The organism is Hymenobacter ruricola (genome assembly GCF_015694525.1).
Classification (GTDB): Bacteria; Bacteroidota; Bacteroidia; order Cytophagales; family Hymenobacteraceae; genus Hymenobacter; species Hymenobacter ruricola.
In genome coordinates, this window is record NZ_JADQDM010000025.1 from 1 (window position 1) to 52506 (window position 52506).

35 protein-coding genes and 2 tRNA genes are annotated in these 52506 nt (G+C 62.5%); 18 read left to right on the forward strand and 19 right to left on the reverse strand.

The window, feature by feature from the left end; all coding sequences use genetic code 11:
- Window positions 1–21: 21 nt before the first annotated feature.
- Together I2H31_RS24080 and rpoN are read right to left on the reverse strand one after the other, a co-directional pair.
- Window positions 22–2553: a response regulator gene (locus tag I2H31_RS24080; protein WP_196295622.1), complete on the reverse strand. Its 2532-nt coding sequence runs from the start codon at window positions 2551–2553 to the stop codon at window positions 22–24.
- A 174-nt stretch (window positions 2554–2727) separates the two neighbouring features.
- Window positions 2728–4311, reverse strand: a complete 1584-nt coding sequence (gene rpoN / locus I2H31_RS24085; RefSeq protein WP_196295623.1) for an RNA polymerase factor sigma-54 — start codon at window positions 4309–4311, stop codon at window positions 2728–2730.
- Between the two features lie 182 nt (window positions 4312–4493).
- Here rpoN and asnS point away from each other — a divergent pair, with 182 nt between their 5' ends.
- Window positions 4494–5888: an asparagine--tRNA ligase gene (gene asnS, locus I2H31_RS24090; RefSeq protein ID WP_196295624.1), complete on the forward strand. Its 1395-nt coding sequence runs from the start codon at window positions 4494–4496 to the stop codon at window positions 5886–5888.
- A 150-nt stretch (window positions 5889–6038) separates the two neighbouring features.
- Complete coding sequence (locus I2H31_RS24095) at window positions 6039–6980, forward strand: T9SS type A sorting domain-containing protein (RefSeq protein ID WP_196295625.1); 942 nt, start codon at window positions 6039–6041, stop codon at window positions 6978–6980.
- A 99-nt stretch (window positions 6981–7079) separates the two neighbouring features.
- Here I2H31_RS24095 and I2H31_RS24100 read toward each other — a convergent pair whose 3' ends face one another.
- From I2H31_RS24100 to I2H31_RS24120, 5 genes are all read right to left on the reverse strand, one after another.
- Window positions 7080–8390: an alginate O-acetyltransferase AlgX-related protein gene (locus I2H31_RS24100; RefSeq protein WP_196295626.1), complete on the reverse strand. Its 1311-nt coding sequence runs from the start codon at window positions 8388–8390 to the stop codon at window positions 7080–7082.
- A 36-nt stretch (window positions 8391–8426) separates the two neighbouring features.
- Window positions 8427–9722, reverse strand: coding sequence for an alginate O-acetyltransferase AlgX-related protein (locus I2H31_RS24105; protein ID WP_196295627.1), 1296 nt, complete (start codon window positions 9720–9722; stop codon window positions 8427–8429).
- Between the two features lie 27 nt (window positions 9723–9749).
- On the reverse strand, window positions 9750–11174 hold the full coding sequence (locus I2H31_RS24110; RefSeq protein ID WP_196295628.1) for an MBOAT family O-acyltransferase: 1425 nt from the start codon (window positions 11172–11174) through the stop codon (window positions 9750–9752).
- 81 nt (window positions 11175–11255) lie between these two features.
- A complete protein-coding gene (locus tag I2H31_RS24115; protein WP_196295629.1) occupies window positions 11256–11747 on the reverse strand; it encodes a hypothetical protein in 492 nt (163 codons plus the stop codon).
- Window positions 11748–11870: 123 nt separating this feature from the next.
- On the reverse strand, window positions 11871–12353 hold the full coding sequence (locus I2H31_RS24120; RefSeq protein ID WP_196295630.1) for a hypothetical protein: 483 nt from the start codon (window positions 12351–12353) through the stop codon (window positions 11871–11873).
- A 258-nt stretch (window positions 12354–12611) separates the two neighbouring features.
- On the opposite strand from I2H31_RS24120, the gene uvrA reads away from it, so the two are divergent.
- On the forward strand, window positions 12612–15650 hold the full coding sequence (gene uvrA, locus I2H31_RS24125) for an excinuclease ABC subunit UvrA (protein WP_230688032.1): 3039 nt from the start codon (window positions 12612–12614) through the stop codon (window positions 15648–15650).
- A 70-nt stretch (window positions 15651–15720) separates the two neighbouring features.
- Here uvrA and I2H31_RS24130 read toward each other — a convergent pair whose 3' ends face one another.
- The 3 genes from I2H31_RS24130 to I2H31_RS24140 form a co-directional block, all read right to left on the reverse strand.
- Window positions 15721–16425 (reverse strand): TMEM175 family protein, encoded by a 705-nt coding sequence (locus I2H31_RS24130; protein WP_196295631.1) that lies wholly within the window; start codon window positions 16423–16425, stop codon window positions 15721–15723.
- A 94-nt stretch (window positions 16426–16519) separates the two neighbouring features.
- The gene (locus tag I2H31_RS24135; RefSeq protein WP_196295632.1) at window positions 16520–17230 is read right to left on the reverse strand and encodes a DUF4142 domain-containing protein; all 711 of its coding nucleotides are present in this window, start codon (window positions 17228–17230) and stop codon (window positions 16520–16522) included.
- 308 nt (window positions 17231–17538) lie between these two features.
- A complete protein-coding gene (locus tag I2H31_RS24140) occupies window positions 17539–18138 on the reverse strand; it encodes a DUF4142 domain-containing protein (RefSeq protein WP_196295633.1) in 600 nt (199 codons plus the stop codon).
- 204 nt (window positions 18139–18342) lie between these two features.
- Between I2H31_RS24140 and I2H31_RS24145 the strand changes: the two genes are divergently transcribed.
- On the forward strand, window positions 18343–19185 hold the full coding sequence (locus I2H31_RS24145) for a hypothetical protein (protein WP_196295634.1): 843 nt from the start codon (window positions 18343–18345) through the stop codon (window positions 19183–19185).
- 194 nt (window positions 19186–19379) lie between these two features.
- Here I2H31_RS24145 and I2H31_RS24150 read toward each other — a convergent pair whose 3' ends face one another.
- Both I2H31_RS24150 and I2H31_RS24155 read right to left on the reverse strand, forming a co-directional pair.
- A complete protein-coding gene (locus tag I2H31_RS24150; RefSeq protein WP_196295635.1) occupies window positions 19380–20177 on the reverse strand; it encodes an enoyl-CoA hydratase-related protein in 798 nt (265 codons plus the stop codon).
- A gap of 53 nt (window positions 20178–20230) precedes the next feature.
- On the reverse strand, window positions 20231–22648 hold the full coding sequence (locus I2H31_RS24155; protein ID WP_196295636.1) for a TonB-dependent receptor domain-containing protein: 2418 nt from the start codon (window positions 22646–22648) through the stop codon (window positions 20231–20233).
- Between the two features lie 270 nt (window positions 22649–22918).
- On the opposite strand from I2H31_RS24155, the gene I2H31_RS24160 reads away from it, so the two are divergent.
- Together I2H31_RS24160 and I2H31_RS24165 are read left to right on the forward strand one after the other, a co-directional pair.
- Window positions 22919–23956 carry a sensor histidine kinase gene (locus I2H31_RS24160; RefSeq protein ID WP_196295637.1) on the forward strand — a complete coding sequence of 346 codons (1038 nt, stop codon included), beginning with the start codon at window positions 22919–22921 and terminating at the stop codon, window positions 23954–23956.
- A gap of 211 nt (window positions 23957–24167) precedes the next feature.
- The gene (locus tag I2H31_RS24165; RefSeq protein ID WP_196295638.1) at window positions 24168–24914 is read left to right on the forward strand and encodes a LytR/AlgR family response regulator transcription factor; all 747 of its coding nucleotides are present in this window, start codon (window positions 24168–24170) and stop codon (window positions 24912–24914) included.
- 14 nt (window positions 24915–24928) lie between these two features.
- On the opposite strand, the gene I2H31_RS24170 is transcribed toward I2H31_RS24165, so the two are convergent.
- Window positions 24929–25645 carry a 2-C-methyl-D-erythritol 4-phosphate cytidylyltransferase gene (locus I2H31_RS24170; protein WP_196295639.1) on the reverse strand — a complete coding sequence of 239 codons (717 nt, stop codon included), beginning with the start codon at window positions 25643–25645 and terminating at the stop codon, window positions 24929–24931.
- Window positions 25646–25736: 91 nt separating this feature from the next.
- A complete protein-coding gene (gene queA, locus I2H31_RS24175; protein WP_196295655.1) occupies window positions 25737–26786 on the reverse strand; it encodes a tRNA preQ1(34) S-adenosylmethionine ribosyltransferase-isomerase QueA in 1050 nt (349 codons plus the stop codon).
- 258 nt (window positions 26787–27044) lie between these two features.
- On the opposite strand from queA, the gene I2H31_RS24180 reads away from it, so the two are divergent.
- From I2H31_RS24180 to I2H31_RS24195, 4 genes are all read left to right on the forward strand, one after another.
- Complete coding sequence (locus I2H31_RS24180) at window positions 27045–28304, forward strand: ABC transporter permease (RefSeq protein WP_196295640.1); 1260 nt, start codon at window positions 27045–27047, stop codon at window positions 28302–28304.
- Between the two features lie 102 nt (window positions 28305–28406).
- Window positions 28407–29522: a mechanosensitive ion channel family protein gene (locus tag I2H31_RS24185; RefSeq protein ID WP_196295641.1), complete on the forward strand. Its 1116-nt coding sequence runs from the start codon at window positions 28407–28409 to the stop codon at window positions 29520–29522.
- Window positions 29523–29596: 74 nt separating this feature from the next.
- A complete protein-coding gene (locus tag I2H31_RS24190) occupies window positions 29597–31945 on the forward strand; it encodes a TonB-dependent receptor (RefSeq protein ID WP_230688033.1) in 2349 nt (782 codons plus the stop codon).
- A 76-nt stretch (window positions 31946–32021) separates the two neighbouring features.
- Entirely contained in the window at window positions 32022–32831 is an 810-nt protein-coding gene (locus I2H31_RS24195) for a DUF4249 domain-containing protein (RefSeq protein WP_196295642.1), read from the forward strand.
- A gap of 253 nt (window positions 32832–33084) precedes the next feature.
- Here I2H31_RS24195 and I2H31_RS25555 read toward each other — a convergent pair whose 3' ends face one another.
- Window positions 33085–33984: a TerB family tellurite resistance protein gene (locus tag I2H31_RS25555; protein ID WP_196295643.1), complete on the reverse strand. Its 900-nt coding sequence runs from the start codon at window positions 33982–33984 to the stop codon at window positions 33085–33087.
- A gap of 250 nt (window positions 33985–34234) precedes the next feature.
- On the opposite strand from I2H31_RS25555, the gene I2H31_RS24205 reads away from it, so the two are divergent.
- Both I2H31_RS24205 and I2H31_RS24210 read left to right on the forward strand, forming a co-directional pair.
- Window positions 34235–34309: transfer RNA gene (locus I2H31_RS24205), tRNA-Val, on the forward strand.
- 86 nt (window positions 34310–34395) lie between these two features.
- Window positions 34396–34470, forward strand: a tRNA-Val gene (locus tag I2H31_RS24210).
- 362 nt (window positions 34471–34832) lie between these two features.
- Here I2H31_RS24210 and I2H31_RS24215 read toward each other — a convergent pair.
- Both I2H31_RS24215 and I2H31_RS24220 read right to left on the reverse strand, forming a co-directional pair.
- Window positions 34833–36338 carry an IS1182 family transposase gene (locus I2H31_RS24215; protein ID WP_196295644.1) on the reverse strand — a complete coding sequence of 502 codons (1506 nt, stop codon included), beginning with the start codon at window positions 36336–36338 and terminating at the stop codon, window positions 34833–34835.
- A gap of 860 nt (window positions 36339–37198) precedes the next feature.
- Window positions 37199–38293 (reverse strand): LacI family DNA-binding transcriptional regulator, encoded by a 1095-nt coding sequence (locus tag I2H31_RS24220; protein WP_196295645.1) that lies wholly within the window; start codon window positions 38291–38293, stop codon window positions 37199–37201.
- A 609-nt stretch (window positions 38294–38902) separates the two neighbouring features.
- Here I2H31_RS24220 and nagB point away from each other — a divergent pair.
- The 6 genes from nagB to I2H31_RS24250 all read left to right on the forward strand — a co-directional run bounded on the left by nagB (window position 38903) and on the right by I2H31_RS24250 (window position 50954).
- Window positions 38903–40819: a glucosamine-6-phosphate deaminase gene (nagB, locus tag I2H31_RS24225; protein ID WP_196295646.1), complete on the forward strand. Its 1917-nt coding sequence runs from the start codon at window positions 38903–38905 to the stop codon at window positions 40817–40819.
- 78 nt (window positions 40820–40897) lie between these two features.
- Window positions 40898–42184, forward strand: coding sequence for a sugar MFS transporter (locus tag I2H31_RS24230; RefSeq protein WP_196295647.1), 1287 nt, complete (start codon window positions 40898–40900; stop codon window positions 42182–42184).
- A 624-nt stretch (window positions 42185–42808) separates the two neighbouring features.
- On the forward strand, window positions 42809–45853 hold the full coding sequence (locus I2H31_RS24235) for a SusC/RagA family TonB-linked outer membrane protein (protein WP_196295648.1): 3045 nt from the start codon (window positions 42809–42811) through the stop codon (window positions 45851–45853).
- Window positions 45854–45886: 33 nt separating this feature from the next.
- Entirely contained in the window at window positions 45887–47476 is a 1590-nt protein-coding gene (locus tag I2H31_RS24240; protein ID WP_196295649.1) for a SusD/RagB family nutrient-binding outer membrane lipoprotein, read from the forward strand.
- Between the two features lie 382 nt (window positions 47477–47858).
- Window positions 47859–49727 (forward strand): beta-N-acetylhexosaminidase, encoded by a 1869-nt coding sequence (locus tag I2H31_RS24245; protein WP_196295650.1) that lies wholly within the window; start codon window positions 47859–47861, stop codon window positions 49725–49727.
- Between the two features lie 18 nt (window positions 49728–49745).
- Complete coding sequence (locus tag I2H31_RS24250) at window positions 49746–50954, forward strand: chitinase (RefSeq protein ID WP_196295651.1); 1209 nt, start codon at window positions 49746–49748, stop codon at window positions 50952–50954.
- A 910-nt stretch (window positions 50955–51864) separates the two neighbouring features.
- Here the strand turns inward: I2H31_RS24250 and I2H31_RS24260 are convergent.
- Together I2H31_RS24260 and I2H31_RS25560 are read right to left on the reverse strand one after the other, a co-directional pair.
- Complete coding sequence (locus I2H31_RS24260) at window positions 51865–52020, reverse strand: hypothetical protein (protein WP_196295653.1); 156 nt, start codon at window positions 52018–52020, stop codon at window positions 51865–51867.
- Window positions 52021–52055: 35 nt separating this feature from the next.
- Window positions 52056–52190, reverse strand: a complete 135-nt coding sequence (locus tag I2H31_RS25560; RefSeq protein WP_262895815.1) for a hypothetical protein — start codon at window positions 52188–52190, stop codon at window positions 52056–52058.
- Window positions 52191–52506: the final 316 nt, after the last annotated feature.

Here is a 52506-nt window from a genome sequence, read left to right on the forward strand (position 1 = left end):
CCTTAAGAAGGGGCCAAGATTTTAAACCAAGGGCCGGGGGAAAGAAGGAGGAGCAGGGGGGGGGGAAGCGGCGGGGCTTCGGGGGCAAGATCGGGGGGGGGGGGGGGCCGGCAGGGGCTTGCGGGCGGGCGGGGCCACCGGCGTAACGGGCGGCGCGGGCGGGGCCGTGGGGGCGGCGGCCACGTCCGGCAGCAGCTCGGCGCTGCCGGCCATCAGCGAGGCCAGCTTGCCCAGCAGCTCGGCCTCGTCGAAAGGCTTGGGCAGGGTGTCGTTCATGCCGGCGGCGGCGTACTTCTCGGCGTCGGCCCGGAAGGCGTTGGCCGTGAGGGCCAGGATGGGGGTGGCCGCCTTCACGGGGTTGGCGTGGGCCCGGATGCGGGCGGTGGCCTCCAGGCCGTTCATGCCCGGCATCTGAATGTCCATCAGCACCACGTCGTAGCGGTGCTGCTCAAACAGCTCCAGGGCCTCGAAGCCGCTGGCGGCCCCGTCCACCACCACGCCGTGGCCTTCCAGCAGCAGCTGGGCCACTTCGCGGTTCACGGCATTGTCTTCCACCAGCAGCACGCGGGCGCCGCGCACGGCCGCTTCCTGCACCGGGGGCAGGGGGGCCTGGGCCGCCTGGCGGGCCTCGGCGCTGGCCTTGGGCAGGGTGGTCACGAAGGCAAAGGAGCTGCCCTTGCCCAGCTCGCTCTGCACCGTGAGGCGGCCGCCCATCTGCCGCACCAAGGCCCGGCTGATGCTCAGGCCCAGCCCCGTGCCGCCAAACTGCCGGGTGGTGTCGGCGTAGGCCTGGGTGAATTCGAGGAAGATGGTTTCGAGCTTGTCGGGCGCAATGCCGATGCCCGTGTCCGTCACCCGGAACTCGGTGGTGAGCGTGGTGGCGGTTTCGCTCACAAAATAGCCCCCCACCGTGATGGTGCCGCCCGCAGGCGTGAACTTGAGGGCGTTGGAGAGCAGGTTGATGAGCACCTGGTTGAGGCGGTAGGAGTCGCCCACCACCCAGGGGTGGGGGCAGGAGTCGCGCAGCAGCGTGCCCACCACCCGGATGCCCTTTTCCTGGGCCTGCATCACCAGCGGCTCGGCGGCCTTGCCCATCGAGTCGCACAGGTTGAAGGCGGCCTGCTCCATGTCGAGCTTGCCGGAGGTGATTTTGGCCATGTCGAGCACGTCGTTCACCACGTTCAGCAGGTGGCGGCCCGAGTGCTGGATGATGGCCGTGTAGTTGCGCTGCTGCTCGTTCAGGCCGGTTTTGGCCAGCAGGCTGGTCATGCCCAGCACCCCGTTCAGGGGCGTGCGGATTTCGTGGCTCATGTTGGCCAGGAAGTTTTCGCGGGCGGTGGCGGCGGCCTCGGCCGCGTGCTGGGCCTGCTTGAGGGCGGTGATGTCGGTGCTCACGCCCAGCACCTGCACGGTGCCGTCGGCCAGCACCAGGGGGCAGCGCACCGTCTGGAACCAGCGCACTTCGCCGTTGGCCAGCTTCACCGAGGTCTGAATGGTGAGGGGCTCGCCGGTTTCGAGCACGGCGTGGTCGGCCAGGGCCGAGGTTTTGAGCTCCTCCTTGTCCATGGCTTCTTCCATGGTGGGGGTGTGGGCCAGCTCGCTCATGAGGCGGCGCAGGCCCTGCATGCCGGCATTCTCAAACACGGTGCGTCCCTGGGCGTCGCGCACCCAAATCAGGTTGGGGTTGAGGTCGAGCACGAGGGTGGTGAAGTCCTGGTGGGCCTTCATTTCGGCTTCGCCCTGGCGGATGCGCGCCTCGGCCTGCCGCCGCACCGTGATGTCGAGGCCGTAGCACAGCACCTCGCGCAGGCTGCCGTCGGGCCCAAACACGGGCTGGTAGTAGCACAGCCAGTAGAGGTTCACGGCGCCGTCGGGGCCGGGCCAGCGCTCTTCCCAGCTCACCATTTCGCGGCTGTTCACGGCCCGCTCAAACAGGCGACGGCGGCGCGTCACCAGGGCTTTGGGCAGGCCTATCCCGGCCGCGTGCTCGGCAAACGAGAGGCCGATGCGGGCCCGGCGCGTGGCCGGGTCGGGCTCGGCGTAGGGGTTGATGTAGCGGTAGTGCTGGTCGGGGTCGAGCACGGTCACCACGGCCGGCAGGTGGGCCAGGATGGTTTCGTAGAAGGCGCGCTGCTCGCGGTTTTCCTGCTCGGCCACCCGCTGGGCCGTCACGTCGGTGAGGTAGAGCAGGGCCGAGCCCGCCTCCACCACCGGCACCGTGTAGAGCAGGAAGTACTGGCCGTTGGCCACCACTTCGCCGTGGGTGACTGCGCCGGAGCGCAAGGCGTCGGTGGCGGCGCGCACCAGCTGGGGCCGCACCCGCGAGGGGCCGGAGCCTTCCAGCTCCCGGGCCAACGCGCTAGCCGCGTCGTTGGCAAACAGCAGCCGGCCGGCCGCGTCCAGGCGCAGAATGGGGTTGGGGTTAAGCAGCGGAACCTGGCCCAGCGTCTGCAGGCGCCGGATTTCGGCCTCGGCCTGCTCGCGGCGGGCGCGCTCGGTTAGCAGCAGTTCCTGGAGCTCGGCAGGAGAGGAGGGCAGGGCGTCGGTTTTCACCCTGTAAAGATGCTGACGCTTTGCTTAATGAGGAATGAAGACGCCTGTCATCCTGAGCGCAGCGAAGGACCTTCTCACCGACGAACAGATTGCAGTAAGTTAATCGGCGCTGACGTGAGAAGGTCCTTCGCTGCGCTCAGGATGACAGGCGTCTTCCGCTCTTCCGTTCTTCCCCTACAGCTCCTTGCGCAGCCGCGCCACCGGAATGTTGAGCTGCTCGCGGTACTTGGCCACGGTGCGGCGGGCAATGTTGTAGCCGCGGGCGTTGAGCATCTTTTCCAGCTTGTCGTCGCTGAGGGGCCGCTCCTTGCTTTCCTTGCCGATGAGGTCCTTGAGGATGCTTTTCACTTCGCGGCTGCTGGCGTCCTCGCCCGAGTCGGTGGCAATGCCTTCGGAGAAGAAGAACTTGAGCGGGTAGATGCCGAACTCGGTTTGCACCGATTTCGAGTTCGCCACCCGGCTCACCGTCGAAATGTCCATGCCGATGCGCGTGGCGATGTCTTTCAGAATCATGGGCCGGAGCTTGCCCTCGTCGCCTTCCATGAAGAAGTCGCGCTGCAGCTCCACGATGGCATTCATGGTGCGCAGCAGGGTGTTCTGGCGCTGCCGGATGGCGTCGATGAACCACTTGGCCGAGTCCAGCTTCTGCTTCACGAAGGTCACGGCTTCCTTCATCTTGGTGTCCTTCTTGGCCGCCTTGTCGTAGGTCCGGAACATTTCGGTGTAGGCCGGGCTCACGCGCAGCTCGGGGGCGTTGCGGGCGTTCAGGGTCAGGTTGAGCACGCCGTTGTCGTTCGTCAGAATGAAGTCCGGCATCAGGTACTGCGTCTTGCCCAGGCCGCTGGGGCCGCTGCCGCCGGGCTTGGGGTTCAGCTTCAGAATCACGTTGATGGCCTCCTTCAGCTCGTCGTCTTCCAGGTCCAGCTTCTGCTGAATGCGCGGGTAGTGCTTCTTGCTGAACTCCTCAAACGTCTCGCCGATGATGCGCTCGGCGTTGGCGGTGGCTTCGTCCTGGGGCCGGCGCTCCAGCTGCAGCAGCAGGCACTCGGGCAGGTCGCGCGCCGCAATGCCGGGCGGGTCGAAGCCCTGCACTACGCGCAGCACGTCTTCAATCTCCTTCACCGTCACCTCCAGGTTCTGGCTAAAGGCCAGGTCGTTGGCAATGGCCGAGAGGTCGCGCCGGATGTAGCCGTCGCCGTCAATCGAGCCGATGAGCTGCTGGCCAATGGCCTCCTGCCGCTCGTCGAGGTCGGCAAAGTGCAGCTGGTCGAGCAGCGAATCCAGCAGCGAGCCGCTGGTGTCGGCCAGGGGCGTGTCGCGCTCCTCTTCCTCGCCGGGTCCGTCGCCCTGCATCTTGTAGCCGGCTATCTCGTCGTCGTTGAGGTAGTCGCTCAGGTCGAGGTCGGTGTTGTCGGGGGCGTCGTCCGAAGAAGCAAGGTCTTCTTTGGCCGCCAGGTCGGGCTCAGGCATCTCGTCGGCCGTTTCGCGGTCGGCGCTACGGTCGTCAAAGTCCTCGTCCAGCGTGTTCTCGTCGTTGTCGAGGCTGGCATCGGGGTCGTCGGAATCGTCCGAGCTGTCGTCGTGGTCCAGGTCTTCGGGTTCGTCGGGCTCGTCTTCTTCCAGGGCCGGGTTCACCTCCATTTCCTCTTTGATGCGCGTCTCCAGCTCCGCCGTCGGGATTTGCAGCAGCTTGATAAACTGAATCTGCTGCGGGCTAAGCTTTTGCGAGAGGAGCTGTTTAAGGTCGAGGCGTTGCATAATGACGAAAGTACGGAAAGGACCAGCCGACGGTCAATTTTACTAAAGTTGGGCCCGAAAAGTTGATGTAGCGCGGACGCTGCGAGTCCGCGCGTGGGCGAACGTTCTGCACGGCGCGGACTCGCAGAGTCCACGCTACGGTTCTACCTTTGCCCTCTTACAATCCGCTTTCTCCGCAAGTTATGTCCCTCAAACGGTCCACCGTCAAAGAACTCCTGGCCAGCCAGGACCTCGACCGCGAAGTCCTCGTCAAAGGCTGGGTGCGCTCCCGCCGCGGCAACAAGTACGTGCAGTTCATCATCGTGAATGACGGCTCCACCATCCACACCATCCAGGCCGTGGCCGCCGCCGAAACCTTCCCCGAGGAAACCCTCAAAGACGTGAGCAACGGCGCCTGCGTGGCCATTCGGGGCCAGCTGGTGGCCTCGCAGGGCAAGGGCCAGGCCGTGGAAATCCAGGCCACGGAAATCACCGTGCTGGGCGCCGCTGATGCCGAAGCCTACCCGCTGCAAAAGAAAGCCACCTCGCTGGAGCACCTGCGCGAAATTGCCCACCTGCGCCCCCGCACCAACACCTTCGGGGCCGTGCTGCGCGTGCGCCATGCGCTGGCCTTCGCCATCCACGACTACTTCAACCGGCACGGCTTTTTCTACGTCCACACGCCCATCATCACCGGCTCCGACGCCGAGGGCGCGGGCCAGATGTTCCGCGTCACCACCCTGCCGCCCGAGCACCCGCCCCGCACCGCCGACGGCTTGGTGGACTTTTCGGAGGACTTCTTTGGCAAACCAACCAACCTCACCGTGTCGGGCCAGCTCGAAGGCGAGTTGGCGGCCATGGCCCTGGGCAGCATCTACACGTTCGGACCCACCTTCCGGGCCGAAAACTCCAACACCGCCCGCCACCTGGCCGAGTTCTGGATGATTGAGCCCGAAGTGGCCTTCAACGAGCTCGAAGAAAACATGGACCTGGCCGAGGACTTCCTGCAGAGCCTGGTGCGCTACGCCCTGGAGCACTGCGCCGACGACCTGCAGTTCCTCAACGACCAGTACGACAAGGAACTGCTGGGCCGCCTCAACTTCGTCATCGACAACGCCTTCCAGCGCCTCACCTACACCGAGGCCGTGGAAATCCTGAAATCGGCGAAGCAGAAGTTTGAATTCCCGGTGGACTGGGGCACCGATTTGCAGTCGGAGCACGAGCGGTACCTGGTGGAGAAGCACTTCAAAAAGCCCGTCATCCTCACCAACTACCCGAAGGAAATCAAGGCCTTCTACATGAAGCTGGACGACGACGGCCGCACCGTGCGCGCCATGGACGTGCTGTTTCCCGGCATCGGCGAAATCATTGGCGGCTCGCAGCGCGAGGAGGACTACACCAAGCTCACCACCCGCATGGCCGAAATGCACGTGCCCGCCGACGAGCTGGACTGGTACCTCGACACCCGCCGCTTTGGCACGGCGCCGCACGCCGGCTTCGGCCTGGGCTTTGAGCGGCTGGTGCTGTTCGTGACGGGCATGAGCAACATCCGCGACGTGATTCCCTTCCCGCGCTACCCCAAGAACGCGGCGTTCTAACCAGCACTTCCCCTCAACAAAAAAGCGGCCCGCAAAGCCGCTTTTTTGTTGCCTCATAATTTGGTTTAATGAGATATGTATGAATTATAGCATTAAAACGGTAATTTAAAGGCGTTTTCTTCTCCTCACCTTATTCTCCTCTTCTCAGTTATGAAAATTTTCTTACTCTGCTCCCGGGTTTTCAAAAGAGCGTGGGCCCCGCTGCTGGCTTTCGCGGACCTCGGCCAGGCCGCGCAGGCGCAGGCGCCCGTCACCGTGACGGTGGGCACGGGTACCTCCGTAGCTTCCACCAATGCGCTGCTGAGCACCAGCACCACTACCAATAAGTACTCCCGCACCTTGTCCATCTATTCGGCCGCGGAGCTCACGGCGGCGGGGGCCGTGGCCGGCAGTATCGTGAGCATTGCCTGGTTTAAGGGCGGCACCGGCGAACTGCTCAACCCCGATTCCCAGCTCTCGGTGTACATGAAAAGCACTGCCGCCACCACCCTCGGCGGCGACCCCGTGAACTGGGCCAACGAAGTGGCTACCGCTACGCCCGTTTATAGCAACCTCGCCCTGGCCATGCCCACGGGCACCGGCTTCAAAACGTTCACGCTCGGCACGCCCTTCCCCTGGAACGGCACCAGCAACCTGGAAGTGCTGGTGGACTGGTTTCGCAACGGCACCCCCACCGCCGATATTAGCTGGCAGTACACGGCCGTGACGTCTTCGACGGGCGTGCATGCCACACAGGTCGGCAGCTCGCTCCTGCCCACCGTGCGCTACGCCGCCAACCGGCCCAATGTGCAGCTCGTCATCAACCGCATCGGGCTGGCCAGCCGCGAAAGCCGCGAAGCTTCCCTGGTGAGTCTGTACCCCAACCCAGCCCGTCAGCTGCTCAGCGTGGCCGTGCCGGCCGAGCTCACGGCCCAGCCCGTGCCCATCACGCTCCTGAACGGCCTGGGCCAAACGGTGCATTGCGGCGTGCTGCCCCTGGCCGGCAGCGGGGCCGCGGGCCAGTTGGACGTTGGTCACCTGGCCGCGGGCCTCTACACCCTGCGCCTCGCCCTGCAAAACTCGGTTGTGACGAAGCGCGTCACGGTAGAATAGCGCCGGCCCAGCGTTGCACCTGATTTCCCTTAAAAAGGCCCTGGCTTCATTGCCAGGGCTTTTTGCGTTTTAGCAGGAAAGCGGGCTGCTGCCAGTTCGTTACCTCAATTGCTGGCGGTCGAAAAGGTCGTGGGCTTGCTGGCGGGCGCGCTGCGCGGCGCCATCGGGGTTCTTGGTTTGCGCTTCCCAGGTGGCCCGGCCGCGCAGCTGCAGCGCCAGGCGGTCGATAGCAGCCCGGTCGGGGGCAGTATGCGGGTGGTAAAGGTGGTACACCTGGTCGGTAAAACCGAACTCGTTTTCGGTCAGGTTGTGCTCGGTAAACAGCAGCAGCACAAACCGGCGCGATTCCAGTTGCTGCCGCAGTTCGAGGCGGCCGGCCGTTTCGCCGGTGTCGTGGTACACGCTGTCGGGCACGTGCACGGCATGGTTATAGTACCAAAAGCGGGTGTCGTCGGCAAATTCGCGCTGCACGTAGGGGCTGAACTGCATCAGGCCCCAGGTAAAACTGTCGCCCACCAGTAGGGCCGAGGGCCGCGTCTGGCCTGGCCGGGGCGGGGCGAAGGCCAGTTGGCGGTAGGCCAGGGGCGTGGCTTCGGGCTGCTCCACCAGGTTCAGCAGCCAGCTGAGGTCGTTGTCGGTGCCGCGCAGCGAGTCCAGGGCCCGCACCAGGCGCGGCGGCCCCACGGTACGCACCTCCGGGAAGCGCAGGTGGCCGAGGGCTTCCAGGCGGCGCAGCAGCGTATCGGCGGCCAGGGTGGCGCCGTAGCCGCTCCAGTGGGCGCCGCCGCGCGGGAACAGCGGGTAGGGCCGGGTGGTTTTCCAGTGGGCAAACACGGGCACGAAGTCCAGCAGGGCCACGCTGTCGGCGCGCAGGGCCCGCGTAAACTGGTCGTAGTTGGTAAGGGTGCCGGCGGGCGGGCGCAGGTGCGCGGGCAGATTTTCGGGCTCGAAGCGGGCCTTGGCGGGGGCTAGCACAAAGAGCAATTCCACCCCGCGCCGGTGCAGGGCGCGCTGCACGGCCCGCAGCCGCCGCACCCGAAAGCGCACTTCGGCGGCGGGCAGCAGGTCGCGGCCCTGGTAGCTGGCCACGGGGCCGGGCTGAAACAGCACGCCCGCGCGGCCCACCACCACGTCGGGGGTGCGCGCCACCCGAAACAGCCAAAACGACAGCTGGTTGCGCAGCCGCACGAGGTAGGGCCGAAAGCCCAGGTGGTCGGTCAGGTACTGCTCCAGGGCGGGCTGGTAGGTGCCGGCCTGCAGGCTGTCCCAGCCCAGGCGGGGGCGCGGCGCCAGGGTGAAAGCGCCGTTCAGGCCCGCCTCTTTCGAAAAGTGCAGCTGCGCCTGAATGGCAGGCACCAGCAGCATCGCCAGCAGCAACAGTAGCAAGAAACGTTTAACAAACAGCGTCACGGTAGAAAAAAGAAAGGGCCGGTGGCCAACCGGCCGCTACCGCTCCTGCTCGAAGGCAGCCAGAGCTTGCTCGTGCATGCGTTGGGGAAAGTCGGGTTTGCTGCCTTCCTCCCAGGACTGTTTGCTCGCAAGCTCCTTTTCGAGCTGGGCAACGCGGGCCTGGTCGGCCGCCGTGAGGGGATGGTAGAGGTTATACAGCTGGCTTGTAAAGCCAAATTCGCCGGTGTGCAGGTTGCGGTCAGTCATGAGCACCACAACCAGCTGCCGGCTTTCTACTTCCTGCTGCAAATTCAGTTGGCCCACCGCCGGGGTGTTGGGGTCCTTGCGCTCCGTCGAGTCCGGAACGTACACCGTGAGGTTGTAATACCAAAAGCGAGTGGCCGGGTCAAAAGCGTGCTGCATGAACGGCATGGGAAACATCAGGCCCCAAGTAAAGCTGTCGCCCACGAACAGCACGTTGGGTCGTTTTTCGCCCGGGCGGGCGGGCGCGGGGCCCAGCCGCGGGTACACGGCCGGGTAGCCGGCCCGGGGCCACAGCAGGTTCATGGGCGCGGCCAGGTCGTCGTCCATGACGGTGGCCGAAGCGGTAACCGTCGGCCGGCCCACCTGCCGCAGGCGCGGCACGGGCGCGTGCAGCAGCTGCTCAAGGCGGGGCAGCAGGGTGTCGGCGGCCAGCGTGGCCCCGTAGGCATTCCAGTGGGTGCCGCCCCACGGAAAAAGCGGGTAGCGGGCCGTGTCGCCCCAGGTTTTGAACAGCGGCGTGAAGTCGAGAAAATCGACGCCCTGCTGCTGCATTTCGCTGGTATATACCTCGTAGTCCGACTGGCCCGGCTCGGGCGTGGGCAGGTGCGCCGGCAGCAACTGGTGCAGGTGCCGCGCCTTGTTGGGCGCCAGCACCACCAGCAGCGGAATGCCGCGGCTGGCCAGGTCCTGCTGCACCCGGCGCAGGCGCTTCACTTGCGTCCGGGCCCGGGCGCGGCCCATCGCACCCACGCCCAGGTAAGCCTGCACCGGCGCGTCTTCAAACACCACGCCGTTGCGGCCCACCACCACGTGCTCGGCCGAGGAGGCATGGAAAAGCGAAAACCGCAGCTGGTTGCGCCCCTGGATAAATAGCGTCCGAAAGCCCACCCGTTCTTCCAGGTACCGCTCCAGCTCCGGTTGGTAGGCGTTGTTCAGCAGGCTCTCCCAGGCCAGGAGCGGCCACTTGGCCAGCGTGTACGAACCGCCCAGCTGTCGCTCCGCAAAAATGCGGAACCGGGCCTGCAGCACCGGCAGCAGCACCACCAGCAGGAGCAGGCCCAGGAGCATTCGTTTGATGAATAGGGTCATACGTAGAGCAGAAGAGCTGAAGCCCGCCTAAAACCGGAAGTAGATGAAGGGGTTGAACGAGCTGCCCACCACGTAGCTCAGGCTGAGCACCAGCAGCACCGCGCCGCCCAGCCCCAGGCCCACGGCCCGGCCCAGCGACAGCTGGCCCGGCGCCAGCAGGCTCATTTCCCAGCGTTCTACCCGGGGCAGCGCCGCGGCAAAGGCCGCCACCGCCGCCAGCGCCAGCATGCTCCAAAATTCGAAGTTGAAGTAGGGCACCGGCACGGCCGCCCCACGGCCCAGCATGGTGCCGATGTAGGCCAGCCCGCCGCTCAGCGTCTCGGCCCGAAACAGCACCCAGCCCACCACCGTGATGAGGAAGGTGGGCACGATGCTGAGCGCGCCCAGGCGCTGGTACACACGCAGCAGAAACAGCCGGTCCAGAATGAGGAAAAGGCCGTGGTAGGCGCCCCAGGCAATGAAATTCCAGGCGGCGCCGTGCCAGAAGCCCGACAGGATGAACACCGTCCAGAGGTTGACGTAGAGGCGGCTCGGCGCCACGCGGTTGCCGCCCAGCGGGATGTAGAGGTAGTCGCGCATCCAGCGGCCCAGCGTGATGTGCCAGCGCTGCCAGAACTCGGTGATGGAGCGCGACACGTAGGGGTTGTTGAAGTTTTCGGGGAACTGAAAGCCAATCATGCGCCCAATGCCGATGGCCATGTCGGAATACCCCGAAAAGTCGAAATAAATCTGGAACGTGTACGCCAACGCGCCCAGCCAGGCCAGTCCGGTCGAGAGTTGCTCCGGGGGCGTAGCGAAGACGAGGTCGGCCTGTTCGCCCAGCACGTTGGCAATGAGCACCTTTTTGGCCAGGCCGATGATGAACCGAAACGCGCCGGCCAGCTTCTGGTCCACGGTGTCGAAGGCACGGCGGTCGGTGAGCTGGCCGGCAATTTCGTGGAAGCGCACGATGGGCCCGGCTATCATCTTCGGAAACAGCATGATGTAGAGCAGGAAATCCCAGAACGATTTCAGCGGCTTGTTCACGCCGCGGTACACGTCGATGGTGTAGGTGAGCTTCTCGAAGGTGAAAAACGAGATGCCGATGGGCAGCACCACCTTTTCCCAGGTCAGGGCCGGGCCGCCGAAATAGCTGCGCACGGCGCTGGCATTCTCCAGGAAAAAGTTGGCGTACTTGAAGTAGAACAGCATGCCCACGTTCAGGACGATGCTCAAAATCAGGAAAATGCGCTGCTTCCAGCGCTCCGGCGTGGCGTCCATGAAGCGAATGAGCACGAAGTTCAGCACCACCGACGTCAGGAACAGGGCCAGGAAATTGAGCCCGCCCCAGGCATAGAAGCCCAGGCTGGCCAGCAGCGCCACGGCGTTTTGGAACCGCGTCGGCACCGCGTAGTACAGCAGCAGAAAACCCGGCAGGAAGTAGAATAAGAAGAGCGTGCTGCTAAAAACCATCGCGCAAAAAAGAGGCCGCCCAAATAGGCAGCCTCAAAGTTATTCTACGACAGCAGATAATGTGACACTGAGCCAGACGCGTTAGTCGCGGCGGGGGCGGCTGTGGCCGTTGTGGTTGCCGTTGCCGCGGTTGTCGTCGTGGCGGCCCTGCTGGTAGCCCTCGCGGTAGGCGCGGCGCACCTGGCCCGGCGGCGGGCCCACCCGGCGCACGGGCTGCACCACCACCACGCGGCGCGGGTACCGGTCGCGGTGGGCGTTCACGTACACCCACGGCTGCCGGCCGCGGTAGTCGATGATGACCGGGTGGAAGGCGTAGGGGTCGTAGCCGACGGCATTGTAGGGCAGGGCCACCCACTGGCCGTTCTGAAACACGATGTACTGCTGGGCATACAGGTCGTAGTACCCATCAATCTCGGGAATGTAATAGAACTGCGTGCCCTGCGGTACCGGCGGGCCCCAGGCCGGCGGCGCGGTGTTCACGTTCACACTCACCTGGGCCTGGGCCTGGGGGGCCACTACCAGCGCCAACAGGCCAAGCAGCGCCGTGCACGCAATCTTTGGAAGCGGTTTCATTGGGATAGCGGGATAGGGGAAAACGATAGGAGTAGCTGCAAGGAAAATGCCAAACCCCGTCTAAGCAAAAAGCCCCGTCCGGGCGGCGGGGCTTTTGCTTAGACGGGGGCGGGACGGCAAAGATTAATGCTTGCCTTTGCCGTGGCCATTTCCGTGACCGCCGTTCATCTTTTTGGCCTGGCCGGGCGGCAGGCCGCCGTTGCTGGGGTTGGCGGGGTAGCCCAGCTTCTTGGCCTGGCCGGGCGGCAGGGCACCGTTGCTCGGGTTGCCGCCGCGGGGGTAGCGGGCGCGGTACTCGTCGTAGCGCGACCAGGGCTGGGCACCCACGTAGTCGACCACCACGGGGTGGAAATTGGTGGGGTTGTAGCCCGAAAGGCTGCCCGTGCGAATCCACTTGCCCTCGCGCTGCACTACGTACTGGCGGGCCGGCACGTCGTAGAAACCCTGGGTTTCCGGAATGTAATAGTACTGCTGGCCCTGCGGCACGGCCGGGCCCCAGCTCGGCGGGTTGATGTTGACATTAATCTGGGCGTGGGCGGCGGGCGCGGCGGCCAGCGCCAGGGCGCTCAGCAAGGCGATGCGCAGGGGGGTGAGGAGGTTTTTCATGGAAAGGCGCTTTAACAGCGGAAGGTAATTAGGGCTCATTGGCAAGGACGGTGCCAAGTGGCTGAGGCGTGGTACGGCGCAGCTTGGGCAGGGGTTCGGGCCGAACAATGGCTTGTGCGGGCACAAACGGGGCCGGGTTGCTGTTGTGCACCGACGGACTTGTGCGAGTTGACTAATTCAACTGGCAAATATGCCGTTATCATTAGCCTTCGGCTCCCCATCTACGTACCTTTGCGCACTTATTCGCTGCGTTCCTGAATGGCCAAAAAATCCACTGCTGCCCCGGTTGCTGAAGCCCCCAAGGCCTCGAAAACCGTTAAGAAAACCCCCGCCAAAAACGGCGCTTCGGCCGCCGCGGAAACGGCCGCGGCCGTGCGCGACATCGCCGAAATGCCCGCCGCCGGCCCCACCACCGCGCACGTGCACGGCCAGCTCAACGGCCACAGCCCCGCCTCGCAGCACCTCGAAGCCCCGTTCATTGAAGTGTACGGCGCGCGCGAGCACAACCTCAAAAACGTGAGCGTGCAGATTCCGCGCAACCGGCTGGTAGTGTTTACAGGTATTTCGGGCTCGGGCAAGTCGAGCCTGGCGTTTGACACCATCTATGCCGAAGGGCAGCGGCGCTACATGGAGACGTTTTCGGCCTACGCCCGCAGCTTCATGGGCGGACTGGAGCGGCCCGACGTGGACAAGATTGAGGGTCTGTCGCCGGTCATCAGCATTGAGCAGAAGACGACCTCGCGCAACCCGCGTTCCACGGTGGGCACCATCACCGAGATTTACGACTTCCTGCGCCTGCTCTATGCGCGTACGGCTGAGGCTTTCAGCTACGCCACGGGCAAGAAGATGATTCGGCAGAGCGACGACCAAATCATCAACTACATCCTCAAGCACTTCGACGGCAAGAAGCTGGTGGTGCTGGCGCCGGTGGTGAAGGGCCGCAAGGGCCACTACCGCGAAGATTTCCAGAAGATTGCCAAACTGGGCTTCGCCAAAGTGCGGGTAGACGGCGAAATCCTCGACATCACGCCCAAGATGCAGGTGGACCGCTACAAAATCCACGACATCGAAATCGTGATTGACCGGCTGGTGGTGAAGGAAGAGGACCGTTTCCGCCTCAGCGGCTCGGTGCAAAATGCCCTCACGCACGGCAAGGGCACCATGCTGGTGCTCGACCCCGACGCCAAAAAAGCCCAGCCGCAGTTCTTCTCGCGCTTCCTGATGGACCCGGCCACCGGCATCGCCTACGACGACCCGGCACCCAACACGTTCTCGTTCAACTCGCCCTACGGCGCCTGCCCCACCTGCAACGGCCTGGGCGAGGTGCAGGAAATCACGGAAGACAGCGTGCTGCCCGACCGCAAGCTGAGCATTGCGCGCGGCGGCATCGCGCCGCTGGGCGAATTCCGCGACATCTGGATTTTCCAGCAGCTCTCGCTTATCCTCAAAAAGAACAAGGCCACGCTGAATACACCGCTCGACAAGCTGCCCGAGGAGCTGCTGAAGCGCCTGCTGCACGGCATCTCGGAAGACGAGGCCGACAGCGGCAAAGGGGCGTTCACGGAGCCGTTTGAAGGCATCATTCCCTTCCTGCGCCGGCAGATGGATTCGGAGTCGGACAACATTCGCGAATGGATTGCGCAGTACGCGCAGGCCCAGACCTGCCCGGAGTGCAACGGCTACCGCCTCAAAAAGGAAAGCCTGCACTTTAAGATGGCCGACAAGCACATCGGCGAGCTGTCGGTGATGGATTTGAACGAGCTTTCGGAGTGGTTTGTGGGCCTGGAAGACCGGCTTTCGGAGCGCCAGAACGTGATTGCCCGCGAGCTGCTGAAAGAAATCCGCAAGCGCATCGGCTTCCTGCTGGAAGTGGGCCTCGACTACCTGAACCTGCACCGCCCGGTGCGCACGCTGAGCGGCGGCGAAAGCCAGCGCATCCGTCTCGCCACCCAGATTGGCACGCAGCTCGTGGGCGTGCTCTACATCATGGACGAGCCGAGCATCGGCCTGCACCAGCGCGACAACGAGCGGCTCATCAAGGCCCTGCAGCACCTGCGCGACATCGGCAACTCGGTGATTGTGGTGGAGCACGACAAGGACATGATTCTGCACGCCGACCACGTGCTGGACATTGGCCCCGGCGCGGGCATCCATGGCGGCCACATCGTGGCTTCGGGCACGCCGCAGGAGATTTTCAATTCCGGCTCGCTCACCTCGCAGTACCTCAGCGGGCAGAAGCACATCGAAATCCAGAAGAAGAAGCGCAAGGGCGAAGGCGCCGAGCTGGTGCTGAAAGGCGCTAAAGGCAACAACCTCAAAAACGTGACCCTAAAAGTGCCGCTGGGCAAGCTGGTGGCCGTGACGGGCGTGTCGGGCTCGGGCAAGTCCACGCTCATCCACGACACGCTGTACCCGATTCTCAACCAGCACTTTTTCAACGCCAAGAAGGAGCCACTGGCTTACAGCAGCATCGAAGGGCTGGATTTGGTGGACAAGGTGATTGAGGTTGACCAGTCGCCCATCGGCCGCACGCCGCGCTCCAACCCGGCCACCTACACCGGCGTGTTTACCGAAATCCGGCAGCTGTTTGGCGAGATGGCGGAAGCCAAAATCCGCGGCTACGGGCCCGGCCGCTTCTCCTTTAATGTGAAGGGGGGGCGCTGCGAAACCTGCGAGGGTGCCGGCATCCGCACCATCGAGATGAATTTCCTGCCCGACGTGCACGTGCCCTGCGAAACCTGCAAAGGCCGCCGCTACAACCGCGAAACGCTGGAAGTGCGCTTCAAAGGCAAGTCCATCACCGACGTGCTGGACATGACCGTGGAGAAAGCCGTGGAGTTCTTCGAGTTCCAGCCCCGCATCCTGCGCAAAATCAAGACCCTGAACGATGTGGGACTTGGCTACCTCACGCTGGGCCAGCAGGCCACCACGCTTTCGGGCGGCGAGGCCCAGCGCGTGAAGCTGGCCACTGAGCTCAGCAAAAAGGACACCGGCAAGACCTTCTACATCCTCGACGAGCCCACCACCGGCCTGCATTTCGAGGACATCAACCACCTCGCCGACGTGCTCCAGAAGCTGGCCGACAAGGGCAACACCGTCCTCATCATCGAGCACAACCTCGACCTGATAAAAGTGGCCGACCACGTCATCGACATCGGCCCCGAGGGCGGCGCGGGCGGCGGCACCATCGTGGCGCAGGGCACGCCCGAGCAGGTGGCCAAGGCCGGCAAAGGCCACACCGCCCGCTTCCTGGCCGAGGAATTGCGCACGAGCAAATACGCCAAAACAGCTTCTTAATAGAGGTTGGCAGCAGCATAAAAAATACCCGAAAACGCTTTGTTTTCGGGTATTTTTTATGGTTAAACTCCTAACGGTGCCCCGCTGGCCGCGCCGCTAGTTCTGCCGCATACTTTTTCTCAAGCCGCTGGCCGCGGCGGCGCAGCAGCAGTGCCAGCAGCGGAAAGACTACGCCGGGCACCATCCGCAGCGCCCAGGCCGGCACGAAAAACGACAGCACAATGCTGAACGCAAACACGATGGGCGACGTGAGCGGACGCATCACGTCAAGGTCGGGGTGGGGGCACTCGTGAGCCAGCACCACGCCGTGGGCCGGGTGGCGCAGGTAGGTTTGCAGGCGGGCCTGCATCAGCCCGGTGGCAATGATGTTAATGCTGTAAATAATCCAGGGCGTGCGCAGCATGGCGTACTCGCTCTGGTAGGCCGTGGTGAAGGGCATGAGCACGATGCACAGCAGAAACACCATGTTCAGCCAAATCAGGCGCGTGTCGAGGTGCCGCACGAAGCGAAAGATGCGGTGGTGCGCCACCCAGTAGATGGCGATGATGAAAAAGCTGATGAAAAACCCAATCAGCTTGGGCGTGAGCCGCAGAAAGCCGTTCAGCGCCTCCTGCTCGGTGCGGTGTTCCAGCTCTGGCACCTTCAGCTCAATCACCAGCAGCGTGATGGCGATGGCAAACACCGCATCGGTGAACAAAATCAGGCGTTCCAGCTGAAACGCGTCGCGGTTGTGTTGGGCCTTCTCGTTGCCGTCCATGCGTAGGGGCCGGCCCAAAGGCCGGTGCTGCAAGATAGGCCGACGCGTAAAAAAAGCCGCCACGGAAACCCGGGCGGCTTTTTCAAGTGGCGGCAAACAGCCGTTTTGGGCGCTACATTTTCATGTCGCTGCTTTTCATGGCCATGCCAAGGTGCTGCTCCACTACGGGCACCGTCTTGCCAATGAAGGCTTTCAGGTCGGCGTCCTGCGTCATTTTTTCGTGGGCGCGCATGGTGTTGGCCGTCTTCTGGTGGTCGGCTTGCATTTGCGAGATGTATTTGGCCTCAAAGTCTTTGCCCGAGAGCTTCTCCATGGCCGGAGCCATGGCCTTGTGCTCGGCGTCCATGTCGGTGGGCAGGGTCACCCCTTTTTTGGCGGCAATGGCTTTCAAGTCGGCAGTCGACTTAGTGTGGTCGGCTATCATCTTATTGGCCATGTCTTTGGCCATGCCAGTCACGCCCTTAGCCAGGGCCATTTTGCTTTGCTGAATTTCGTTCTGGTCGCTGTGAGCGGCCGTCATCATGAATTCCTTGTCGTCTTTGTGAGGGCCAGTCGGGCCATTGGGGTCGCCCATGGCCATGCCGCCGCTCCCCGTGGCGCTGCTGTCGCCCATGGTTTTAGCCGAGCCGGCGTTGCCGGGCTGGTTTTCGGGGTTTTCGGACCCGGCCGGCATCGTGGCCGATACCGTGTCGCCGCCCGTGGCCGAGCTGGTCATCGTGTTGTCGCTGGCGTTGCCGTTTTCGGCGGTGGCCGACTTGTTGTCGCCGCAGGAAGCCAGAGTCAGCAGACCCATCGTCAGCAGGGGAAAAAAGGAGCGTTTCATGAAAAGGGAATTGGTTTGTGAAAAGGAAAAAGCAGAGCTGGAAACCGGAATTATCGCCACGGCAAGGCGCTGGCAATGCAGCTAATACGGGCAGTGGCGGGCCCGATGTTGCACGCCCGGGCTAATTTTATGAGCGCCCGTTTTCTAAGCTCAGCCGTTGTTCTTTCGCCCAAAACGGCCCGTGCTTTGAAGGCAGGCCGTTGCATTGCGCCACGGCCGAGCTAGCGGCGGGCCCTCACAGTTGGCTGCTCCAAGACTGTGTGCCCGAAGGGCCGCACCAGCCACCTCCAAAGCAGGCTGCGGCTGGGCTAGGGCAGCTTGTCGGCAGCATCGGCCGTGTCTTCGGCGCTGTCCAGTTGCTCCTTTATCGGCGCGTAATACTTGGCCGCCAGGCCCCGAATGTCGCCGTCGTAGGCGTCGTCCTTCATGTCGTCGAAGGCGTCTTCGTCCTGCTTCTGGGTTTTCACCAGCAGCGCCATCACGTGCTTGTCGAGCTGGCTGCCGGGCTGGGTGCTCACCTCGTGGTAGGCGGCCTGCTCGTCTCCGCCCAGCGCGGCCGGCACGGCCAGTTTCTTGGCCGCGGCCAGGGTACGCAGCGCGGCCAGCAGGTCGAGGCGGCTTTGCACGACGGCCGCGCCGTGGGCGCGCACGGCGGGCGCGGTGGCCCGGGCCTGCGCCAGCTTGCCTAGCTCGGTTTCCAGCAGGGCGTTGCTGGCGGCCTTCACCAGAAATTCGGCGTCGGCTTCCTGCTTTTCGGTGATGTCGGCGGCGTTGATTTTCTGCTCGTTCTGGGCCGTGGCGGTGTCATTGCTGTCGCTGCCCGAAGAGCAGCTTGCCGCCAGCAGCAACAAGGCCAGGGCCAGCACTGACCGCCGCAAAGGCAACAAAGAATTTGGCAGCGGGCGCATGGCAGGCGGGGTTGGTGAAGCAGCCGGAACGGCTGGCCCCCTATACGAGGGCGTGCCGGGCGGGTTTTTCACAGCGCTGCCGGATTTTTTTGTGCTGCGGTTAAACCTGAGCCTGCCCTGCGCTTCCAACCGGCCACAAACGCAGTTCACCTTCTTTATATTCCTATTTTCTCACACTCCCACCATTTTTTTCACACTCCCGCCATGCGTACTCTTTCTCTCCGCGCCCTGACTTTTGCCTGCTTGGCCAGCGGCCTGTTGCTCACCACCAGCTGCAATCGGAAATCCGAAGACGCCGCGCCCGACGAGGACATCACCACCGCCGAAGACCGCAGCGAAGACAACATCGAAACTGCCATCAGCACCGATGCCATGAACGTGGCCGGCCCGGCCGATTTCAGCTCGACCAGCCCGGCCTTTGCCGTGCCCGACGCGGAGTTCCGCGCCCGCTTCGGCGCCTGCGCCACCCGCACCTACAATGTCGCGACCAGCACGCTCACCATCGACTTTGGCCCCACCAACTGCCTGTGCCCCGACGGCCGCTACCGCCGCGGCCAGATTCTGGTGCGTTTCACCACCGACACGCAGAAGCGCCGCGCCGGCGCCGTGGTCACCCGCCAGAACTACTTCGTGAACGACAACCAGCACACCGCCACCCGCACCTTCACCGACCTGGGCCTCGGCTCCTTTTCCGTGGATGTGACCGGGGCCAGCATCATCCGGGCCAATAACGGCGGCACCCACTCCTGGACGGCCAGCTGGACGTTCAACCAAACGCAGGGCTTCGGCACTACGCCGTTTTCGGACGACGTGTACAGCGTGACCGGCTCGGCCGCCGGCATCAACCGCAAAAACGTGGGCTACAGCACCGTCATCCAGTCGCCCCTCATCAAGCGCGGCGACTGCTTCAAGTACTACGTGCAAGGCACCATGAACATCACCAACACCAAGAGCAAATCGATGGTGCTGGACTACGGCAACGGCGCCTGCGACAATACCGCCACCGTGACCGTGAACGGCCGCACCCGCACCATCACGCTGCGCTAGACCGCAGATTTAACGGATTTTAGCGGATGGCAACGGATTTTTTGTGGTTCATCTCTAATTCCTGACCGCGAAATGACTTGCAATGAAAAAGGCCGCTCAAATGAGCGGCCTTTTTCATTTACTAACAGAGGGAACGATGAATGCGGAACCACAAAAAATCCGTTGCCATCCGCTAAAATCCGTTAAATCTGCGGTCAGCCTTTAAATACCGGCTTGCGCTTCTCGCTAAAGGCCTTCACGCCCTCAAAATAGTCGTCCGACTCACCGGCAATCTGCTGGCAATGGGCTTCGTAGTCCAGCATCTCGTCCAGGGTAGCGGCGCCGGCCTTGTTCAGCATCTGCTTGATGAGGCCGATGGATTTGGTAGGCGCGGAGGCGTAGCGGGTGGCCAGCGCGTAAGTGGCCTCGTCCAGTTGCTCGGGCGGCACCACCTGGTTCACTAGGCCCAGCCGCAACGCTTCTTCGGCCGGCACTTTCGAGCCCAGGCTGCACAGCTCAAACGCTTTGAGCGTGCCCACCAGCCGCGGCAAAAACCAGGAAGAGCCCGAGTCCGGCACCAGCCCGATGTTGATGAACACCTCAATCAGCGACGCCTCGCTGCTGGCCACCAGCGCATCGCACGCCAGCGCCAGCGAGCAGCCCGCGCCCGCCGCCACGCCGTTCAGCCGGCCGATAATGGGTTTCGGCAGCCCCCGCATGGCCCGGATGATGGGGTTGTAGCGCTGGTGCAGGGAGTCGTAGAAGGAGCGGGGCTTGCCTTCGGCCGCGGCGGCTTCCTGCGCCGCTTTCAGGTCCTGGCCCGAGCAGAAGGCCCGGCCGGCGCCCGTGAGCACCACGGCCCGCACGGCGGCATCGCGCGCCACTTGCTTCAGGGCGTCCTGCAGCTCGTAGCTCATGGGGTCGTTGAAGGCGTTGAACACCTCCGGGCGGTTCAGGGTGATGGTGGCCACGCCGTCGGGGCGCACGTCGTAAAGCAGGCTGGTGTAGTCCATACAATTGGGTTGGTTGGCGGGGCTAAAGTAGCACCGCCGGCCCCCTTGGCGCTCTAGTTGCCCACGCGGCCCTCCTCGTCGGCGCTGGCGGCGGTGCGGCGGGCCTGGGTTTTGCCGCTGCCGATTTTGCAGGTGAATACCAACGTTACGCGGCGGCTTTCCCACTGGTTGTTCCAGGTTTGGTTCACGTTGTTGTAGTTGAGCGTGCTGCGGAAGCGGTTGGTGTTGAAAACGTCGGCCACACGCAAGCTGAAGCTGGCGCGCTCGGCCCAGATTTGCTTTTTCAGGCCCAGGTTTATCAGGCCGCTGGCTTTGGTGTGGAACAGGCCCTGCACGGCGGGCGAGTCGTAGCTGCCGCCCACCAGCAGCTTGTATTTGCGGGGCAAGATGAACGTGTGGTCAGAACTGACGGCCCAGCTGTAGCGGGCCAGGTTCACGGCGCTGTTTTCGACCTGGGTGCGCACCTGAATGTAGCTGCCGCTGAGCTGGTTGTCGACGCCCCACCATTTGGTGATGTCGGTGTGGCCGCCCGAGCTCAGGGTGAGCGTGCTGGCTTCGGCGAGGTTCTGGGGCGTGCTGGTCGACACTTTGGTGGCGTCGTTTTGGGTCACTACTTCGTTCACGGAGTTGGTTTCGCGCAGGTAGCTCAGGCTCAGCACCTGGAAGTCTTTGTGCAGGTAGTTCACCACGAAAGACTGCGACAGTGAGGGCGACAGAAAAGGGTTGCCCTGACGGGCGGTGTAGAAATCGGAATAGTCGAGGAAAGGGTTGAGGCTTTGGTAAGAGGGCCGGGTGATGCGGCGGCTCACCGAGGCGCTCACCTGATTATCCTCATCGACTTTGTAGCTGGCGAAAGCGCTGGGAAACAGTTGGAAGTAGCTGCGGTCGATGCGCGGGCCTATGGCCGGCGTGCCCGTGGTTTGCGTCAGCTCCCCGCGCAGGCCGGCTTTCAGCTCCAGGCGGCCGTAGCTCGTGTTCACGCTCACATAAGCGGCGCTGATGTGCTCGTCGTACCGGAACTGGTTGGTACGCAGCGCATCGAGCTGCCATTCGCGGCCGGCCAGCTTATCGAATTGAATGGCGCTGCGCGAGGTCACCCAACTGGCTTTGGCGCCGGTTTCGGCCCGCCACTTGGTGCCGGCAAAGGGGTGCACGTAGTCGATTTTGGCGGCCCGAATGGTGGTTTCCGACGAGGCATCGCTGCGCAGCTGCTCGCCCTGGTGGCCCTGCTCGCTGCCAGTTGAGAATATCAGATTGTTGAAGCTCTGGTCTTTGGCATTGGCGTAATGCACGTAGTCGGCGTTGGCGCTCAGCTCGCGGCCGGTGCTGTCGAGGGCGTAGCGGTAGTACAGGTTCACGGCCTGGTTGGTGCCGTTGCTGTTTTGGGGGTTGCTCATCTGGCGGCGGCCGCCGGAATTGCCAGCCGCGTCGGTGGTCACCGAATTGCTGGTGCTGAGGGCCGTGGTGTGGTCGGCGCTGCCGCGAAACTGCACGCCGATGTTCTGCTGGGCGGTGAGGGCCACGTCGGCCCCGGCGGCGTAGGTGCCGGCGTAGGTGAGCGGCCGCCAGTAGTTCTCCTGGTTGAAAATGCTGTCGCGGATGATGCGCTCCATGGTCAGGCGGTTGAACGAGTTGTAGCGGCCGCCGTCCAGGCGGGCAAACAGGCGCACTTTGCCCACGTTGTAGGCCAGGTTGGTGCCAGCCCAGCTTTTCTCGAAGCGGCCCTGGCCGAGGCCCAGCGTGTAGGTGCCGCTCAGGCCCGGCAGCTGGCTGCGACGCAGCTTGATATTGAGCACCCCGGCCGTACCGGCGGCATCCATCGAGGCGGGCGGGTTGGGCATGAGTTCAATCTGGCTGATGGCCGAGGCCGGCAGCGACTTGAGGTAGTTGCTCAGGGCCGCGCCGCTCATGTAGGTGAGCTTGCCGTCAATCATTACGTTCACACCGGTGCTGCCGCGGTACACCACGTTGTCGTCCTTGTCGAGGGTCACGCCGGGCGCTTTTTTGAGGATGTCGAGGGCGTTTTCGCCGGCCGTGTTCAGGCGTTCAACGTTCACGATGGTGCGGTCGGCGTGCTGCTCCAGCATGGGCGTGGTGCCCGTCACGGTCACTTCTTTCAGGGCCGTGGCGGCGGGCGCCAGGCGCAGGGCCGGCACCGTAATGGCCTCCTGGCCCATTACGAAGGCGGCGCTGCGGGCGCTGGCGTAGCTCATCAGCAGGGCTTTCACGCAGTAGCGGCCGGGCTTCACGCCGCCGAAGGTGTAGGCGCCCTGCTCGGTGGTGGTTTGCGAGTTGGCAATGCTGGAATCGGGCAACGCCACGAGGACGGCGGTGGCGAAACCCAGCGGCTGGCCGGCCTTGTCGAGCACGGTGCCGGTGGCCGTGGCCTGGGCGGCGGCTCGCTGGGAAAGCGCCGGCAGGGCTAGCAATACGAGGATGGAAATGCGGCGGAAGCAGGTGAAGGTGTTCATGGGAAAGGGCGTTGGCGGTTTGATGGCTCAAAGGTGGGCCGGCCCATTTCTGGGGTGAAAAACATTATTCCAACGCCTCGAAACCTGCTGCCAACGCCCGCAAAAGCCTTTTTCCGGTTTCGCATTCCAAACCCGGCGTTTCGCATAAAAAAGGTGCGGGCGCTGGTGGGGCGCGGTAGTTTTGGGCAGAACGTCATGCTGAGCACCGTCGAAGCACGACGTTTCGGAAATTCCCTATTCTTGCTTGTAAGCGCCCTTCCCGAAACCGCCATGACCAACCTCCTCACCAAATCTGCGTTGCGCTGGCACATCCTGGGCTGGCTGTTGTATGGCGGTTACGAATTCCTGGACGTTTTTCTGCACGACCGCGGGCACCTGCGTATCAGCCTGTGGCTCACGGGCTCCTTCCTGCTCATTCGATTTGCGGAGTTTTACCTGTGTTACCTCGTGGTGTATCCCCGCTTCCTGCGCGCGGGCCAAGCGGGGCGTTTGGTGGCCGCGCTGGGCGGAGTAATGGCCTTGTTCATTGCCTCGCGCTTCCTGCTCGAAGAAGTGCTGTTTCCCGCGACGCTGGGCTTTCACAACTACACGCTGGACGGTTCCATTTACCACAAAATCGGCTATTACATTGGCGATAACCTCTTTTTCGGCAGCCCCATGATAGTGCTGAGCGCGGCCGTGTGGGGCGCCCAGGCAGCCCTGCAGCGCGAGCGCGAAAACCGCCAGCTTCGTGAGGAAAAACGCGCCGCCGAAGTGGCCTTCCTCAAAAGCCAAATCAACCCGCATTTCCTCTACAACACGCTCAACATGCTCTTCAGCATGGCCTACCCGGTGGCCAAACCCGTGGCCAATGCCATCCTGAAACTCTCGGAGCTGATGCGCTACATGCTGCACGACACGCCCGACGGCCTGGTCGATTTAGAAAAGGAAATCGACTACCTGCACAACTACCTGGCCCTGTACCGCCTGCGCTTCCCCGACAGCTTTTTCGTGGATTTCACCGTGACTGGCGAGCCGGCCGGCCGCCGCGTAGCGCCGCTCGTCCTCATTCCCTTCGTGGAAAATGCCATCAAGCACGGCGTGCTCGACGACTCTGAAAACCCGGTACACATTCGCTTGAACATCGAAGGCGAACGGTTGCGGTTCGAAGTCGAAAACCAGCGCAACGACGGCAACAAGGATACCACCACCGGCATCGGCCTGCCCAACCTGCGCCGGCGCCTGGAACTGCTTTATCCGGAGCGGCATGCGCTGCACGTGGGAACCGAAGGGGAGCAGTTCGTGACGTCGTTGCGGCTGGTGGGGTAGGGTGCTTACGCTCCACCTGACGCTTAAACCTCACCCCTGGCCCCTCTCTCCGGGAGAGGGGAGCCACGGCGGCCCGGAAATAGAGTCCCTGAATTTACTGCAGTTGTTTTAAGTCGTCAGGCTCCCCTCTTCTGGGGAGAGGGGCCGGGGGTGAGGTGCCCCGGAACCGTGTTGCCTAACGTTCTTTGCCCTTCCCAAGCCCATTCCGCCCATGATTCGCTGTCTCGCCGTCGATGACGAAGCCCCGGCCCTGCTCATTCTGGCCGATTACATCGGTCAACTCCCTTTCCTCACGCTGGTGGGCACCACCACCAACCCCATCGAGGCGCTGACCATGGTGCAGCAGGGATTGGTCGATTTGGTGTTTCTGGATATTCAGATGCCCAAGCTCACCGGCCTGCAATTCCTCAAGCTGGCCGGCAATAAGTGCAAGGTCATTCTCACCACGGCTTATCCAGAATACGCCCTCGAAGGCTACGAAAACGACGTGGTCGACTACTTGCTCAAGCCCATTTCGTTCGAGCGCTTCTTCAAAGCTGCCCAGAAGGCGCTGGCGCTAATGCCGGGCCCGGCAGCCCCTGCGCCGGTAGCTGCTGCGACTCCACCAGCGTCACCCATCGCACCCGTGGCACCACCTGCCGCCGGCCACATGTTCGTGAAAGGCGAGAGTAAGAATAAGTTTCTGCGCGTCAACTACGCCGACATTCTCTACATCGAGGGCTTGAGTAACTACGTGTCCATTCACCTGCCTACCCAGCGCGTGGTCACCTACCAGACGCTGAAGGAGCTGACTGAAACCCTGCCGCAGCCGCCGTTTTTGCGGGTGCACAAGTCCTTCATCGTGTCGCTGGACAAGATTCGCATGGTCGACGGCAACACAATTTACATCCAGGACAAAGAAATTCCGGTGAGCGACACGTACCGGGAGCAGTTGTACCGGCTGATTCGTGAAGCGTAGAGCGTAGGCTGGCGTTAGCGGGCTAGCAAAGCTTCGGCAACCACCAAATCTTCCGGCGTCGTAATTTTCAGGTTGCGGTAATCGCCGTCCACCAACTGCACGCGGCACAAGTCGTCCACCACCGTGGCGTCGTCGGTGAACGAGGCCAGTTCCGGCATGGCGTACGCCCGGCGCAGCAGGTCGATTTCAAACGTCTGAGGCGTCTGCATCAGGCGCAGGCGGCTGCGGTTCTGGGCCGCCGAGCCGTGCTGCGACAGCAGCCGCACCGAGTCTTTGGGCATCACGGCGGCGGCGGCGGCGGCGTGGGTGGCGGCGGCGGCATAAGTCCGCTCCACTACCTGGCGCGACACCAGCGGGCGCACGCCGTCGTGTACGGCTACCAGGCCTTCCGGGTATTCTTTCAACGCGGCCAAGCCGGCCTTCACCGAGGCCCAGCGCGTGGCGCCGCCCACTACCAGCCGGTGCGGGATATCCACGCTGAACTGCGCGCACAACGCCTGCCAGGTATCGAACTGGTCGGTCGGCAGCACCAGCACGATTTCCCGCACGCCCAGCGCGGGCTCGGCAAAGCGGCGTAGCGTGTGCAGCAGCACCGGCTCGCCGCGCAGCAGCAGGAACTGTTTGGGCCGGTCGGCGCCCATGCGCGTGCCGCTGCCGCCCGCCACCAGAATAGCAAAGCGGTGAATGAGCGAATGAGTGGAGGAATGAATGGACGGACGAGGCAAAGCCATGAGTAGGAGCGCAGACAGGAAAAATATTCAACAAAGCAAAAGGCTCGGCTGCAAATACAGCCGAGCCTTTACTCATTTACTCATTCACCACTTACAGAATCAGCATGGCGTCGCCGTAGCTGAAGAACTTATACTTCTCCTTAATGGCTTCTTTGTAGGCTTCCATCAGCAGGGGGTAGCCGGTGAATGCCGCCGCCAGCATGATGAGCGTGCTCTCCGGCATGTGGAAGTTGGTGAGCATGCAGTTGGCGATTTTGAAGTCGTGGGGCGGGAAAATGAACCGGTCAATCCAGCCTTGCGTGGGCTTCATGCGGGCATTGGCCGACACCGACGCCTCCATGGCGCGGATGGTGGTGGTGCCCACGGCGCACACTTTCTTCTTCTGGTCGAGGGCTTTGTTCACCACTTCGCAGGCCGGGGCCGTCACGATGAAGTTTTCCGAGTCCATCTTGTGCTTGGTCAGGTCTTCCACGTCCACCGTGCGGAAGGTGCCCAGGCCCACGTGCAGCGTCACAAACGCCGGCTCCACGCCCTTGATTTCCATGCGCTTCATCACCTCGCGGGTGAAGTGCAGGCCGGCCGACGGCGCCGCCACCGCGCCAATGTGCTCGGCGTAGATGGTCTGGTAGCGCTCCTTGTCGGCGGGCTCGGTTTCGCGGTTGATAACTTCCTTCGGAATCGGGGTTTCGCCCAGCTCGTAGAGGGCCTTGCGGAACTCCTCGTCGGTGCCATCGAACAGGAATTTGATGGTGCGGCCGCGCGAAGTGGTGTTGTCAATCACTTCGGCCACCATGTCGGACTCGCCGAAGTACAGCTTGTTGCCCACGCGGATTTTACGAGCCGGGTCCACCAGCACGTCCCACAGGCGCAGCTCCTTGTTCAGCTCACGCAGCAAAAACACTTCAATCTTGGCGCCGGTCTTTTCTTTGTTGCCGTAGAGGCGGGCCGGGAACACCTTGGTGTCGTTGAACACCAGCACGTCGCCCTCGTTGAAATAATCGAGAATATCCTTAAAGTTGCGGTGCTCAATTTGGCCGGTGGCGCGGTGCACCACCATCAGGCGGCTTTCGTCGCGGTTGCGAGCCGGGTGCATGGCCACCAGCTCCTCGGGGAGTTCAAATTTGAACTCATGCAATTTCATCGCCATAGGGCAGTATTTGGGGGAAGATACGGAATTTTGGGGAGGCAAAAGTACGGCTTTTTCCGGGAGTTTCCATTTTTGGGTGAACTCCCGGCGGCGGGGCGTGCTTTCATCATCAGCAACTTCCCCGCGTGTTTCCGTCCTTTGGGCCCGCGAACCCAGTTTACGGAAAAGCGCCACGGTTGGCGAAAATCTTCCGATGCACTTTTGCGGTGGCGGCCCACGTCCTTTCTTCTTTTCTGCAACTGATTTTTCCCTATGCTAGCGCTGCGCCTCACGTTCGAAAGCTTTCGTTTTGCCCTCGATGCCCTGAAATCCAACTTGTTGCGCACGGTGCTGTCGCTGCTGGGCGTCACGGTGGGCATTTTTTCCATCATCGCCGTTTTCACCGTCGTCGACTCGCTGGAGGCCAGCATCCGCCACAGCATGGACTTTGTGGGCGACAAAGTGATTTACGTGGCCAAATGGCCCTGGACCTTCGGCCCCGACTACCCGTGGTGGAAATACGTGAAGCGCCCGGTGCCCAACCTGCGCGAGTTTCAGGCCCTGCAGCGCCAGCTGGGGCCCAACCACAAGGGCGTGGCCATTTTCGCCGCCAACGGCAGCAACACCCTCACGGCCGGCTCCAACTCGGTGTCGGACTGCGCTTTGGAGGGCGTCAGCTACGAGTACCGGGTGGTGAGCAGCGTGCCCATTGCCGAGGGCCGCTACTTCACCACCCTGGAAATGGACGCGGCGCGGCCGGTGGCCATCATCGGGGCCACCATCGCCGAAAACCTGTTTCCGCAGGGCGGCGCCGTGGGCCGCGAGTTCAAGGCGCGGGGGCAGAAGTTCATCGTCATCGGCGTGATGGAAAAGGAGGGCAAAAAGATTCTCGACACGCCCAGCAACGACTCCAACTGCCTGATACCGTTCTCGACGTTCACCAAGATATTTGCCCTGAGCACCAACGGCATGGGCGGCCCCAGCGCCTCGCTGGGCGTGAAAGGTACCGACGACGACCCGGGCCTCATGGATTTGGAGTACGAAATGCGCGGCGTGATGCGCAACATCCGCGGCCTGAAGCCCCGCGAGGAAGACAACTTTGCCCTGAACCGGCCCGAAATGTTTGCTTCCGTCATCAGCTCGCTGTTTAGCCGCATCGGCGTCATTGGGGCCATCATCGGGGGGCTGGCCACGCTGGTGGGCGGCTTCGGCATTGCCAACATCATGTTCGTGTCGGTGCGCGAGCGCACCAACATCATCGGGATTCAGAAGTCGCTCGGAGCCAAGAATTTTTTCATCCTGTTTCAGTTTCTGTTCGAGGCCATTTGCCTGTGCCTCATCGGGGGCGGGGCGGGGCTGTTTCTGGTCTGGCTCGTGACCATGATTCCGCAGGATGCCCTGCCGCTCACCATGAGCACGGCCCGCATTGCGCTGGGCCTGCTCATCTCGGTGGGCATTGGCATCATTGCCGGCATTGTGCCCGCCGCCGTGGCCGCCAACCTGGACCCCGTCATCGCCATTCGGGCCAAGTAGTGGCGCGCGCTGGCTTCGCGTGGCTGACGGAAGCGCCGACGGCACCGGCCAACCACGCGGCGCAAAAATGCGTCTCTAGGGCCTTCACCATTGCTGTTTTTGATGACGTTTCCTCCGTTTCTGCACCACGAAATTCTGGGCAATACCGTCAGTCAGTACCTCATTGCGGCGGTTGTTCTGCTGGCGGGCTGGGGCCTGCGCCAGCTGCTGTCGCTGCTGCTGAGCAAAGTGCTGTTTCGCCTCACCAAGCGCTACACGGCGGGCGTGACGGAAAAAGAGCTGCACGACCTGCTCATTCAGCCGCTGTCGGTGCTGCTGTTTCTGGGCACGGCCTACCTGGCGTTTAGCGTGCTGCGCTACCCTCTGCCGCCCGATGCCGTGCCCGGCGTGGAGCCCTGGCCCAAAGTGGCGCTGCTGCGCGTGTTTCAGCTGGGTGTCATCGTTGCGGTGACCTGGGTGGCGCTGCGGCTCGTCGATTTTGCCCTGCTGGTGGTGCAGCGCCGCGGCGAGCTGCGCGAAACGCCCGCCATCACCCGGCTCGACCACCAGTTCTTGCCCTTCGCCAAGGATTTGCTGAAGGTGCTGGTCATCATCATCGGGCTGATGGTGGTGCTGGGCGAGGTGTTCGGCGTGAACGTGACGGCCCTCATCGGCGGCCTGGGCATCGGCGGGCTGGCGGTGGCGTTTGCGGCCAAGGAAAGCCTCGAAAACCTCATCGCCTCGTTCACCATCTTCCTCGACCAGCCCTTCGGCGTGGGCGACCTCGTGACGGCCGGCGACGTGAGCGGCACCGTCGAGAAAATTGGTTTCCGCAGCACCCGCCTGCGCACCGCCGAGAAAAGCTACGTGACCGTGCCCAACAAAAGCATGATTGACAAGCCCCTCGACAACCTCTCGCTGCGCACCTCGCGCCGCGTGGGCTTCACGCTCATCTTCGACCAGAAAACCACCAGCGCCCAGCTCCACGCCATCATCGCCGGCTCGCTGGCCGCCATGCAGGCCCACCCGCTCGTGACCCAGGACGTGCAGATGAAGTTCAACGCCCTCACGCCCGCCGGCAAGGAAGTGACCGTGCAGTACTTCGTGGACACCACCAGCTACGACGAGTACCTCAACGTGAAGGAAGACCTCAACTACCGCCTCATCGAAGTGGTGGAGCAGCACGGCGGCGCCTTCGCGGGCACGGCCGCGCCGGTGCCGGTGGCCGGCAAGGTCTGAACCCCGTGACGGGGGAGCAAGCCGGCCGTAATTTTGACGGGCCACCTTTTTGTGGTGTTTTCTCCGTTGATTCGATGCGTAAGGTAAGTGGTTTGGGGTTGCCTCTTTTGGGGATGGTGCTGGTGTGGATGGTGGGCGGCCCCGCGGCGGCCCAGAGCCGCGTGACGGTGAGCGGCACGGTGAAAGACGCCAAAACGGGCGAGGACCTGAGCGGCGCGTCGGTCCGCATCGTGGAACTCCCGGGCGTGGGCGCCGCGGCCAATGCCTACGGCTTTTATACCCTCACGGTGCCCGCGGGCACCTACACGGTGGAAGCCAGCTTTGTGGGCTACCAGGCGCAGCCGCGCAAGGTCACGCTTGATAAAAGCCAACGCCTGGATTTCAAGCTGGGCAGCGGCGGCCAGGAGCTGACCGAAGTGGTGGTGACGGGCCGCAACTCGCCGGTCAACATCAGCAAGGCGCAGGCCGGCGTCGAAACGCTCGACATGAAGCAGGTGGCCAAGGTGCCGGTGCTGTTTGGCGAGAAGGACGTCATCAAAACCCTGACCTTGCTGCCGGGCATCAAGACGGCGGGGGAGGGCAGCAGCGGCTTTTCGGTGCGCGGCGGCAACACCGACCAGAACCTGATTTTGCTGGATGAGGCGCCCGTGTACAACGCCTCGCACTTGCTCGGCTTTTTTTCGACTTTCAATTCCGACGCCATCAAGGACCTGACCGTGTTCAAGGGCGGCATGCCGGCGCAGTACGGCGGGCGCCTCTCCTCAGTGGTGGACCTGCGGATGAAGGACGGCAACAACCAGCAGCTGCACGGCAGCGGCGGCATCGGGCTCATTGCCTCGCGCCTGGCGCTGGAAGGGCCCATTGTGAAGGACAAAGGTTCGTTCCTCGTCACCGGCCGCCGCACCTACGCCGACTTGTTTCTGAAGCTCTCCTCCAACCCCACCACCAGAAGTGCCAGCCTGTATTTCTACGACCTCAACGCCAAGGCCAATTACACGCTGGACGCCCGCAACCGCCTGTACTTCTCGGGTTACCTGGGCCAGGACGTGCTGGGCATCAGCTCCTTCGGCAGCACCTACGGCAACCAGACGGCCACGCTGCGCTTCAACCACCTCTTCACCGACCGGCTGTTCAGCAACACCTCGTTCCTCTACAGCAAGTATAACTACCAGATTCGCCTCACCACCAGCGACCAGGACATTCGCATCGATTCCAAGATTCAGGACTGGAACCTGAAGCAGGACTTTGAGTTCACGCCGAGCGCCACCCAGACGCTGCGCTTCGGCGCCAATGCCATTTACCACACCATCACGCCGGGCCGCATTTCGGCCGGGGCCAGCTCCGGGGTGAACTCGACGGAAGACAAAACCAACCATTCGCTCGAAACCGCGGCCTACGTTTCGCACGAGTGGGCGGCCACCGAGAAACTGGACTTCACCACCGGCCTTCGCCTGTCGGGGTTCAGCCTGCTGGGCAAAGGCGACTATTCGACCTACGACGTGGAAGGCAACGCGCTGTCCACCCGCCGCTACGGGCTGGGCGAAGTGGTGAAAACCTACGTCCGCCTGGAGCCGCGCCTGGCGGCCAGCTACCAGCTCACGCCCCGCGCCACGCTCAAGGCCGGCTACGCCCGCAACGTGCAGAACCTGCACCTGCTCAGCAACTCGGCCTCGTCGTCGCCCACCGATTTGTACGTGCCCACCTCGCTGAATGTGAAGCCCGAACTGGCCGACCAGGTTTCGGCGGGCTACTTCCGCGCGTGGGGCGAAAACCGGGAATATTCCTTTTCGGCCGAAGTGTACTACAAGTGGCTGCAAAACCAGATTGACTACCGCGACGGCACCCGCCTGGGCATCAGCACCGACGTGGAAAGCACCTTGCTCTACGGCAAAGGCCGCGCCTACGGCATCGAGCTGCTGCTCAAGAAGGAAACCGGCCGCCTCACCGGCTGGCTGGCTTACACGCTCAGCAAGTCGGAGCGCCAGTTTGCCGACATCAACCGCGGCGCGTGGTTCAACGCCCGGCAAGACCGGCCGCACGACGTGTCGGCCGTGGCCGTGTACCAGCTCACGCCCAAGTGGAGCCTGTCGGGCACCTTCGTGGCCAGCACCGGCAGCGCCGTCACCTACCCCGTGGGCAAGTACCAGGCCCTGGGCCAGGTCGTGAGCCTCTACAGCCTGCGCAACGCCGACCGCCTGCCCCACTACCAGCGCCTGGACCTCGGCGCCACCCTCGAAAAGCCCCAACAGGAAGGCAAGCGCTTCCACAGCAGCTGGAACTTCTCCATCTACAACGTGCTGGGCCGCGAAAACCCCTACATCATCACCTTCGAAACCGTGCCCGACGACCCCACCCGCACCCAGGCCCTGCAAACGGCCCTGTTCAAGATGATACCGTCGGCGACCTACAATTTCAATTTTTAGCCCGGCCGGTTGTGCAGGCAGCGCTTTTTAGAACGTCCTGCTTCGACAAGCCCAGCAGGATGCGCCGATTATTCTTATGAAAAACCCATTGCTTTTCCGTCTGGCCACCGCTGGCATTGCCTTGTTTCTTGCCTCGGCTTGTCAGAAAGTCATTAACCTGGACCTGAAATCGGCCGAGCCGCGGCTGGCCATTGAAGGCAACCTGGCCGATGACGGGCGGCCCTGCACCGTGCTGGTGTCGCGCAGCACGAGCTACTCCAGCCCCAACACGTTTCCGGCCGTGAGCGGGGCCGTAATCACGCTCAGCGACGATGCGGGCGGCCTCGAAACCCTGGCCGAAACCAGCACGCCGGGTACCTACCGGGGCCGCGTCCTCACGGGGCAGCCGGGCCGGCGCTACACGCTGCGCGTCGAAACCGGGGGCGAGGCTTTCGTGGCCGCCGCCACGCTGCCGCCCGCGGTGCCGCTTACGGGCCTGCGCGTCGAAAAATCAGGTTTTGGCGACCGCCTGCAGGTGGTGCCTGAATTTGTGGACCCCGCCGGCGTGCCGAATTCCTACTTGTTTCGGCAGTACCGCAACGGCCGTCTGAACAAGACGCTGTTTCTGCAAAACGACGACCTCACCGACGGCAAAGCCAACGCCCGCCCGCTGTTCGGCCGGGGCGACGACGACTTCGACAAGCTGGTGGCCGGCGACAGCGTGCGCATCGAGATGCAGAACATTGACGCCGGCGTGTACGCCTACCTGCGCACGCTCAGCCAGGTGTTGCAGGGCGGCACCACGGCCGCGCCCGCCAATCCCAAATCAAACTTTTCGGGGAATGTGCTCGGGTATTTCAGCGCCTACTCGGTGCGCCGTCGCACGGCTCTGGTGCCGCTGCTGTAACGGCAACTGCCGCAAGGCTGGAGTGCTTCAGAAAAGACCATTGGGAAGCTTGGTGTGCTGGCTCTGGCTTGTACCAGATACTTGTTCATTGGCTTTGGTAGCAGAGGCCGAATAAATTATGTGCTTTCGGACTGCCGATTTAACAAAGAAGGCCGCTCAACTGAGCGGCCTTCTCCATAGGATGAACCCAGGATTATTCGTCCACGAAATCCGTGGAATCCAAAAAATCCGCATGAATCCGTGGTTCTGACAATTACCGGCCGCCGAACAGGCCGCCCAGCATGCCGCCAAGTCCACCGCCGCCAAGCAGGCCACCCAGCCCGCTGCCGCCCGCGCTAGCCGGCTGCGAGTTGGGGCGCCCGCCCAAGCCGCCGAGGATGGACATCATCGAGCCGAGCCCGCCGCTGCCGATGGCCGTGCCCTGCTGCGGGTAATTGGTCTGCTGGCCCCCGCCGCCCATCAGCCCGCCCAGCATGCCGCCGCCCAGCAAGCCGCCGAGCATACCGCCCAGCCCGCTGTGGGCCGCGCCGCCCAGCAAGCCGCCCATGGTGCTGCTGCCGCCCAGGCCACCCAGCAGGCCACCGCCGCCCTGGTTCTGGTTGCTGCCGCCGCTCATCACCCGCGAAATCACCATGGGGGCCACCACGCCAAGCAGGCCGGTCATCAGAGCGCTTTTGGGAATGCCCACGCTGGAGAGCTTGTCGCCAATGCGGTCGAAAAAGCCTTGTTTGGCGGGGTCCTGCGGGTCGTGGGGCACGGAGGCGGCTTGGTCGACCACCGTTTCCAAGGTCTGTTTCTGCTCGGGGTTGATGCCGAGGTACTGCGCCATCTTGCCAATCATGGCCTCCTCGTCGTTGGCGTAGGCGCCGTCGGCGCGCGCAAAGCTGATGAGGTCCGTCACGAGCGAAAAGCGCAGGTCGCTGCCCTTCAGGGCGTCCAGGTTCTGCTGAATGCTTTGGTTATTGGCGTCCTGCGCGGCGGCCAGCACCTGCTGCGTGGCGCCGCCCGAGAGGCCCGCCTGCTGCGCCAGCGCCTGCAGAAACTGGGTTTCGGCGCCGGAGGCCTGGCGGTCGGCGGTGGCGAGGCTGGCAATGGCGCTCAGGTAAGCGGTTTTTTCGGCTTCGGAGTAATTCTGGAGGAGTTGGGTGTCCATGGAAAAGGAAGGTTGGGTGAAAAGAATTATCGGGAGCTTAACGGGAGCGGCCCGAATACGTTGCTTGCCAGCAGGCCGCTCCGGGCCCCCGCTTTTGCCCTTCCCAGCCACAACATTTCTTTCCTTGAAAATGAAGGAATTGCTGCGTCAGCGGGCTCCAAACCGAAAAAATCTGCTCGCTAAATCGGCATTTCGTTTGGTGCTTCCAAAATCACCCCCCATCTTTGCAATCCCAAACGGAAATGCCCACGGGGGATTAGCTCAGCTGGTTCAGAGCATCTGCCTTACAAGCAGAGGGTCGTAGGTTCGAACCCTACATCCCCCACGCTGAAAGACAGCCACTTCGCTGCAAAGCCAGGTGGCTGTTTTATTTAAGGTGCCTACAAGTACATATTGGTACTTGAATTCATTGGGAGGTTAGCTCAGTTGGTTTAGAGCGCTTCGTTCACACCGAAGAGGTCGAAGGTTCGAATCCTTTACTTCCCACATTCATCAACGGCCACTTAGCTTCATTGCCGGGTGGCCGTTTTGCTGTTGGTTTAAACGGCGGTTTAAATTTTTGTGTTTGGTATACGCGCTTGTGGGCTTGGTTCATCGCTTTTAGTACATGACTGACCTCATCGCCTGCTTCGGCTGGACCAAGCCGGGGTCGAGGGGGTGGTGGCCGCGACGGTCTGCAAAAAGAACTAGGCACGCACGAAACGGTTTTTGCGGACGCATTATCACCAATTAGCCCCTGAAAGCACTTACGCTTTGGACGCGCTTTAGTAAATGCAGGTGTTATGCTTGGCAGCGCCAAGGGGCAACGGCGTAGTGCACAATCGACCGTGGCTGTTGCAGAACTCAGTTTAGACAGGTGTGTTACTACGTAGCTTGTTGACGATTGCTGGCAATGGCGTTTCGGCGCGCTTGTTTCGTCGGCAGGCGCGGGTATTCGCGCCCAAAAGAGGCTGTGGTAGGGCCACCGCGCTGCTAACTTGCCGTTGAGGGCGGTGCTTGAGCAGCTTTTTGAGGTTGTAGGCCACGGCCGTGAGCAGCATCGTTTTATGGGCCCCGGCGTGGCCCCGTACGTTCATGCGGCGCAGGCCGTAGTGATGAATCAGGTTCCCGAACACGGGCTCGACCGTGCCCTGGCGGAGGCGGCGTTTCCGTTGCCCCCGCCGGCTTTGCTGGCGCAGCCAGGCCCGGCGGTAGGCCGCCTCGTAAATCGTGCGGTTGATTTGCTTGCGCCGAGCCCGCGGGGCACCCGTCGACTTGCGAGGGCATTGCTGGCAGTCGCGGCACGTGGCCCAATAGGTTTTGTGCCAGCCCCCGTCCTGGTTCGTGTCGTACTTCTGAAAGAGCAGCTGCTTGCCTTCCACGCAGGTAAAGGCATCGGTGGTGCGGTCGTAAGCGAAGCCCTCAATCTCGGGCTTGTACTGGCCAAAAACAGGAATCCAGGCCGTCATGTGCGCGGCTTCGAGCCGGGCGTAATTTGGGCCGTTGGCGTAGCCGGCGTCGGCCAGCAGCGCGCGCAGGGGCAACTCGTTGGCGCGCAAGCGCCGTTGCAGGCTGCTCAGCAGCCGGGGCAAGTGGAGGCTGTCGCGTTTGTCGGCGTAATCGGCCTGCACGTGGCTAATAACGCCCTTCGCCGTGTCCACGGCCAAACTGCAGAGGTAGTTTAAAGCGCGGGCTTTGCCGGGCTTGACGGAGATGCGCGCGTCGGGGTCGGTGGGCGAGTAGTGCGTTTTGTTGCTGAGCAGGCGCGCCTGTTCGTGCCGGGCGCCCAGCGCACCGGTCCGCGCGCCCTGCCGCCGGCGCTGCCCCGTGGCCAGTTGGCGCAGCTGGTGGGCTGGAGCCGTCAGCACCGCGCCCGCGGCGGGCGTTTCCGTGCGGCCGCTCAGGTGGGGGCCAGTCGGCCCGGCGGCCCGTTTTTCCAGCACCGCTTCCAGCGACGCGTTGGCCTTGACCGGCGCAGAGTCCACGGCCTGCGTGTCGCCGGCGACCAGGCCCCGGGCCACGCACTGGGCAAAGACGTGGTCGAACAAGCGCTCAAAGACAGCGGCCGGAAACAATTGGCGGGTGCGGCTCACGGTCGGGTGCCAGGGTAACTCCTCGTCCACTTCGTAGCCCAGGAACAGCAGGATGTCGAGCCGCAGGGCGCAGTGCTCGACCAGACGCCGGTCGCTGACCAGGTTTTCCAGCCGGCCCATGAGCACGAGCTTGAAAAATACCACCGGGTCGAGCGAGGGCTGCCCCGTGTGGCTGTACAGCGACTGCGTTTCCGCGTAGAGAAAGTCCCAGTCCACCAGCTCGGCCAGCCGCCGGTACAGGTTATGGCGCGGGACCCGCTCCGAGAGCCGAAAGCGGGTCACCTCTTTGTCGAGAAATGGCTTTTTCCCTTGCATCTGTCTGCTACGAACACAGGTTCTGCAACAGCCACGACCCTTTTGCCGGTGCCGCGAGCGCGAAGTTCGTTCGAACTCAGCGACGGACGCCGCGCGGTGTCCGTGACGAGCGTCGCACGGGTTTTGCCACGGATTCCGTCACGGCGTTCGCGTAGCGAGCTGCCAGTCCAAAGCAAGAAGCAGTTAAAGCACAAGGGAAGTTCAGGAAAATAAACGTTTCGGCATGTTGAATGTGGCAACTGTCTCGCAGCCAATAGTAGCTGCCAGCTCAGGCCAAGAGGCGTATCTTTAACGATGCTTCGTCTGCTGAGGAGAGTATGCTTTTTCTACTACCCTATTGTGGTTGGCAGCACCCTGTTCCTCGCTCTCGTGCTGTTCTGGATTGGAGGTGGCTTGAAGGGCCGTGGAGGGGAATATGATGCTCTGCTTTTAATTTCTTCGGCCGCCCTCTATATCTGTCTGGTCCCGACTATCCCAGTCTGGTTGACCGTATCCGCGGTGTTGCTAGCCATTGGTAAAAAGCTTTAGGTCGGGACACCATGCAGGCAGACACCCCGGTCCAAGGCGAGTAACTCTTGGTTCATTCAAAGGGTCTGACTGGCAAAAAGAGAGGCTAATTGAACGACCTACGTTCTTTGGCAACGCCGGGAATTCCGCGGTTTTAACCTAAAGAAGCCGCGACACAGGGCCATCGCCAATGGCGAAACAGGCCTGCCGCACGTGGGTAAAACAAGGCCTCCTTGCTGCAGGAACCCCTACGCTGATAGCCATGGCGGCATAGCCTCAAGTTGCCACCGAAGTGCCCTCGGTAGGGCGGATACATGGCGCTACTTATCGATGTAGTACTGCAGGTTTTCCTTGGTAATGATATCGAGCGGCAGGTATTTCAAGGCGGGGACTTCCTTTTTGAAAATCAGCAAGTCGGCCAGCGCGAAAATGCCCCGGTGGCCTTGCTTCCGGGGGTTTTGGTTTATCAGGAAGTCGATGATGCCCTCGTTGAGGAAGTGAATGTTTTTTTCCAGCAAATCGTAGCCAACCAGGCGAATGTCTTCGCGGTGGTAGGCCTGCAGATAGGGCGCGATTTCGTAGGCTTTGGAGGTGCTCACGAAAATCCCTTTCAGTTGGGTTTGCTCCTCGTCGAGCAGCCGGTTCAGCTGCCGGGCAAACGAGGGCTCCGTGGGGTGCGGCAGGTCGATGCTGACGATATTATACGGGCTTTTGTGCCGGTCCGGCGCGGGCTGGTCGGGGGCATCGGCTAGCTGGGCGAAGTAGTCGCGAAAGCCCCGTTCTTTCTGGGTGATGTGGACGGAGTTGGCAATGTCTTCGGCAATGTGCGCAATCAGAAACGTGCCGGGCTGCGTCTGGCCCAGGTGCACCAGCTTGCCCGCCAGGAAGCCGCTCTGGTAGGAATCCTGCCCCACGTAGCTCAGCGACTGCATCTCGGCAATGTAGGTGTTGAACAACACGTACGGAATTCCCTGCTGGTGCCAGCGCTCGAAGAAGGCCAGCGACTCCCGGTAAAACAGCGGGGCCACCAGCACGCCGTCGGGCTGCGAAAGCGTGGCGGCTTCCATCTGCTTCAGGAAGGAATCGACCTGGGTGAGGCTGTACGAATGCACGGTGATGGTCACGCCGTACTGCTTCAACTCGCGCGCGGCTTTCTCAATGCCGTTCCAGGGGGCCTGCCAGTAGGGGTCGAGCGTGTGGTCGGGCTGCACCACGGCAAACCGGTAGGTCCGGTTGGCGCCCAGGGTGCGCGCAATCATGTTGGGCTCGTACTCAAGCTCCTGCATCATCGACAGCACTTTTTGGCGCACTTCCTCCGATACCCGGCCGCGGTTGTGCAACACCCGGTCAACGGTTCCCACCGAAACGTTGGCCTTGGCGGCGATGTCCTTGATTCTTACCGCGTCTTTTTTCATAGGTCTGCTCTGCGCTTACGTGACTCCAACCCCAGGCATCAACGGAAAAACCGCGTGATGGTAAACCGACCCAGTAGAACCATCGGCCAAATGGCGGCATTGCCAGGCAAGCGGGGCGTAAAAATACCAGCCGCTGCAAGCGCCGCCTAATCCGGGCTTGCCCTCCGAGTCGGGGCCACGGCCGACCGGAGCGGGGGCCGCAGTCCGGCCTCCGGATTTTGCGTCGACAGTGGGAAGAGGGTGGCAAAATAGATAAAATTTTTTCTATATCAAGGGAGAGCAGCTGAGGCGAAAAAACGGCTTGGCGGGCTTTTTTTGCGTGTGCGCACACATCTTCGAAATTTAGCTGCGTGTGCGCACACACTTTTTTTCCCCAATCGTTTGCATTCGCTTATCTGACCTTGTATGTTTGGGGCAGTTGAGCACCGGAATGCCCCAAACATTCCGCCCTGAGCCCGCTCCTGCTTACCCGCTTCGGTCCCGCGTTTTCTCCGGCCCGCGTGGTGATTCCCGGCCTTCTAACAGCATGCGTCCCGCCTCGGCGCGCGGCTGCCCGGGCCTTCCAGCTTCGTCCTTTAAAATCAGCCAATTTTTAACTCGAAAACAGCTATGGAAGTACTGAATTACCCCGAAACCACTTTTGAGAAACTACCGGTCACCATTTTCGAAAGCTCGGCCGAAGGAGCCATTCGCGTCGCCCACGAAATAGCGGGCCTGATTCGCAGCAAGCAGCAGCAGGGCGAGCTGGCGGTGCTGGGGCTGGCCACCGGCTCATCGCCCATCGGCGTGTATAAGGAGTTGATTCGCCTGCACCGCGAAGAAGGCCTGAGCTTTCAGAACGTCGTGACTTTCAACCTCGACGAGTACTACCCCATGCAGCCCGACGAGCTGCAGAGCTACGTCTACTTCATGCACGAGCAGCTGTTCGACCACGTCGACCTGCGGCCCGAAAACATTCACATTCCGGACGGCACCCTGCCCATCGACAAGGTAAAGGAGTACTGCCAGGACTACGAAAAGCAGATTGAGGACTGCGGCGGGCTCGATTTGCAGCTGCTGGGCATTGGGCGCACGGGGCACATTGGTTTCAACGAGCCCGGCTCGTCCATCACCTCGAGCACCCGCATGGTGAAGCTCGACCCCCTCACCATTACCGACGCCGCCAAGGACTTCATCAAAGAGGAATACGTGCCGCTGCGGGCCCTGACCATGGGGGTGGGCACCATCATGAAGGCCCGCAAAATCATCCTCATGGCCTGGGGCGAGGCCAAGGCCAAAATCCTGCACGAAACCGTGGAGGGACGGGTTTCGGACGAGGTGCCGGCGTCGTTTTTGCAGCAGCACCCCCGCGTGAAAGTGGTCGTGGACCAGTGGGCGGCCCTCGAACTCACCCGCATCAAAACACCCTGGCTGGTGGGCATGTGCGCCTGGGACGACCGCCTGATTCGGCGGGCCGTCATCTGGCTGAGTTTGAAGACGCAGAAGCCCATTCTCAAGCTAACCGACGAAGACTATAAGGACGGCAGCCTGAGCGACTTACTGGTCGAGGCCGGCAACGCCTACAACCTCAACCTGAAGGTGTTCAACGCCATTCAGCGCACCATCACCGGCTGGCCGGGCGGCAAGCCCAACTCGAACGACGTGCAGCGCCCCGAACGCGCGCTGCCGGCCCAGAAACGGTCGCTGATTTTCAGCCCGCACCCCGACGACGACGTGATTTCGATGGGCGGCACGCTGCTGCGGCTGGTTGAGCAAGGCCACGAGGTGCACGTCGCCTACCAGACCTCCGGCAACATTGCCGTGTTCGACGATGACGCGCGCCGCTACGCGGATTTCGCGCTGGATTTTGCCCGCAAGCTGCATCTGGGCGCCGACCGGATTCAGGAAGAGCACGCCCAGGTGGTCGAGTTTCTGAAGCACAAGAAGCTCGGGGAGGAAGACAGCCCCTTGGTGCAGGACATCAAGGGCCTGATTCGCAAAGGGGAAGCGGCGGCGGCCTGCCGCTTCTGCGGCGTGCACGAAGAAAACGTGCACTTCATGAACATGCCCTTCTACGAAACCGGCCAGGTGAAAAAGAAGCCGTTGGGCGAGGCCGACATTCAGGCAGTGGTAGACATTCTGCAGGAAATCCGGCCGCACCAGATTTTTGCCGCCGGCGACCTGCGCGACCCGCACGGCACCCACGCCGTGTGCCTGGACGCTATTTTCGCCGCCCTGGCTCGTTTGAAAGGCAAAGAGAGCTGGCTCGACGACTGCTACCTGTGGCTGTACCGCGGGGCCTGGCAGGAGTGGGACATCGAAGAGATTGAGATGGCCGTGCCCATCAGCCCGGAAGAGCTGATGTCTAAGCGCAAGGCTATTTTCAAGCACCAGAGCCAGAAGGACAGTGCGGTATTTCCGGGCAACGACAAGCGCGAGTTCTGGCAGCGCTCCGAGGACCGCAACCACGCCACCGCCAAGCTCTACGACCGGCTGGGCCTGGCCGAGTACGAGGCCATGGAGGCGTTCGTGCGCCACCGGTTTTAAGCCGCAGAGGCTGAGAAATAACATCTCTGCTTGATGCGCAGAATGCTCTGCATGACAACCGCAACTATTTGAAGGCAAATGGAAACCACTAAAAAAAGCGTTATTCCCCCGCTGGCCATTATTGGTGCGCTGTTTTTCATTTTCGGGTTCATCACCTGGCTTAACGGGACGCTGATTCCGTTTCTGAAAATTGCCTGCGGGCTGGCGTATTCGCAGGCCCTGCTGGTGACGTTTGCCTTCTACATTGCCTACGTTTTCCTGGCGCTGCCTTCCGCGCTCATCCTGCAGAAAACCGGGTTCAAGAACGGCATGGCGTTGGGCCTGCTCGTGATGGCGGCCGGGGCGCTGGTGTTTGTGCCGGCGGCGCAGGCGCGTTCGTTTGGCTTGTTTCTGGCCGGGCTGTTTGTGCAGGGCGCGGGGCTGGCGCTGCTGCAAACGGCTTCCAACCCCTACGCCAGCATTCTGGGGCCGCTGGAGAGTGCCGCGCAGCGCATCAGCATCATGGGCATTTGCAGCAAGATAGCCGGGGCCCTGAGCCCGGTCATCATCGGGGCCGTGGTGCTGAAGGGCGCGGCGGAACTGGAAGCCCGTTTGGCCGGCACCATCTCGGCCGCGGACAAAGCCGCGCTGCTGCAACAGCTGGCCGGCCGGGTGGTGCTGCCTTACGTCATCATGGCGGGGGCGCTGGTGGTGCTGGCGCTGCTCATCAAGCTCTCCGGCCTGCCCGAAATCGATGCCCGCCAGGCGGAGGTGAGCCCCGTGCCCGGCGAGCCCGTTCGGGGCATCGCGCACTACCCGCACCTGCTGCTGGGCGTGCTGGCCATCTTCTGCTACGTGGGCGTCGAAGTCATTGCCGGCGATACCATCATTCAGTACGGCCGGGCGCAGGGCATTTCCCTCGACATTGCCCGCAACTTCACCTCGTTCACGCTCATTGCCATGCTGGTGGGGTATTCCATTGGCGTAGTGGCCATTCCGCGGTACCTGAGCCAGCAGGCGGCCCTGAGCGTCTGCGCCGTGCTGGGCGTGGGGTTCACGGCCGGCATCGTGTTCACGCACGGCTACACTTCGGTGCTGTGCGTGGCCCTGCTCGGGCTGGCCAACGCCCTGATGTGGCCCGCCATCTTCCCTTTGAGCATCAAGGGCCTGGGCGGGCTCACCGAGCGCGGCTCGGCGCTGCTGGTGATGGGCATTGGCGGCGGGGCCGTGCTGCCTTACGTGTACGGCAAGCTCGGGGAGCCCCTGGGCCTGCAACAAGCCTACCTGCTGCTGATTCCGTGCTACCTCTACATCCTGTTTTTTGCCCTCAAAGGCCATGCGTACCCGGCCCGCAGCCGGGTACGCTACACTGTGCCCGCCACCTAACAAGCAGAAGGGCCTCAAGCGGGCATAATGCAAAAAATGCGTTTAAATCTTCGCCAGAAGATGCAGATAAATCAATTTAAGCTGACGGGTTTGCGTGTGCGGGCACTCTCCACAATATTTTTTGCGTGTGCGCACACATTTTTTCTCCAGGCAGGTTGCTTCGTGGTTAGGAAGTAGTTATGTTTGAAAGAAAATAACTATCAATTATTCTAAATTTTTCATTTTAGAATTAAAGGGCGGGGCAGCTGCCTCGCCGGATTAGTTAGGCGGCTGGCAACAGCGGCCCGGCAAGTGAAGGCGCCTCTATCGGCGTGGTTATCGGAACGATTAAACGCTAAACGACTTCACCCCAACATGGCCACGCCTTGCCCCAACCAGTGCCCCAGCTTCTTGCACAACTGCCCGCTTCACTGGGGCACTAGCTACGGGCCAGCCGGCTAGCGCCGGCTTGGGCCTCTGTTCAGACTCCGCAAGGCGGAGCAGGCCCGCCGCATTCTTAATGCCTTGCCAGTCAAGCTCTGCCTTAGCGGCACCTTGGAGCATTGGTAGGGCGCACTTCAGGCGCCAGCCTAAGAAATTGTGTTGTCACGCGTTTTCCTTTTTAATCCCACCCATTTCAAGGATATGAAAAAAACTACTTGGTTTACCATTTTACTGCTCCTGGGCCTGTATGGCTTGGCGCAGGCGCAAACCCGAACGGTATCGGGCAAAGTCACCGACGCCAAAGGCGGCGCATTGCCCGGCGTCACGGTGCTCGTGCAGGGCACCAACCAGGGCATCAGCACCAACGCCGAGGGCACGTATTCCATTGCCGTGCCCGAAGCAGCCACGCTGGTCTTCTCGTCGGTGGGCTTTGAGGCCCGCACCGTTCCGGTGGGCTCGCAGGCGGTTATCGACGTGACGCTGAGCGAAAGCGCGCAGGCGCTGAACGAGGTAGTGGTGACGGCGCTGAACATTTCGCGCGAGCGGAAAACGCTGGGCTACTCGGTGACCGAAATTCAGGGCACCTCGCTGACGCAGGCCCGCGAAAACAACGTGACCAACTCGCTGGTGGGCAAAGTGGCCGGCCTGAACGTGAACTCGACGGCCGGCGGGCCGGGCTCGTCCAGCAACGTCATCATCCGGGGGGTGTCGAGCCTGAACCAGACCAACCAGCCGCTCTACGTCATCAACGGCGTGCCGGTGGAAAGCCAGCCCAGCGTGGCCAACACCGGCGGCCAGTACGACAACTCCCCCGATTTGGGCGACGCCATCTCCAACATCAACCCCGACGACATCGAAACCATTTCGGTGCTGAAGGGCGCGGCCGCGTCGGCCCTGTACGGCTACCGCGCCAAGGCCGGCGTGATTCTGATTACCACCAAAAGCGCCAAGGGCAACGACGGGCTGGACTTCAACAGCAATTACGTGGCCGAGAAAATTTACAACCTCACCGACTGGCAATACGAGTACGGCCAGGGCGCCAACAACGTGAAGCCCACCACGGCGGTGGGGGCCGCGCAGGTGGGCAACTCCAGCTGGGGCGGCAAGCTCGACGGCTCCAACGTGATTCAGTTCGACGGCACCACGCGGCCTTACGTGGCCCAGCGCGACAACCTGAAGAACTTTTACCGCACGGGCAGCAGCTGGACCAACACGGTGGCGTTCAACAAGAGCTTCACGGGCGGCTCGGTGCGCCTCTCGGCCAGCGACCTGGCCAACAAGTCGGTGGTGCCGAACTCGGGCCTGGACCGCCAGACGTTTAACCTCGCCGGCACGTTCGACCCGTTCAAACACTTCACCATCGACGCGCGGGCCAACTACATCCTGGAGCAGGCCAAGAACCGGCCCATCCTGGCCGACGGCGCCGGCAACGCCAACTTCAACGTGGCCTTTTTGCCCACCAGCCTCGACGTGCGCACCCTGCAGCCGGCCACCAAGGCCGACGGGACCGAACTGGTGTACAACACGGGCAACCCCTACAACACCAACCCCTACTTCGCGGCCTACAACTTCGTGAACAACACCAAGCGCGAGCGCCTGCTCTCGACGGTAAGCGCCCGCTACACGTTTGAAAACGGCTTGTTTTTGCAGGGCCGGGTGGGGCGCGACGCCTACACCGACCGGTTCACGGCCGTGACGCCGTCGGGCACGGGCTACCTGCCCGCGGGCAAGATTACGGAGTTGACCACCCAGTTCACCGACCTGAACGCCGACGGGCTGGTGGGCAAAACCTTTAAAGTAGGGGAAGACTTCTCCATCACGCCCAACCTGGGCGCCAGCTACCGCCGCACCAAATCGGAGGCGTTCCAGAACATTGGGTCCGATTTGGCGGTGTTCGGCGTCAATACGCTCGGCAACGCCAAGAACAAGTCGGCCCAGAGCTTCTTCAGCGACCAGGAAATTCAGTCGGTGTATGGCTCGCTGGATTTGTCCTACAAAGAGTTCCTGTTCCTGACGGCCACTACCCGCCGCGACTGGTTTTCGACGCTGGCCACGCCGGGCCTCGACAACGACCTGAGCGTGACCTACCCGGCGGTGAGCGGCTCGTTCGTGTTCTCGGAGCTGTGGAAGCCGGAGTTCCTGTCGTTTGGCAAAATCCGGGCGGGCTTCTCGAAAGTGGGCCAGGCCACCAATCCTTACCAAACCCAGTTGAGCTACGCGTTTCTGCCCCAGACGCTGAACGGCCTGCCGCTGGGCACCATCAGCCCCGACAATGTGAACATTCCGAACCGCAACCTGCTGGCCTCCACGGCCACCGAGGTTGAAATCGGGACGGAGCTGGCCTTTGTGCAGAACCGCGTGCGCCTCGACCTGACGTTTTACAAAAAGAAGTCGACGAATGAGATTGTGTACGCGCCGGCTTCCATCAGCTCGGGCTACCAGGGCGCGGTGCTGAACGCCGGCGAGATGGAGAACAAAGGCGTGGAAATGCTGCTGACTTTCCTGCCCGTGAAAACGACTGATTTCACTTGGACGTCGTCGCTGAACGGCGCCTACAACAAGAACACGGTCCTGTCGCTGGCCGCCGGCCAGGAGCAGTCGGTGTACGCCACCTCGCGCTCGGGCGTGGGCTTCGTGGGGCAAATTGTGGACAAGCCTTTTGGCCAGGTGCTGGCCTATGACTACAAGTACAACCCTGACGGCAGCGTGGCCACCACCACCAACGGCGTGCCGGTGCGCGGCGACCTCACTGCCTACGGCACCGCCTTCCACCCCCTGACGGCTGGCTGGAGCAACGACTTTGCCTTCAAACGCATCAGCTTGGGCGTGCTGATTGACGGGAAATTTGGCGGCAAGATTTTCTCGGCCACCGACTACTACGCCACCGTCTTCGGCTTGCGGAAGGAAACCCTGGTGAACCGCGAAGGCACTTTCGGGGCCGACAAGGTGGACGCCGCCACCTACTACGGGACCCTGGCCAACAACGTGTCCAAAGACTTTGTGCAGGACGCCAGCTTCATCAAGCTGCGGCAGATTACGCTGGGCTACGCCTTTCCCAGCGCGCTGTTCGGCAACCACATTCAGCGCTTGAACCTGAGCCTGGTGGCCCGGAACCTGTTTTTCATCAGCCGGAAAACGGACAACATCGACCCCGAAGGCAGCTACAACGCCTTCTCGCAGGGCCTGGAGCTGGGCGGCGTGCCGCCGTCCCGGACCTACGGCGTCAACCTGAGCGCCAAATTCTAGCTGCCCGCAACCCTGGCTTTTCATTCCCTCTCCATGAAATCTGTCTTCAACAAATACACCGCCGCGGCGGTGAGTGCGCTGCTGCTGAGCAGCGGCTGCACCAAGGAATTCGACGACATCAACACCAACCCGTCGACTTACACCCAGTCGTCATTCGACGCCAACTACCTGCTGACCACGGCCCAACTGGGCTACACCGGCAGTTCCGACTTTGCGTATGACACGTGGCGGGCGAACCTTATTTACAGCTCGACCATGATACAGGGGCTGTCGACGGTGGTGAGCTACTGGGCGGGCGACAAATACCTGCTCAACGAGTCCTACACGGCCGCCTACTGGGGCGGCACCACCGTGGGGGCCTACGTGGAGCAGGTGAAGCCCATCACCGACATGGTGCAGTTCACGGCCGACAAGCCCCGGTACAAGAACCTGCACCAGATTGGCCGCATCATGCGTGCCCTGATTATGGAGCGCCTGACCGACCTGTACGGCGACGTGCCCTACGGCGAGGCAGGGCAGGGCTACTACACGGGCGTCATCACGCCGAAGTATGACAAGCAGCAGGCCATCTACGCCGACTTGCTGAAGGAAGTGGAGGACGCCACCGCCGCGCTGGACCCGGCCGGTGATATCCCAACCGGCGACGTGTACTACAAAGGCAACATCGACCAGTGGAAGCGCTTCGGCAACACCCTGCTGCTGCGCATGGCCATGCGCCTGACCAAGGCGGATGCGACCACGGCGCAGGCCTACGCCACCAAAGTGCAGGGCAAAACCATGCAAAGCAACGCCGACAATGCGTTCCTGACGCACGACATTTCGGGGGCTCGCGTCACGCAAAACCGCAACAGCCAGGTGCTCCTCGGCGACGGCGGCCAGGAGAACTACTACGTGAAGTGGTCGAAAACCTTCATCGACTACCTGCAAACGAACAACGACCCGCGCCTGTCGAAAATCGCCGTCACCCAGCTCTACCTCACCGACGTGACCAAAAACCAGAACGCGGCCGCCAACTCCAGCGCCGCCGCGCAGAAAGGCATGCCCAACGGCAAAGACCTGAGCGGCCGGGCGGGCTTCGACATTTCGACCACGCCCGGCTACACCTCGTTTCCGGATTATTCGTCGCCCAGCCCGGGCATGATTAAGCGCAACGGGCCCACGTTCGTGCTCACCTACGCCGAGTCGGAACTGCTGCTGGCCGAAGCCGCCCAGCGCTGGGGCCTGGGCAGCGCCGCGCAGCACTACAACGCCGGCGTGACGGCCGCCAACACCTACCTGAGCCAGTACGACGCCGCCATGACCGTGGCCCCGGCCGACGTGGCCACCTACCTCGCGGCGCATCCCTACACCCCCGCCACGGGCCTGGAAATGATTAACACCCAATACTGGGCGCTGACCAACACCATGCTCGATTTCTACGAGTCGTGGATTAACTGGCGCCGCAGCGGCTTTCCGGTGCTGACGCCGGTGGTGTACCCCAACAACGCCACCAACGGCCAGATTCCGCGCCGCTTTCCTTACCCCACCACCGAAATCACCAGCAACCCGGACAACTACCGGGGCGCCAGCGCCGCCGTGCCGGGCGGCGACAACCTGAGCGGCCGCGTGTGGTGGGACAAGTAAGCCAAACCTACTTCCTTTCTGAGCCTGAAAACAACCGCCTGCCAAAAGGGAGCTTCGCCGAGAGGGAAGCTCCCTTCTGAGCCGGTGGTAGCTCAGACTGTCGCTTCAAGGATTGTTCAGGCAGGCGCGAAAAGGTAAATCAACCCTAAACTTCCGCTGTCGCGGCTCAAGGCCTTGAAATTGATACCGCATACTACACGTCGTGCTGGGCGCAATCGTTGACGCCGCCACTGCTGCAATTCCTTGGCGGCTGCAAAAGATGTCGGCACGTTTCGGTGAAACGAGGTGGGACTAGTTTCGAAACGTGAGGCGCTGCTTCGGTTGCGCTCAGCACGACGTATTGTTTATCACTGCCGCTTCTGCTTTCCATTCCCAGCCCTTTATGCCCTTTTCCCTTTCCACACCCCGCCGGCTTGGCTTGCTGCTAGCCGGCTTTTTGGCTACCCACCAGGTGCTGGGCCAAAGCGCCGAAGCCCCGGCCCAGCGCCTGGGGCTGGTGCCGCTGCCGCGCGAAGTGCAAGCCCCGGCCGGCACGTATGCGCTGCCCCAGAAAATAAGCATTTACGCCCGCAGCAAAGACGAGCAGAACGTGGCCGGCCTACTGAAGGAAATGCTGACCGCCCTGGGCAAAACCGTGACCCTGACCACCAGCCGCCCGGCCGCGCAAATTGTGCTGCTGACCGCGCCCCAGCCCAACCCCGAAGGCTACCAGCTGGCGGTGGACCATGCCGGCATCCGGATTTCGGCGGCCGGTGGGGCGGGGCTGTTCTACGGGGCCCAGACGCTGCTGCAGCTGCTGCCGCCCCGCCCGGCGGCCACGGCCGGCGTGCCCTACGTGCGCATTGCCGACGAGCCGGCTTTCCGGTGGCGCGGGGGCATGCTCGACGTGAGCCGGCATTTTTTTCCGGTCAGCTTCGTGAAGAAGTACATCGACTTCCTGGCCGCTTACAAGCTCAACACCTTCCACTGGCACCTGACCGATGACCAGGGCTGGCGCATCGAAATCAAGAAATACCCCAAGCTCACGCAGGTCAGCGCGTTCCGTAAGCAAACCCTGATTGGGGCCCAGCAGCTGTTCAAAACGCCCGCCGATTTTAAGTACGACGCCACGCCCTACGGCGGCTTTTACACCCAGGAGCAGATTCGCGATGTGGTGGCCTACGCCCAGCGGCGCTACGTGACCGTGGTGCCCGAAATTGAGATGCCGGGCCACTCAGTGGCGGTGCTGGCGGCCTACCCGGAGCTGGCCTGCAAGCCCGGTACCTACGAAACCTGGACCATGTGGGGCGTGAACGAGGACATTGTGTGCCCGACCGAGCCCACCATTCGCTTTTTTGAGGACGTGCTGACCGAGGTGTGCGCGCTGTTCCCAAGCCCGTACGTGCACATTGGCGGCGACGAAGCCCCCAAGGCCCGCTGGAAGGAAAGCGCCGCCGTGCAGGAAATCATGAAGCGGGAAGGCTACACCGACGTGGAAAAGGTGCAGGGCTGGTTCAACCGCCGCATCGAGAAATTCCTGACCAGCAAGGGCAAAAAGCTTATTGGCTGGGACGAAATTCTGGAAGGCGGCATCGCGCCCAGCGCGGCCGTTATGAGCTGGCGAGGCGAAAAAGGGGGCGTGGAAGCCGCCAAAATGGGCCACGATGTCGTCATGTCGCCCTCCACTCACCTCTACATTAACTACGGGCAGAGCCCCCAGCCCCACAGTCCTTACGAGCCCCTGATGATTGGCGGCTACATCCCGCTGGACGTCATCTACAACTACAATCCGCTGCCAGCCGAACTTACCCCGGCCCAGCAGCAGCACGTGCTGGGCCCCCAGGCCAACCTCTGGACCGAGTACATCACCACGCCGGCCGCCGCCGAATACATGCTGTTTCCGCGCCTGCTGGCGGTATCTGAAGTGGCCTGGACCCCGGCCGCCCGCAAGAGCTACGCGGCTTTCGTGCCGCGCATGAGCCAGCAGTTTGCCCGGCTCGACCAGAAGAAAATCAACTACCGCGTGCCCGAGCCGCTGGGCCTCGACAGCACCAGCGTGGTGAAGCAGGGCGGCAAGGCCGTGTTCACCCTGCGCTCACTGGTGCCCGGCGCCCGCATTCACTACACGCTGGACGGGCAGATGCCCGACGAAACCGCCGCGCTCTACACCAAGCCGTTGGCCGTGCCCCTGAACAACCGGCTCACCGTGCGAGCCGTCACCATCGCGCCCAACGGGCGCAAAAGCCCGCCGGCCGAGCTGCTGGTGAAATAGCCGTCCGGCCCACGCGTCATGAAAACAGTTCAACCCTCATTCCCACGGGTGACAACTCCCGTGCAACGCCAGCAAACCCTAATGGTGTGGGCGGTAGCCTTACTAGGGCTGCTGGCGTTTTGCTCCGATGCGCAGGGGCAGCGCCGGGTCATTGTGGGGTATTTTCAGAACTGGAACAACACCAGCGCCCCCTACGTCCGGCTCCGTGATGTAGACGCGCGGTACAACGTGGTGGACGTTTCTTTCGCCACTCCCGTGTCGGCCAGTGACATGACGATGACCTTCGCGCCCACGCAGCAACCCAAAGCCGAATTCATCGCCGACATGCGCGTGCTGCAAGGCCAGGGCCGGAAGGTATTGATTTCCGTGGGCGGCGCCAACGGTCCCGTCGAACTCAACACCACCGCCGACAAAGACAAATTTGTGTCGACGATGAAAGCGCTGATTAGCGAGTACGGCTTCGATGGCTTCGACATCGACCTGGAAGGACATTCAGTTATTCTGAACGCCGGCGACAGCAACTTCAAAAGTTCGACCACGCCCAAAATCGTGAACCTGATTGCCGCGGTCCGGGACATCACCACCTATTTTCGAGGATTGGGCAAGGACTTTTGGCTGACGGCGGCGCCCGAAACGCAGTACGTGCAGGGAGGCTACGGCAGCTACGGCACCGCTTTCGGCAGCTACCTGCCGGTGCTGTACGGCCTGCGCGACCTCCTCACGTTCGTGCACGTGCAATGCTACAACACCGGCCCGCAGCGCGCGCTCGATGGCCGGATGTACGGGCAGGGCACGCCGGATTTCATCGTGGCCATGACCGATATGCTGCTGCGGGGCTTTCCGGTGGCTGGCAACCCCGCCGAGGTATTCCCCGCCCTGCGCCCGGACCAGGTGGCCTTCGGCTTACCCGCTACCGGCACCGGGGCCGCGCCCGCCGGCGGCTACGTCACGCCCGACGACCTTACCCAAGCCCTTGCTTATTTGGTCAAGGGGGTTTCTTACGGCGGCGCCTACGTGCTTGCGGCTTCGTACCCCAACCTGCGTGGCGTCATGACGTGGTCAATCAACTGGGACAGGCCGCAGGGCAACCTCTTCGTGGCCAATGCGAACAACTTTTTCAGCGCGCTGGATAGTTTCAACACGCCGCCCGCCGTCGGGCCCGCCGGCCCCGGCCGTCCACAACCCAAGCGGCCCACCCGGCATCACGCTCATGGTCAACCGCATTGATGCCAAAAGGACCCTGGATAAGGCGACCTTCTAGCTGGGCACTATGCTGCGGCTGGCGCGGCGGCCTGGCAAAGGCGGCACCAACAGCGCCCTGCGTCAACGCTTTCATGGGCGCGTGAGGCGTTGCACTTTGTTCCTGGTTAACAAATATTCGCGGTAGCACTTCTGACGAAAGCCCGTGAATACAAAGCGCTGATTAATGAGACAAGTAAGAGCGCGGTACCGAACCAGGCGCCTGCTGAAGCAATTACTGCTTTCCCAGAAACGATAGCAATGGCGATAGTCTTTACGGGTGCTCTTCTCGTCATCGTCCGATTCCGTAAGTTCCTCGGCCACATAGCCCGCTACGTTGCGTGCAAAAAGGGTATGCTCCCGCTTCTCTTCCTGGCAGGCGTCACGGGCAAACGCGCACCGGTGCTTGAACACAACCTCGGCTGATTCCACTTGCCACACGCGCCCGTCCGCTGCGTAAGCAAAGCGGCGTTGAACGAGCCGGTCTTCGGGCTCTGCTGAGTGCGCTGGAAAAGATGAATGGCCGGCGAAACTGAACGCTTCCGCGAGTCGGCCTCGGGCATCGTACCGCTACGCCAGCAGGGCCGACGTATCGTTGTGCGCACCGAGCGTGAGCCCGTGGACGAGCCGGTGGGCCCGGTCGTAGGTATACCGCGTGAGTTGGCTTCGTGTTCCGCGTTCCGTGGTGACATACGCCACGCACAGGCCGCGCCGATTATAGGCGTACGCCCCCCGGGAAGTCTCTTCGCCATGGTCGTCGAAGTACCGCACTTCTTGGAGCACGCCGCACTTCTTGGAGCACGCCGCAGTGGCCGTACCGGCGCTCGGCAACCAATGCCGGTCAGCGGGCGGCTGGTCCCGCTTGCACCAGCGGGGAGTGCAAAACGGCTGGCAGGTCCTAGAGGCGGGCGATGGACCGAAACAGGTTGGTGTTCACGGTGGGAGAATCGGCGCTGTCGAGCGCCTCCCGCACGTATTCGCGCACGGTGCGCCTCCACCAACCGTAGTCGTAGTCCGTGGTTTTAACGCCGACGTACACGGTGCCGGTAATCATGGTGAGGTAGCCCCGGGCCAGTAGGCGCCCACGTACTAACGGTAGGACTTGAACACAACCCGACCCTGCCGGTCGTAGATGAGCACATTCAACAAGGTATCCCCGGCGAACTGTTTCACCCGCCGCAAGGCGCGGGGAGGATGCGCGTTGTCGGCAATGTCGTTGTCCATGGCGTAAAGCGTCCTGGGCGCCGGTTCTGCTTCAAGCGCGACACTCACCCGTTCACACGCGACGACCATCCCGGCGAATGCGAAAGGCCAGAAACAAGGAGGCGGAAAAACAGCTATGGCAAAAAGCAACAAACCGGACCGGCATAGGGCCTTTATTGCAAAGAAACCATTCCGAGGCGCTGTATATTCAAACGGTCCCAAGGTAAACGCGCGCTGTCCAGAATTAAGAGGATGTTTACTAGGTTGCACGGACAATTATCTTTGTGTTCGTGAGCAGTCTGGACGAAATCAGTGACCGTGCGTGGGCGGCTTTGGC

What these genes read in the sequence shown, in the direction of transcription:
- I2H31_RS24120 (WP_196295630.1), bottom strand. Translation starts at nt 12,353, where the DNA reads ATGAAAAACCTCCTCACCCCCCTGCGCATCGCCTTGCTGAGCGCCCTG.
- I2H31_RS24195 (WP_196295642.1), top strand. Translation starts at nt 32,022, where the DNA reads ATGAAAAACCCATTGCTTTTCCGTCTGGCCACCGCTGGCATTGCCTTG.
- I2H31_RS24145 (WP_196295634.1), top strand. Translation starts at nt 18,343, where the DNA reads ATGCGTACTCTTTCTCTCCGCGCCCTGACTTTTGCCTGCTTGGCCAGC.
- I2H31_RS24115 (WP_196295629.1), bottom strand. Translation starts at nt 11,747, where the DNA reads ATGAAACCGCTTCCAAAGATTGCGTGCACGGCGCTGCTTGGCCTGTTG.
- I2H31_RS24095 (WP_196295625.1), top strand. Translation starts at nt 6,039, where the DNA reads ATGAAAATTTTCTTACTCTGCTCCCGGGTTTTCAAAAGAGCGTGGGCC.
- asnS (WP_196295624.1), top strand. Translation starts at nt 4,494, where the DNA reads ATGTCCCTCAAACGGTCCACCGTCAAAGAACTCCTGGCCAGCCAGGAC.
- rpoN (WP_196295623.1), bottom strand. Translation starts at nt 4,311, where the DNA reads ATGCAACGCCTCGACCTTAAACAGCTCCTCTCGCAAAAGCTTAGCCCG.
- I2H31_RS24150 (WP_196295635.1), bottom strand. Translation starts at nt 20,177, where the DNA reads ATGGACTACACCAGCCTGCTTTACGACGTGCGCCCCGACGGCGTGGCC.
- I2H31_RS24235 (WP_196295648.1), top strand. Translation starts at nt 42,809, where the DNA reads ATGAAAAAAACTACTTGGTTTACCATTTTACTGCTCCTGGGCCTGTAT.
- I2H31_RS25560 (WP_262895815.1), bottom strand. Translation starts at nt 52,190, where the DNA reads ATGGACAACGACATTGCCGACAACGCGCATCCTCCCCGCGCCTTGCGG.
- I2H31_RS24260 (WP_196295653.1), bottom strand. Translation starts at nt 52,020, where the DNA reads ATGATTACCGGCACCGTGTACGTCGGCGTTAAAACCACGGACTACGAC.
- I2H31_RS24220 (WP_196295645.1), bottom strand. Translation starts at nt 38,293, where the DNA reads ATGAAAAAAGACGCGGTAAGAATCAAGGACATCGCCGCCAAGGCCAAC.
- uvrA (WP_230688032.1), top strand. Translation starts at nt 12,612, where the DNA reads ATGGCCAAAAAATCCACTGCTGCCCCGGTTGCTGAAGCCCCCAAGGCC.
- I2H31_RS25555 (WP_196295643.1), bottom strand. Translation starts at nt 33,984, where the DNA reads ATGGACACCCAACTCCTCCAGAATTACTCCGAAGCCGAAAAAACCGCT.
- I2H31_RS24105 (WP_196295627.1), bottom strand. Translation starts at nt 9,722, where the DNA reads ATGACCCTATTCATCAAACGAATGCTCCTGGGCCTGCTCCTGCTGGTG.
- nagB (WP_196295646.1), top strand. Translation starts at nt 38,903, where the DNA reads ATGGAAGTACTGAATTACCCCGAAACCACTTTTGAGAAACTACCGGTC.
- queA (WP_196295655.1), bottom strand. Translation starts at nt 26,786, where the DNA reads ATGAAATTGCATGAGTTCAAATTTGAACTCCCCGAGGAGCTGGTGGCC.
- I2H31_RS24230 (WP_196295647.1), top strand. Translation starts at nt 40,898, where the DNA reads ATGGAAACCACTAAAAAAAGCGTTATTCCCCCGCTGGCCATTATTGGT.
- I2H31_RS24180 (WP_196295640.1), top strand. Translation starts at nt 27,045, where the DNA reads ATGCTAGCGCTGCGCCTCACGTTCGAAAGCTTTCGTTTTGCCCTCGAT.
- I2H31_RS24190 (WP_230688033.1), top strand. Translation starts at nt 29,597, where the DNA reads ATGCGTAAGGTAAGTGGTTTGGGGTTGCCTCTTTTGGGGATGGTGCTG.
- I2H31_RS24245 (WP_196295650.1), top strand. Translation starts at nt 47,859, where the DNA reads ATGCCCTTTTCCCTTTCCACACCCCGCCGGCTTGGCTTGCTGCTAGCC.
- I2H31_RS24160 (WP_196295637.1), top strand. Translation starts at nt 22,919, where the DNA reads ATGACCAACCTCCTCACCAAATCTGCGTTGCGCTGGCACATCCTGGGC.
- I2H31_RS24140 (WP_196295633.1), bottom strand. Translation starts at nt 18,138, where the DNA reads ATGCGCCCGCTGCCAAATTCTTTGTTGCCTTTGCGGCGGTCAGTGCTG.
- I2H31_RS24170 (WP_196295639.1), bottom strand. Translation starts at nt 25,645, where the DNA reads ATGGCTTTGCCTCGTCCGTCCATTCATTCCTCCACTCATTCGCTCATT.
- I2H31_RS24155 (WP_196295636.1), bottom strand. Translation starts at nt 22,648, where the DNA reads ATGAACACCTTCACCTGCTTCCGCCGCATTTCCATCCTCGTATTGCTA.
- I2H31_RS24185 (WP_196295641.1), top strand. Translation starts at nt 28,407, where the DNA reads ATGACGTTTCCTCCGTTTCTGCACCACGAAATTCTGGGCAATACCGTC.
- I2H31_RS24110 (WP_196295628.1), bottom strand. Translation starts at nt 11,174, where the DNA reads ATGGTTTTTAGCAGCACGCTCTTCTTATTCTACTTCCTGCCGGGTTTT.
- I2H31_RS24240 (WP_196295649.1), top strand. Translation starts at nt 45,887, where the DNA reads ATGAAATCTGTCTTCAACAAATACACCGCCGCGGCGGTGAGTGCGCTG.
- I2H31_RS24135 (WP_196295632.1), bottom strand. Translation starts at nt 17,230, where the DNA reads ATGAAACGCTCCTTTTTTCCCCTGCTGACGATGGGTCTGCTGACTCTG.
- I2H31_RS24250 (WP_196295651.1), top strand. Translation starts at nt 49,746, where the DNA reads ATGAAAACAGTTCAACCCTCATTCCCACGGGTGACAACTCCCGTGCAA.
- I2H31_RS24165 (WP_196295638.1), top strand. Translation starts at nt 24,168, where the DNA reads ATGATTCGCTGTCTCGCCGTCGATGACGAAGCCCCGGCCCTGCTCATT.